The sequence below is a fragment of the Streptomyces sp. NPDC031474 genome (assembly GCF_055581185.1).
The window spans coordinates 605,390-660,830 of record NZ_JBVIJX010000001.1; the positions used below are offsets into that span (position 1 = coordinate 605,390).

A 55,441-nucleotide genomic window follows, 5' to 3' on the forward strand; every position below is an offset into this window, starting at 1 on the left:
GCCCTCGGCGGCCAGGGCCCGGGAGGGCGCCTCGAACCTGGGGTCCGTCAACTGGTCGACGGTGGCCCGCAGGACGCCCTTGATGTCCGCGGCGAGGTCGCCGGTGTCGGGGATGACGTACGGCTCGTGCTCCGCTGCGCCCGCGTCCCGCGCCGCCTGTTCGCTGAGGTCGAGGAACGCCTCCAGCAGGACGTCGGCCTTCGACCCCCACCAGCGGTAGATGGTCTGCTTGCCGACGCCCGCGCGGGCGGCGATGCCCTCGATCGTGGTCTTCGGGTAGCCGACCTCCACGACGAGGGCGAGGGCCGCGTCGTAGATGGCGCGCCGGGACCGCTCGCTGCGGCGGGTGGTGTCGGGGGCCGGCTTTCCGGACTGGGTGACCATGGACCGACGGTACCGCCGACCCCACCGAGCGGGCGCGGGGCCGCGGCGGGCAGCCCGACCGGGTGCCGGTCCTAGGCGTTCTCTCCCGGGTAGCGCACGCCGATCCGTTCCCGGACGGCGTCCAGAGTGCGCATGACGGCGAGGCTGCCGTCGAGGGGGACGAGGGGGGACTCCGTCTCGCCGGCCCCCAGGGCACGCATGACCTCCCGGGCCTCGTGACGGAACGTCGTGCGGGGGCCGTCGGCCGGGTCGGCGGTGAACTCCTCGGGGTCGCGGCCGGCGCGGTGCAGGACGAGGCGGTCGGGGTGGAAGAAGCCGGCCGGGATGTCGATGCGGCCGCGGGAACCGGTGACGGAGGCGGTGGTACCCGTGCCGCCGGTGACGGAGCAGTGCAGGGCGGCGAGCGCGCCGGAGTCCCAGGACAGCGCCAGCGCCGTCTGCAGGTCGACGCCCTCGGCGGACAGAACGGCCTGGGCGGCGATGCCCGACGGTTCGCCGAGCAGGAGGTGGGCGAAGGAGACCGGGTAGACGCCGAGGTCGAGGAGAGCGCCGCCGCCCTGGGCGGGGTCGCGCAGCCGGTGCGAGGGCGGGAAGGGGCCTTCGAGGCCGAAGTCGGCCTGCACGGTGCGGACTTCGCCGATCGCGCCGTCGTCGACGAGGGCCTTGAGCCGGCGGATGACCGGGTTGCAGTACATCCACATGGCTTCCATCAGGAAGCGCCCGTTGTCGCGGGCCAGCGCGACGAGTTCCTCGGCCTCGCGGACGTTCAGCGTGAACGCCTTCTCGCACAGCACGTTGCGCCCGGCCTCCAGGCAGAGGCCCGCGGCGGTGCGGTGCGCGGCGTGCGGGGTGGCGACGTAGACGACGTCGATGTCCTCGTCGGCGGCGAGCAGGGACCAGTCGCCGTAGGCGCGGGGTATGCCGAACCGTTCGGCGAACGCCTTCGCGGAGGCCTCGGTGCGCGAGGCGACCGCCACGACCTCCGCGTCGGGCAGGTCGATCAGGTCCGCCGTGAAGGCGCCCGCTATCCCGCCGGTCGCCAGGATTCCCCACCGCACCGTGTCCGTCGTCATACCCTGCCCGCCCTCGTGCCGTCCCAGCAGTCCGTTCGAGCTGAGAGCATAGGTGGCGAAGACATCGCAGAGGGAGGGGCGGCCGTATGCCGGAGGGTGGGCCGATACCGGAGGCTTCGCGAGCGGCCGTCGCGCGCAGGAACACCGAGAAGAACACCGAGAAGTCCACCGAGAAGAACACCGGCACGGACAAGGCGCCGCTGCGTGCGCGGCGTCGGGCCGGGCTGCTCGTCACGCTCGTCCTGGGCGGTCTGACCGCCACTCCCCCGCTGTCGATGGACATGTACCTTCCGGCCCTGCCGGAGGTCACCCGTTCCCTGCACGCGCCCGCGGCGACGGTGCAGCTCACGCTGACCGCGTGCCTGGCCGGGATGGCGCTGGGGCAGCTGGTGGTCGGCCCGATGAGCGACCGGTGGGGGCGCAGACGCCCGCTGCTCGCCGGACTCGCCGTCTACGTGCTGGCGACCGCGCTGTGCGCCGTGGCGCCGACCGTCGAGGTGCTGGTCGCGTTCCGGCTGTTGCAGGGACTCGCGGGCGCGGCGGGCATCGTCATCGCGCGGGCCGTCGTACGCGACCTCTACGACGGCGTGGCGATGGCCCGGTTCTTCTCCACCCTGATGCTGATCTCCGGGGTCGCCCCGGTGGTGGCGCCGCTGATCGGCGCGCAGATCCTGCGGGTGACGGACTGGCGGGGCGTGTTCGTGCTCCTGACGGCGGTGGGGCTGCTGCTGGCCGGTGTGGTGTGGACACGGCTCCCGGAGACGCTGGACAGCGCCGACCGGCATGCGGGCGGTGTCGGCGAGGCCCTGCGCTCGATGCGCCGGCTCCTGTCCGACCTGCCCTTCACCGGCTACATGCTCACGGGCGGCTTCGCCTTCGCCGCGCTGTTCGCGTACATCTCGGCGTCCCCGTTCGTGGTCCAGGAGATCTACGGCGCCTCTACGCAGACGTTCGGTCTGCTGTTCGCCGTGAACTCGGTCGGGCTGGTGGTGGTCGGGCAGATCAACGGCAAGGTGCTGGTGGGCCGGGTACGGCTGGACCGGGTGCTGGCCGCCGGGCTGACGGTGGTCGTGCTGGCCGCCGCCGCGCTGCTGCTGATGACGACGGGCGTGTTCGGCGAGGTGGGGCTGGCGCCGGTGGCCGCAGCGCTGTTCGTGCTGATGTCCGCGATGGGCGTGACCCTGCCCAACGCCCAGACCCTCGCCCTGCTGCGGGTGCGGCACTCCGCCGGTTCCGCCTCCGCACTGCTCGGCACGTCGTCCTTCCTCATCGGCGCGGTCGCCTCGCCGCTCGTCGGGATCGCCGGCGAGCACACGGCCGTCCCGATGGCCGTCGTCCAGTTGGCCGCCGCGGTGGTGGCCCTGGCCTGCTTCGTGGTTATGTGCCGTCCCTGGACGAATACGGGGGCGGAAGGAGCGGGGAGCTGAGCGCACCGAGACTGCGCGTCGACACACCGGAACGGGCGGGGCTCGACCCCGAGGAGACGCGGCTCCTCGTCCGCGACGTCGTGGACCTCACCACCGGCGACCGGCCCTGGGCCGCGGGCGCCGTGGTGGTCGCCGGGCGCGGCCCGGTGATCGCCGTCGAGGAGGCGGCGGGCTGGGCCGTGCGCTACTCGGCGTACGACCCGGCGACGGACGCGGGCGTGGAGCTCCCGGCGCGGGCTCAGGTCCCGATGACCGTGGACACCCCGTTCGATCTGGCCTCCCTCACCAAGCTGTGCACGGCGGTCGCCGCGGTGCAGCAGATCGAGCGCGGCACCCTCGGCATCGACGCGCGGATCGGCGCCTATCTGCCCGACTTCCACGCGGCCGCCGCCCACGGCATCACCGTCCGTCAGCTCCTCACCCACACCTCGGGCCTGCGCCCCGAGCTGCCGCTGTACGACTGCGCGGACGACACGGAGCGGCTGGAACGGCTGCGGGCCGAGGCGCCGATCGGCGAACCGGGCGCGTACCTGTACTCCGATCTGAACATGCTGCTGCTCCAGCAGCTCCTGGAACGCCTGACCGGCCGCCCGCTCGACGTCCTCGTGCACGAGGGAATCACCCGCCCCCTGGGGATGACGTCGACCGGCTTCGGCCCCTGCCCCGGCGCGGCGGCGACCGAGGACCAGCGGCGGCCGTGGGCCAAGGTGGACCGGGGGATGCTGCGGGGCGTGGTGCACGACGAGAACGCGTGGGCGCTGGGCGGGGTGGCCGGTCACGCGGGCCTGTTCTCGACCGGCCGCGACCTGGCCGTGTTCTGCCGGACCCTGCTGGCGGGCGGCTCGTACGGTCCGGCCCGCATCCTCGGCCACGACTTCGTGGAACTCCTGCTGACCCCGCCGGGGCTGGGCTTCGCGGTGGACCAGGCGTGGTTCATGGGCGAACTGGCGGGCGAGGGCGCGGCGGGCCACACCGGCTTCACGGGAACCTCGCTGGTCCTGGACCCGGCGACGGACACGTTCGTGGTGCTGCTGGCGAACACGGTGCATCCGGTGCGCAGGACCCCGGACAGCGGCCCGCGGGCATTGCTGGGGACGCGCATGGCGATGGCGGTGCGATAAGCCGGCCCGTCCGGCAAGGCAGCCCCTCCGGCAGGTCAGCCCGTCCGGCAGGTCAGCCCGTTGGGGGTCCCCCCTCTGGGGGAGTTTGAGGACGAGGCCCCTTCAGGGCCGACAGGGGGGTCTGGGGGCGCAGCCCCCGGTGCGGGCACCGCCGACGCCGGGTGCCTCATAATCGCCAGGTGAACGTCTCCGTATCCGCCGCCGAGACTCTCCGTACCGCCCTCGGAGACCTCCTCGACGGGCTGCCGCCCAAGCAGGCCGCGCAGGCCGTCGAGCGGCTCATCGCCAACTACCGGGGCGCCACCCCTACGGACGCGCCCATCCTGCGCGACCGCGCGGACGTGGCCGCCTACGCCGCGTACCGGATGCCGGCGACCTTCGAGGCGGTGTGCTCGGCGCTGGAGGCGTTCGCGCAGGCGGCGCCCGAGTGGACGCCCGGCAGCCATGTCGACGTCGGCGGCGGGACGGGCGCGGCGACCTGGGCGGTGAACGCGACCTGGGACGGCGAGCGTCCGGTGACCGTCCTGGACTGGGCCGAGCCCGCCCTGGCCCTCGGCCGCGAGGTGGCCGCCGCGAACCCGGCTCTGCGCGACGTCCGCTGGCAGCGCGCCCGCATCGGCTCGGCGCTCACGTTGGACCCCACGGACCTCGTCACCGTCTCCTACGTCCTCAACGAACTGGCCGCGCCCGACCGTGCCGCCCTCGTGGACGCCGCCGCGTCGGCCGCGCAGGCCGTGGTGATCGTCGAGCCGGGCACGCCGGACGGCTACGCCCGGGTGATCGAGGCCCGTGACCGGCTGATCGCCGCCGGTCTCCACGTCGCCGCGCCCTGCCCGCACAGCGCGGCCTGCCCGATCGTGCCGGGCACGGACTGGTGCCACTTCTCGGCGCGGGTCAGCCGCTCCTCCCTGCACCGGCAGGTCAAGGGCGGCTCGCTGCCCTACGAGGACGAGAAGTTCAGCTACGTCGCGGCCGCCCGCTTCCCCGTGTCGCCCGCCCCCGCCCGAGTGGTCCGGCGGCCACAGATCCGCAAGGGCCAGGTGCTCCTCGACCTGTGCGAGGCCGAGGAGCAGCTGAGCCGTACGACGGTGACGAAGAAACACGGGGAGCTGTACCGGGCGGCCCGTGACGCGGACTGGGGCGACACCTGGCCGCCGGTCCGGTAAGGCTGTTTCAGCGGCTCACGCCGGCTTGAGTCCCTGGTCGCCGACCTCGGTGACGAAGGACGCGGCCGTGGTCAGCGGTGCGCCCTGCCGGGTGACGTACGCGACGGTCTTGAAGTCGGCGCGGGCGAGGTCGCGGCCGAGGGAGACGGTCGCGTAGCCGCGCAGGCCGTTGTAGAACTTCAGGTGCGGGTTGGCGGCCATGAAGGCAGCCCAGTTGGCGGGCTTCGCCGAGCCGTTGCCGCCGCTGGAGATCGACGAGGTGACGATCTCGGTGCCGAGCGTTTTGGACGCCTGGTCGGCGAAGTCCTGCTTGATGTCGAAGCCGTAGTGCACATGGACGTCGCCGGTGAGGACCATCAGGTTCTCGACACCGGCGCTCTGCGCGCCGGCCAGGATCCGGGTCCGGGAGGCCGGGTAGCCGTCCCAGGAGTCCATCGAGACCTGGGAGGGCGAGGCGGTGGAGTTGTGCCGCTGGGCGAAGGTGACCTGCTGCGGGACCACGTTCCACAGGGCGCGTGAGCGCCGCCAGCCGTCGATCAGCCACCGCTCCTGGGCGTCGCCGGTGAGGGTGCGGGCCGGGTTCTCGGACTCGGGTCCTGGGACCTGCCAGCCGTCGCCGTAGGCCTGGTCGGAGCGGTACTGGCGGGTGTCGAGGACGTCGAACTGCGCGAGCCGGCCCCAGTGCAGACGCCGGTAGAGCCTGAGGTCGGGGCCGTCGGGGAGCTGGGGGCGGCGCAGCGGCTGGTTCTCCCAGTAGGCGCGGTAGGCGGCGGCCCGGCGGATGAGGAACTCCTCGGGCGGGTCGTTGTTCTCCGAGACCGAGCCCGCGTAGTTGTTCTCGGTCTCGTGGTCGTCCCAGGTGACGACGAACGGGTGGGCGGCGTGCGCGGCCAGCAGGTCGGGGTCGGACTTGTACAGCGCGTATCTGAGGCGGTAGTCGTCCAGCGTCACCATCTCGTGGTTGTAGACGGCCGGCACGGTCCCGGCCGGGTAGGCGCGGGCGCCGCCGACCCCGCTGACGGCGTACTCGTAGAGGTAGTCGCCGAGGTGCAGGACGACGTCCACGTCGTCCTCGGCGAGGTGCTGGTAAGCGGTGTAGTACCCCTGGTCGTAGCGCTGGCAGGAGACCACGCCGAGGGTGAGGGCGGACGCCTTGGCGCCGGGGGCGGGGGCGGTGCGGGTGCGGCCGGTGCGGCTGATCCAGGCGCCCGCCTTGAAGCGGTAGTAGTACTGGCGGTCGGGGGCGAGGCCGTCGACCTGGACGTGCACGCTGTGGCCGAACTCCGGGTGGGCGAGCGTGGTGCCGCGCCGGACGGTCCGGCGGAAGGCCGCGTCGCGGGACAGCTCCCAGTGGACGGTGACGCGCCGGGCGGGCAGTCCGCCGTCCGCCTGGTGGGGGGCGGGTGCGAGGCGCGTCCACAGCAGGACCGAGCCGGGTGGGGGTCCCCCCGCTCGAGCGAAGCCGAGAGTGGGGGAGGGTCGCCCGAGGCGACGCCGAGGGTGAAGGGGTCGGCGGTGAGCTGCGCGGGGTCGAGTTCGGCGGCGGCTGCGACGCCGGCGGCGGGCAGGTTCACCGTGAAGGCGAGCGCGGCGGCGGCCGCGGTGCCGGTGAGGAAGCGACGACGGCCCAAGTGACGTGCGGTGGCGCGGAGTTCGGGGGTGTGCGGGGACTGGCGTGCTGCGGGTGTCATTCCGGTCCTCCCCTGGAAAATGGCTGCACCAGGCATTGGAGTGGTCGGCGACGACCCACGGGAGTCATCGGGTTGGCGCGTACACAACAGTCGGATGGCGGACGTGCGGGTTCCGCATGCCGGATCCCAGGGCCCGGGCGCGGGCTGTCGTACGCTGCGGCCCCATGAACGCCAAGGAAACTGCTGAGCGAGCAGCTCTCGAGGGGAAGACCGCGGTCGTCACGGGCGCCGGTTCCGGCATCGGGCGCGCGGTCGCCGTGGAACTGCTGCGCGCGGGCTGGTCGGTGGCGCTGGCGGGCCGGCGCACCGAGACCCTGGAGGCGACGGCCGCGCTGGCACCCGAGGGCACGAGTCTCGTCGTACGGACGGACGTCTCACGCCCTGACGAGGTGACGGCCCTCTTCGCCGCCGTGCGCGACCGGTTCGGGCGCCTGGACCTGCTGTTCAACAACGCGGGCACGTTCGGGCCGGGCGGTGTGCCCTTCGAGGACCTTCCCCACGATGCCTGGCGGCACGTCGTCGACACCAACCTCAACGGGGCGTTCCTGTGCGCGCAGGGCGCGTACCGGCAGATGAAGGAGCAGGAGCCGCGAGGAGGGCGCATCATCAACAACGGTTCCGTCTCCGCGCACACGCCCCGCCCGCACTCGGCGCCCTACACGGCCACCAAGCACGCCCTCACCGGCCTGACGAAGTCCCTCTCCCTGGACGGGCGGGCGTACGGCATCGCGGTCGGCCAGATCGACATCGGCAACGCCGCGACCGACATGACGGCGCGGATGCAGACGGGCGCGTTGCAGGCCAACGGCGAGGTCGCACCGGAACCGGTGATGGACGTCCGCGACGTGGCTCGCACGGTGCGGCACATGGCGGAGCTGCCACTGGAGGCGAACGTGCAGTTCGCGACCGTACTGGCGACGGCGATGCCGTATGTGGGCCGGGGCTGACGGCTCACAAGCGGAATTTGATTGTCCGCCCCATTGCGGCCGGTTACGGAGATATGCTCAACTCTCCTGCACAAGAACTTCACACTTGGTGCACGAAAGTTCCGCAAGGAGCGACCGTAAGCCATACCGAGGGGGCCGTAAGCCATACCGAGGGGGGAAGGGCAGCCGTCCCATGGCCCCGCGTGGGGGTGGACCTCGCTGGGACCGCGAGGTACGCACGGGGCCGTGGGACGGCTGCTGCACCATCACTTCTTCTCGGAAACCTCTGCCGACGCCTCGGCCGAGTTCTCGGGCGAGGTCTCGGCCGCGGTCCCGGCGGCCGGCGTCTCACGGGTGCGGCGCCTGCGCAGCGCGTACGCCCCGCCCGCCGCCAGCGCCACCACTCCCCCGGCCCCGCCGAGCACGCCCCAGCCACCCGGGCCGCCCGATCCGCCGTCCGCCCTGGAGGCCCGCGCCCCGGCATGCGGGGCCTCGCCGGGGGACGACACCCGCGTCCCGCCCTCGCTCAACGCCTCGGGCAGCGTCCCCACCGCGCGTGCCGAACTCCCTTGCGCGAAGCCCCAGTCGAGCAGCGCCGCCGTCTCCTCGTAGACGGCGTTGTGGCCGCCGCCGGGATGCAGCACGGTGACGACGAGGGTGCGCCCGGCGCGGGTCGCGGCGCCGGCGAACGTGTTACCGGCGTTACTTGTGTAACCGTTCTTGACGCCGATCATCCCCGGATACGGCGCCACCCCGTTCGTGCCCGACAGCAGCCGGTCAGTGTTCTCCAGGGGAACCGTCTTGCCGCCGCCGGCCGGGAAGCGGACGCTCCGCGTGCCGCAGTAGGCGCGGAAGTCGGCGTTCTTCAGCCCGTGCCGGGCGAACAGGGCGAGGTCGTGGGCGGAGGACAGCTGGCCCTCGTGGTCGTAGCCGTCGGGGCTGACGACATGGGTGTCCAGCGCCTGGAGGTCGGCCGCTTTCGCCTGCATCTCGGCGACCGTCTTCGCGACCCCGCCGTTCATCCGCGCCAGCACCTGCACGGCGTCGTTCCCCGAGCGCAGGAACACGCCCTGCCACAACTCCTCGACGGTGTACGTGACCCCGGCCTCGACGCCGACAAGGCTGGACCCGGACGGGATGCCGGCCAGGTCCGCGTCGGTCACCGTGTACCGCTCGGTGGGCTCGAACCGGCCGAGCAGGGTGTCCGCGAACAGCATCTTCAGCGTGGAGGCGGGCGCGAGCCGCAGATGCGCGCGGTAGGAGGCGAGCACCTCGCCGCTGTCGTGGTCGGCGAGCAGCCAGGCCCGAGCGGTCAGCTTCCTGGGCAGGGCGCTGCCCCCGTCGACCTGGACGCCGTCGGCGAGCGGCGGACGGCCCGTCGGCGAGGCCGACGGCGCGCCCAGCGGCGCGGCGGCCGCGAACGCCAGCAGAGAACGCCGGGACAGACTCGGGGACGAGCGCGAGAATGCGTGCACTGCGGGACCGTACAAGGGAATTATGTAAAACCGGAAATCGCCACTCAACCCCTGCCACCTGGGAAAACCCCCTCCACAGCCTAGGAATCAGCTGTCTCGAGGAATTCTGATCCGGCGCCCCGCATTCTCAGTCCTTGCACACCTTTTACTCAGTCCCGCTCAAAGGTTCCTCCCTACGTTGAGGCCGCGCCCACAGCGGGCGCCAAGTACCTCTGAGGAACGGGATGTTTGGCATCTATCTCAAGCGCGAACTGGGTCGGCGCAAGAAGGCGGCCCTGGTGATCGCACTGGGTCTGGCGCTCGGAATCGCGCTGGTCATCACCGTCAACTCGGTGTCGGCCGGCATGACACAGGCTCAGGACAAGGTCCTGCAGTCGCTGTACGGCCTCGGCACCGACATGACCGTCACCAAGGCCCGCACGGCGCCCACGGCCACCGGTTCCGGTGGCCCGAGATTCGAGTTCGACGCGAAGGGCCAGGACGACGACTCGACGACGCAGAGCTCGGACCGGGTGATGACTCAGGGAGGTCAGGCCCTGAAGTCCTCCCTCGTCGCGCAGGTCGCGAAGCAGCAGGGAGTGGCGACAGCGGTCGGCGCCCTCACCCTGAACGTCACCAAGGTCGACGGTTCCTTCACCCAGGGCAAGGCGCAGACCTCGACCACCGGAAACAACGGGAACAGCGGGAACACTGGAAGCAGCGGCCAGGGGGGCGGTCCCGGCGGAAGCGGCGGTGGATCGACCGCGGCGCCCCAGGTGGAGGGCGGCGGCGCCTCCTTCGACGTCAACTCGTACTCCGTGGCCGGCGTCGACGTCACCGACCAGGACCTGGGCCCGCTCGCGAGCTCGAAGATCACCTCGGGCGTGACGTTCACCTCGGCGCAGAGCAACGCCGAGGTCGCGGTCGTCAGCAAGTCGTACGCCAAGGAGAACGCCTACAAGGTCGGCTCGACCCTGACTGTCTCCGGCACGAAGTACAAGGTCATCGGCATCGCGACGCCCGACAGCAGCGACTCCGCCACGGACGTCTACCTGCCGCTGAAGCAGGCGCAGACCCTCGCCGACGCGGCCGGCCAGGTCACCACGATCTACGTCAAGGCGACCGACTCCCAGCAGATCGACACCGTCAAGGCGACGATCCAGAAGAACATCTCCGGTACGACGGTCACCACCTCCGCCGACCTCGCCGAGACGGTCTCCGGCTCCCTGTCCACCGCCTCCGACCTGGCGACCAGCGTCGGCAAGTGGCTGTCGATCGCGGTGCTCGTCGCCGCGTTCCTGGTGGCCGCGCTGCTCACCTCCTCGGCCGTGTCCCGCCGGGTGCGGGAGTTCGGCACGCTGAAGGCGCTCGGCTGGCCGAGCCGCCGGGTGACCCGGCAGGTCGTCGGCGAGTCCATGGTCCACGGCCTGCTCGGCGGCGCCCTCGGCATCGGCCTGGGCCTGGCGGCCGCGTACGCGGTGACCGCGATCAGCCCGAAGCTGACGGCGGAACTGGGCAACACCGGTGGCGGTGGCGGTGGCGGCATGGGCGGCGGGCCCGGCAGCGGCCCCGGCGGCCGGTCGGCGTCGAACACGATGGAGATCGCCCTGTCCGCCCCGGTCTCCGTCTCCACGATCGCGCTCGCGGTGGGCCTGGCGGTCGCCGGCGGTCTGATCGCCGGCGCGATGGGCGGCTGGCGCGCCTCCCGGATGCGCCCGGCGGACGCCCTGCGCAGCGTCTCCTGACCCGCCCTCACCCACGTCACGCCAACCGGAGGAACCGGAGCACCCATGTACAAGCTCACCGGCGTCACCAAGCGCTACACACGCGGCAAGGAGACGGTCGAGGCGCTGCGCGGCGTCGACCTCACGCTCGCCGACGGCGACCACCTCGTCATCCAGGGCCCCACAGGCGGCGGCAAGTCGACCCTGCTGCAGATGATCGGCGGCCTGGACCGCCCCACCGAGGGCAGCGTCGAACTGGACGGCGTCGACCTCGCGCGCATCAGCGAGGCGAAGCTGACCCGGCTGCGCGCCGAAAAGATCGGCATCATCTTCCAGTCGTTCAACCTCATCCCGACACTGACCGCGCAGGAGAACGTCGAGACGGCGCTCGTCCCGCTCGGCGTGAAGCCCGCGCAGCGGCGCGAGCAGGCGGCGGAGGCCCTGCGCTCGGTGGGCCTCGGCGAGCGCCTCAGCCATGCCCCCGCGGAGCTGTCCGGCGGCCAGCAGCAGCGTGTGGCGATCGCCCGCGCGCTGGTCAAGAAGCCGAAGGTGCTCCTCGCCGACGAGCCCACCGGCAACCTCGACGAGGGCACCCGCGACGACATCATGGGCCTGCTGGAGGGCCTGTGGCACGCGTACGGGCTGACGTTCATCATGGTCACCCACGACTCGTCGATCGCGCGCCGCGCCCCACGCCTGGCAACCATCGAGGCAGGCCGGATCACCCTGACGGAACAGGCAGCAGCCCGCTCCCGATGACGGGCGGCGAGCGGCTCGGGCAGTGAGCGGCTCGGGCAGTGAGCGGCTCGGGCAGTGAGCGGCTCGGGCGGCGGCTACGCCTGCCCGGTCTCGAAGCGGGAGATCCGCCCGTCGTCCTCGACGGTGAAGCTCCACCTGGTGCGCATCTCGCCCCAGGTGTCGTTGCGGTAGTCGGCGATCAGCGCCCGGCCGCCGGCCATCTCCTTCGTGACGTCCATGTGGCCGTGCGAGGAGAAGATCTCCCGGTCGATCCACTGGACGAGATCACGGTCGGAGCCGTCGTCCGACATGGTCGCGCCGGGAGTGAGAAGGCTGCGGAAGGCCTCCTCGTCATGGGCGTTGACGGCGCTGACGAAGGCGCGGACGGCCGGGTCGCTGAGTTTGGCGGTCTGAATCGTCATGCCAGCCACACTCACACCGCCGTCCGCCCGCCGCCACCCAACCGCCGCCACCCAACCGCCGCCACCCGACCGCCGCCACTCGAACGGCGTCCAGGACGGGCCGGACGGGTGTGAAGGGTGCGACGGTGGAAACGCGGAGGGGACTGTTTCTTTCGTTGCCCACTGTCGACCGCTGCCCATGACTTTGTCGCCCGCGCCTTTGCCTCAGGGAGTCACCATGACCTGTTACGACCGTCGTGATCTGGGACTGCTGCTGCTCCGGCTGGGCACCGGCGGAGTGCTGGCGGCCCACGGCACACAGAAACTGTTCGGCTGGTTCGGCGGCCACGGTCTGGAAGGCACCGGCCAGTTCATGGAGTCGGTCGGCTACGAGCCGGGCAAGGCGAGTGCGACGGCGGCGGGCCTGGCGGAGGCGGGCGGCGGCACGCTCCTCGCCCTGGGCCTGGCCACCCCTGCGGCGGGCGCGGCGGCGGCCGGCGCGATGGCGGGCGCGTCCGCGGTGCACGCCCCCAACGGCTTCTTCGCGGCGAGCGGCGGCTACGAGCACGCGGCCTCGCTGGGCCTGGCCGCCGCGGGCCTCGCCGTCGCGGGCCCCGGCCGCCTCTCCCTCGACCACGCCCTCGGCCACCTGGTCGACCGCGGCTGGATGGTCCCGGCCGCCCTGGGCGCGACGGCGGCGGCCACGGCAGTGATCATCGGCCTGCGCAGCCAACGGCTGCGGCGGCGCGAACAGGGCGAGCAGGAGGCCCTGTTCGAGGAGTAACCACCGCCCGCCGGGGTGAGCTGACAGGCTGCGCCCCATGAGCATCGAGAACCAGCAGCCCACCCCCACCTCCCCTGCCACCCCGACCTCCCCTGCCACCCCCGTCCCCCCGCCCGACCTCTGGCCCACCATCGACGCCCTGTGGACCTGGCTGGAGGCCCACCGTGCGCACGACGGCCAAGAGGGCCTGCTGCTGCGCATCCTGAAGCTGTCGGAGGAGGTCGGCGAGGTGGCCCAGGCGGTCATCGGCGCAACCGGCCAGAACCCCCGCAAGGGCACCACCCACACCTGGGAGGACGTCCAGGCCGAACTGTGCGACGTCGTCATCACGGCACTGGTGGCGCTGCGGACGCTCACGCCGGAGGCGGAGGCGGTGTTCGCGGGGCATCTTGCCCGGGTGGCGGAGCGGTCGTCGGGCCGTGCCGGCCAGGGCGGGACCGACGCGCGCTGACTCCGTCCGTACTCTGTTCGCCTTTCCCCTTGCTCACCTTTCCCCCTGCTCTGTCCGCCTGTTCACCGAACTGCCCGCCTACTTCTCACATACCTCTGTACGATCACCGCACGCGAGCGGGGGAACGTAAGCGGAGGGGGCGGGGATGCACGACAACGCGGGTAGACGCAGGGCGGCTTGGCCGTGGCGGGTCGCCGCGTCGGTGGCCGGGGCAGCCGTGATGCTGGGCGGCTGCGGTTCCGGGGGCGACGACAAAGCGGCCGGCCCGAGCCCTTCGGCATCGCCTCGGTCCGCGGCTCCGACCGCGTCCGGCTCTCCGTCGGCCGCCCCCTCTACGGGTGGTGACGCGTCGTCGCTTACGCCGTTCCACGCCGACCCCGCCCAGGTGCCCAGGACGAAGCGGCAGGCCGAGGCGCTGGCAGCGGCGGTCGCGCTGAAGCCGGAGGCGTGGGGCGCGGGCTTCCGGGCCCAGCAGCCGGCCGCGAGCACGCCCGGTACCGTCGCCGTGCTCGACGAGCAGTGCCGATGGGAACGGCGGGCGCTCCCCCGGGGTGTCCTGGCCTCCCTGTCCCGCTACAGCGAGATTCCCGCCGTCGGCGGCAAGGGCGAGATCAAGGTGACCGCGGCGGTCACCGTGCACGCCACGGTGCTCGACGCCGACGACCAGCTGTCCACCACGCTGGAGGAGCCGTTGCGCTGCCGGGAACAACAGGTCCGTACCGATGAGCGGATCTCCGAACTCATGTCGGTCGGCAATCCCTACGGCCAGGGCGGCAACAACTACGCCGACGACGAGGTCGTCGAGATCGGCAAATACCTCACCGGAAACAGCAAGCAGACATACCGCTGGACGGTCGCCAGGATCGGCACGGTGGTCGTGACCACGTCGGTGAAGGGCGCCAGGGGTTACTCGGACGACGAGCTGACCCGGCAAGCGTCACTCGCCCTCACCACGATGCTCGGCAGCGTGAAGTCCGTGCTCGGAGTGGAGAACTGATGGAGCCGCTGCGTTCGTCCGATCCCGCGCGTATCGCGGACCATCGCCTGCTCGGGCGGCTCGGCGCCGGAGGCATGGGCGTGGTGTACCTGGCGCGCACGCCGGGCGGCGCCCTGGTGGCGCTGAAGGTGCTGCTCGCCGAGTACGCCGAGGAGCCGGGCTTCAAGGAGCGGTTCCGCCGTGAGGTCGAGGTCGCCCGGCAGGTCGACAGCCCCTGGGCGGTGCCGCTGGTGGACGCCGACGCGGACGCCGAGGCACCGTGGCTGGCCACCGCGTTCGTACCCGGCCCGTCCCTGGGCGAGGCGGTGTCCGCGTACGGTCCCCTGACGGAGCGCGGGCTACGGCTGCTCGGCGCCCGGCTGGCCGAGGCGCTGAGCGAGGTGCACCGGGCCGGGCTGGTCCACCGGGATCTGAAACCGGGCAACGTGCTGATCGCCCACGACGGGCCGCGGCTCATCGACTTCGGCATCGCCCGGGCCCCGGAGGACACGGCACTCACGGCGACCGGGATGGTGGTCGGTACGCCCGGCTATCTGTCGCCCGAGCAGGCCGAGGGGCGCGGTGCAGACGGCGGCATCGGGCCGGCGAGCGACGTGTTCTCCCTCGGGTGTGTCCTGGCGTTCGCGGCGACCGGCCGGGCGCCGTTCGGCAGCGGAGCGGTCGACGCCCTGCTGTACCGGGCCGTGCACGATCCGGCGGACCTCGACGGAGTGCCGGCGGGGCTGCTGGAGGTCCTGGGCCGCTGCCTGGAGAAGGATCCGGACCGGCGGCCAAGTGCCGAGGAACTGGTGCGGGAGTTGGCGGTCGACGGCGCCGCGCAGGACGCGGAGGCGTCCGAGTGGCTGCCCGAGCCGGTCACCCGGCTGATCGCCGAGCGGTCGTCCGCCGCGCTCGCGCTGCCGGACATCGAGCACACGCTGGCGCCGTCCGACGCGCCGCCCGATTCCGGGCCGGCGGAACCCGACACGCGCGAGACGTCCGAGTCGCCGGAGCCGCGCGACGCCCGCCCGGCCGGCCGGCGCCGATTCCTCCTGCTCGCCGGTGGCGCCGTGGCGCTGACGGCGGGCGCGGGCGGGACCTGGTGGGCGGTCGCCCAGGACGACGACCCGGGAGACGCCGGCCCTGCCGCCAACGCGTCCTCGCGGCGCCCGGTGCACACCGTCGCGTTGCACGGTGACCTCAGCGGCCCGCAGCGGGACACGGGCAGGGCCCAGGAGCGCGGACTGCGGCTGGCCGTAGCGGAGTTCAACGCGCGCGCCGACGCCCCGTTCACCGTGAAGGTGAGGGCCGTCGACGACGCGGGCGATCCGGCGACCTCGGCCCGGCTCGCCACGGAACTCGCGGACGATCCGGCGGTCCTCGCGGTGGTCGGCCCGACCACCGACGCCACGGCGCAGACGGCGCTCGCGAAGTACGACGCCGGGCTGCTGCCGGTCGTCGCCGTGTCCCCCGGCGGGATCAACCTCGTTCTCCAGGGGTTCCGCTCGTTCCTGCTCGGGCGGCTGCCCGACTCGGTGCTTCCCGTCTATGTCAGCAACTACCTGCGCGGGACGGCGCGTTCGCGCAAGGTCGGCATCGTCCTCGACCGCCCGGCCGGCAACTACGGTTCGGAACTGGCCAGTTCCCTCAGCAACGCACTCAACGGCGTGCAGCAGCCGTTGGTGCCGGAAGTGGTCAGCGCGATGCGCCGCGACTTCGGCAACGCGGTGGACGCGATGCTCTCCGCCGGCGCCGACTCGGTGTTCTTCGCCGGTCTGCCCGACCGGGGGGCGTTGATCGCCCAGACGTTGCACAAGCGCGCCTTCCAGGGAGCGCGCGTGTCCGGCCCGGCGTTGCTGGACGGGGCGTTTCTGACGGACGCTCAGGAGGCGGCCGAGGGCTGGGCGATGGTGGCTCCGGTCATCGACGCGGCCCAGAAGCCCGAGGCGCGGAAGTTCGCCGCCGCCTACCGTGAGCGCTTCCAGGAGGCGCCGCCTCGTTACGCGGCGGAGGCGTACGACGTGACCGGGATGCTGCTGAAGGCCCTGGCGGGGCTGCCGTCGAAGGACCGTACCCGGGAGAAACTGCTCGCGGCCGTGCGGGCGGGGAAGTACGAGGGCATCACCAAGCCGTTCGCCTTCCAGGCCACCGGCCTGATGGTCATCGACGGCACCGGTGGCTTCCTCTGGCGGGTGGAGCAGGGCGACTTCGTGTACGGCGGCCCCGCGCCGCTCACCGTCTGATGGAACCCCTGCGGACCGGCGACCCGTCCCGGATCGGCCGCTACCGTCTGCTGCGGCGGCTGGGCGCCGGCGGCATGGGCGTGGTCTTCCTGGCCCGTGCGCCGGGCGGAGCGATCGCCGCGGTGAAGACGGTCCGGTCCTCGTACGCCGACGAGAGCGGTTTCCGGGCCCGTTTCCGCCGGGAGATCGAGGCCGCCCGGCAGGTGGAGAGCCACTGGGTGGTGCCGCTGCTGGACGCGGACGCCGACGCGGAGACTCCGTGGCTGGCGACCTCGTACGTACCGGGGCCCTCGCTCGCCGAGACGGTGGACGCCTTCGGTCCGCTGTCGCTCGCGTCCGTGCGGGTGCTGGGCCTGCGGCTCGCGGAGGCGCTCGACGCGGTGCACGGGGCCGGTCTCGTGCACCGCGACGTGAAGCCGGGGAACGTCCTGCTGGCCCCGGACGGGCCGCGGCTCATCGACTTCGGCATCGCCCGCGCGCCGGACGCCACGGCGCTCACCTCCAGCGGCGTGATCGTCGGCTCGCCGGGCTTCCTCTCGCCCGAGCAGGCGCGGGCTCGGGGCGGGGAGATCGGCCCGCCCAGCGATGTGTTCTCGCTGGGGTGCGTGCTGGCGTTCGCCGCGACCGGGGTACGGCCGTTCGGCGGCGGTGGGGCGGCCGGCATGCTGCTGCGCACCATCTACGAGGAACCGGATCCGACGGCGCTCCCGGACGGCCTGGCGCCCCTGCTGAGAGCCTGCCTGCACAAGGATCCGCCCGACCGCCCGAGCCTCGCGAGACTCCGCGAGACGCTCGGGGAACAAGCGGAGAGAGCGGAGAGAGGGGAGAGAGGGGACGGGGCGGAGAGAGGGGACGGGGCGGAGGGACCGGAGAGGCCGGAAGCAGACCCGGCCGAGCAGTCGGGCTGGCTGCTGCCCGAGCCGGTCACCCGGCTGATCAACGACCGGTCCGCCGCCGTGCTCACCCTCGGCGCCATCGAGCCGACCCAGGTGTCCGCACCGGCGAACCCGGTGTCGCCGGACGCAGCGACGCTGACGGCCGTCACGGCTGTCCCGCCTGCCGTGCCCGGCGTCCGCCGCCGCAGCTTCCTGCGACTCGGCTCCACGGCCGGGGTCCTGGCGGCCGGTGGCGGCGGGGCCTGGTGGTGGAGCACCCGCCCCGGGACGGCGACGACGCCTCCGTCCGAAACGAGCCCACGTCCCGAACTCGTCGTGGCGTTCCAGGGTGATCTGACCGGGGCCCGGAAGGAGAGCGGCAACGCCCAGCTCAACGGCGCCCGGCTGGCAGTCGAGCAGGTCAACGCCGAGAGCGGCCACCCCTTCCGCCTGAAGCTGCTCCCGTACGACGACGGCGGCGACCCGGCCCGGGCCAAAACCCTGGCCGAGCGGCTGACAACGGACGCCGACGTCCTCGCGGTGCTGGGGCCCACCACCGACGCGTGTTTCCTCAGCGCCGAGGCCGCGTACACCAAGGCGACGATGCCGGTGGTGTCCGTCTCGGTGGACGTCGATCTCGAGGGCAGGTCGTTCGGCTACAACCAGTTCCGCTCCCATGCGGCGCTGCATGTCACGGAGTCCCTCCTCGCCGCGCCCTGCGTCCGCTACCTCAGCAACCACGTCGACGCGCGCAAGGCGTTCCTGGTGGACGACCGGGCGCAGGGCGACGTCGCCTGGACCCTGTGCGACCAGACCCAGCGCGCACTGCGGCAGGCCAACCGGGACGCCACGCTGACCAGCGTCGCCGCCGGAAAGATCGACTACGCGTCGCTGGCCGCCGCGGTGATGTCCGCGGGCGCGGACGCGGTCGTGTGCACGGGCGACGCGGCGCGGACCGCCGGACTGGCAGCCGCCCTGAAGGCAGCCGGATTCACCGGAACCCGTATGGCGACGGAGCGGGCCTTCGGTCCCGCGTTCCTCGCCGCCGCCGGCCCCGCCGCGACGGGATGGGTCTTGGTCACCTCCTTCGTCGACCCCACGGTCCGCCCCTCCGCCCGCGCCTTCACCGCCGCCTACCGGGCCCGGTTCGGCGCCGCCCCCGGCTGGTACGCGGCGGAGGCCTACGACGCCGTGATGTTCCTGGCCAAGGTCTGCACGAAGAACGGCACGGCGGTGCGAGAACGGGGCGCGATCGCCCGCAGACTCCGCGAGGTCGCGCACACCGGAATCACCCGCACCGTCAAGTACCGGCAGAGCCACGGCTTCAACGACGACGCGATGTTCGTCTACCAGGTCGCCGACGGCAGGTTCCGTTACCTCGGGCAGTATCAGGAGGCTGCCGTCTCGTGAAGGGCGAGGTCCGTCGTCAGGGGCCCCGAGCACGCTCGGTGCGCCACGATCCGGACGACGAGGCCGTCGTCGTGATCGCACGCAGGAAGCCGTGGCGTCAACCTGCCGAGCCTGCATGTGCTCCGGTCCGGGCAGGACCAGCGTCAGGGCGCGGCCGCAGGACCCCGGACGGCCCTCCGCCGGAGCGAGGCCGCCGTCCAGCCCCCATCCGGCCGCCGACCGGCCGCCGTGTTCACTCCGCGTCGGCGACGACCGAGCCGACGCGTTCGGCCAGGCCCGGGTCGCGGCGGACCAGGAGGGTCGCGTAGCAGACGGCGGCGAGGAGGGTGGCCAGTGCCGCGTACGGAAACCAGCTGTACGGGGCGGGCTGTCCGGGCTTGGCGAGGTAGTAGAGGGGGATCAGAACGGCGAGGGCGCCGACCGCGGGCAGCACCAGGTGCCGTACGGTCTTGAACTCCTGTGGTCGGTATCTGCGGTAGTACAGCGGCAGCGCGATGTTGGACGCGAGGTAGACCAGCAGGATCAGGATGGCGCCCAGGCTCGAGGACTCGGCGAAGAAGACCACCGGGTTCATCTGACCGCCGCTTCCGAGCACATGCCCCAGCCCCCAGCCCGCGATGATCAGCAGCGCGGTGGCCGCGAAGGTGACGATCGCGTTGTTCGGCGTACGGCGGGTGGGGTGGACGTACCCGAAGAAGGACGGGAGCAGGCCCTCGCGTCCGGCGTTGAACACCAGCCTCGCCTGGGAGTTGATGCCCGCGATCAGCACGCCGAGGGTGGAGGTCAGGCCGCCGACGTAGGCGAGCAGCGCCAGCGCCCCGAGGGTGTGCTGGGCGACGTCGATGAAGGGGATCCGGGAGTCGCCGAGCCGCTGGACGTCGTAGCCGAAGCCGGTCACGGTGGCGTAGGAGAAGAGGATGTAGCTCACCGTCATGATCGCGACGGAGGAGAAGACGGCGCGGCCGACGTTGCGCCGCGGGTTCTCGGTCTCCTCGGCCAGTGCCGCCGAGTTCTCCCAGCCGATGAACAGGTACACCGCCAGCGGGAAGCCCGCCGCGAGACCCTTGACGCCGTGGGTGAGGTGGGAGGGCAGGAACGGCGCCGCGGAGAGGTCGCCCCGGTGCTCGACGATCGCCGCGACCGAGACCACGACCAGTACGAGCATCTCCACGCCGAAGAAGTAGCCGGCCCACTTGGTGGACACCACGATCCCGCGCAGCATCAGCACCACCGACAGCCCGGTCAGCAGTAGCGTCCAGATGATCCACGGCAGGTCGACGCCGGTGTAGTGGTGCAGGGTGATCTGCATGAACCCGCCGGAGATCGCGATGACGGAGGCCATCGCGATGATGTAGCCGAGTCCGGCGAGCAGGGCTGTCGTCACCGCGCTGACCGGCCCGAAGGTCTTGCCCACGAAGGTGGTGAAGCTGCCCGCCGAGGGGTGCGCCCGGGAGAACTCGGCCAGCGTGTTGCCGAACAGCGCGACCGCCACCCCCGCCGCCACGATGGTCAGCGGGGACGCGACGCCCGCGGTGGTGGCCAGGAAGGCGAAGCCGAAGAAGAAGCTCATGGCCGGGCCGACGTTGGCCATCGTGGCGGCGGCGATGTCCGCCATGCCGAGGACGCCGCCACGCAGCCGCTGTGGCGTGCCGCCGGCGGGGCCCGACGTCGACGACGGTCCGACAGGTCGGGGGTCAGGCATGGCGACAACTCCTTCTCAGAGCGGGTCAGCTCGGGCCGGCGTACCGGTGGGCCTTCACCGCTCGTACCGCCGGGTCCATGGCGCCACGGGTGAGTTCGTCGAGCAGGTCGGCGTGGCAGCGGTTGCGGGCGTGTACGACCGCGGGGTCCGGGGCGGGCCGCAGCAGGCACTGCCGGCCGAGCAGGTCGGCGGCGAACTCGCGGATTCCGGCGCCGCCGAGCGTCTCCGCGAGGTCGAGGTGGAAGCGGGTCTCCAGTTCGAGCAGTCGTGCCGGGTCGTCGGCCAGGTCCATCTCCTCGACCAGCGCCCGCAGCCCCTCCAGCCGGCCGTCCGGGACCTCGCCCGCGGTGTGCGCCACGAGCCCGCACTCGAGCAGCAGATGGAAGGCGTCCAGTGCGGCCGCCTCGTCGGCGTCGTGCATCACGGCGACGACCGTGTCCCAGTCCGCCGCGACGAAGGTCCCGCCGGCCCGGCCCCGGCGGCGGTCGAGCAGGCCGTCCTGACACATGGCCTCCAGCGCGCGGCGCACGGTGATCTCACTGATCCCGAGTTCCTCGGCGAGGACGCCCGCGTCCGGCAGCCGGTCTCCCGGCGACACGGACCTCAGACGCACCCGCAGGGCGATCCGGGACCGGACGAGCTCCGCTCCCGTGGGGCCCCGACCGGCCAGGACGCGGGTGTCCCAGCCGCTGTAGGGGCCGAACTTGCCCGCTGCATTCACCACGGCGCCACCTTAACCGGGTGCTGACGGGTGCCTGAAAAATAGAGCAAGGTGAACAGTTAAACAAGTCTTGTTCTTTTCGATCGTACTGAACTAATTTCCAGGCACCCCTGGTCCGCCCTCCCTCCATGGATGTCGAGATGACCACAACCCTCCCCAAATCCGCTCCCACCGAGTCCGGCGGCCTTCAGGCCGGACTCAAGAACCGCCACCTGTCGATGATCGCGATCGGCGGTGTCATCGGCGCCGGCCTGTTCGTCGGCTCCGGCTCCGGCATCGCCGCCGCCGGCCCCGGCATCCTCGTCTCGTACGCGCTCGTCGGCGTCCTCGTCGTCCTCGTGATGCGCATGCTCGGCGAGATGGCCGCGGCCAACCCCACCTCCGGTTCGTTCTCCGCCTACGCGGACCGCGCGCTCGGCCGCTGGGCCGGCTTCACCATCGGCTGGCTGTACTGGTTCTTCTGGGTCGTGGTGCTCGCCGTCGAGGCGACCGCCGGCGCCAAGATCCTCGCGGGCTGGATCCCGGCCGTCCCCCAGTGGGGCTGGGCCCTGATCGTCATGACCGTCCTCACCGCCACCAACCTTGCCTCGGTCAGCTCCTACGGCGAGTTCGAGTTCTGGTTCGCCGGCATCAAGGTCGTCGCCATCGCCGCGTTCATCGTGATCGGCGGCCTCGCGCTCTTCGGGCTGCTGCCCGGCTCCGACCACCCGGCGAGCGGCTTCTCCAACCTCACCGCGCACGGCGGCTTCCTGCCGAACGGGCCCGGCGCGATCCTCACCGGCGTCCTGATGGTCGTCTTCTCCTTCATGGGCAGCGAGATCGTCACCCTGGCGGCGGGCGAGACCGCCGACCCGCGGGCTGCCGTCACCAAGGCCACCAACAGCGTGATCTGGCGGATCGCGGTGTTCTACCTGGGCTCGATCCTGGTCGTGGTCTCCCTGCTGCGCTGGGACGACCCCGCGATCCTCAAGGACGGCTCGTACGTCGCCGCCCTGAGCTCCATCGGCATCCCGCACGCCGCGCAGATCATGAACGTCATCGTGCTGACCTCGGTGCTGTCCTGTCTCAACTCCGGCCTGTTCACCGCCTCGCGCATGGCCTTCTCCCTCGGCCGGCGCGGCGACGCCCCGGTCGCCTTCGGCCAGACCACGAACCGCGGCGTCCCCCGCACGGCCATCCTCGCCTCGGTGGTCTTCGGCTTCGTCGCCGTCGCCTTCAACTACCTGTGGCCGGACACCCTCTTCCAGTTCCTGCTCAACGCCTCCGGCGCGATCGCCCTGTTCGTCTGGCTGGTGATCTGCTTCTCCCAGCTGCGGATGCGCAAGATCATCCAGCGGGAGTCGCCGGAGAAGCTGGTCGTGAGGATGTGGCTCTACCCCTACCTGACCTGGGCGACCATCGCCCTCATCACCTTCGTCCTGGGCTACATGCTGACCGACACCGCAGACGGCGGCGGCCGCGACCAGGTGGTCCTGTCCACCGTGGCGGCCGCCGGCGTGGTGGCCTTCGCGCTGGTCCGCGAACGACTGACAGGCAGGAACAAGCCGACACAGGACAGCACCCCCACGTCCTGACGGCTCTGACGCTTACGGGTGGGACGGTCCGGACCGACGACGGTCCGGACCGTCCCGCGGGAAGACTGCGGTAAGCATGTGGGAAATCCGCTGTCAACCACACAGCGTGCACGGGCAACTCGCGCAGACGGCGCTCTGCCCCTCCCCTCCCCCGGAACTGCCGTGCTGCGACGCCGAACACCCGTGGTCACAGGCCGACCTACGTCCTGAGCCGCACCATGGACGTCCTCGCACGATCGATCAACCGGCGCCCTCGCCCCCTGGCCACCGGAATCAGATCGGGGCTGCTGAAGACATCTCGCTCCGCAACCGGTACCAGAAAGCCGTACCATTGCAGTACCGATTTCCAGTACCACCAGGAGAGGGTGCCGCAGATGACCATAAGCGCCAGCGAGGCCCGCAAGGATCTCTTCCCGCTCATCAAGCGCGTCAACGACGACCACACCCCCGTGCGTATCAGCTCCAAGAACGGCGACGCGGTGCTGATGTCCGCCCAGGACTACGACTCCTGGCAGGAGACCGTCTACCTGCTGCGCTCCCCCGCCAACGCGCGAAGCCTCATGGAAGCCGTCGCACGGGACCGGTCCGGCGAGACAGTGATCACCAGGACCATGGCTGAGCTGGAAGAGCTGGCAGGTGACGGGTGAGGAGCGTCCACTTCGACCCGGCCGGATGGGAGGACTTCCTGTTCTGGCTCAGCTCGGACCGCGCCATGGCCCGCAGAATCACCCGGCTGATCGCCGAGATCCAGCGCACCCCCTTCACAGGCATCGGCAAGCCGGAGCCTCTGAAGGGCGACCTCTCCGGCTACTGGTCACGCCGGATCGACGACGAGCACCGGCTCGTCTACCGGGTGGACGAGAAGGAAGTCAAGATCCTCAAGGCCCGCTACCACTACTGAGGCCACCGCTCTCCGTTGTGGCACGCGCCGTCCTCTCGGTGCGGGTTAGGGAAAGGACGTTGTTGATGTCGGCGTGGTTGAGCAGGAACAGCGGCAATGGCTCCGGAGCGAACCGGGCCAGCAGCCTGAGCAGTGCCACCGCTTCGTACCCCGCCCGCTCAACCTCGTCGTCCACGCTGAAGCACCTCCGTTACGACCATCACAGCCACCGGACTCCGCTCGCCCAACGCGCGGCTCGGGACCCGGTAACGCCCAACACCGCGTACAGGCTCACCGCCCCGCGTACAGCCCACACCCGTCAGTGCTTCGCTCCTGTTCGACTACGCAGGGTCCGTGAGCGTTTGACCGGGGTCCGTCATGGAGCGACCGCGCGAACGAGGAGCGTCCCGATGTGCCCGGGGTGAGGCGCGTCGAGGAGCCGCGCGTCAGCAGTGGCGAACCCGGCCCGGGTGAGCAGGCGCTCCCACACGGCCGGACGGTAGCTGTAGCGGTATGTGAACATCGCCTTGCCCGCGAAGCCTCCCTTGTACATGCCCTGCGGCCCGTACGCGCCGGGGATGGCCGGCGGCTGCGAGAACACGAAGACGCCGCCGGGCCTGAGCCGCCGGCGAACCAGGGGGAAGAGACGGCCCGGGTCGGTGAACCAAGCGGCACCGAAGATCGAGTAGACCGCGTCATACACCTCCTCGTGCTCGCTCAGGTACTCCAGCACCTCGGAGCACACGAACTCCGCGCCCGTGCCGGCCCACTTCATGGTGGTCTTCTTGACCATCACGGGAGACAGGTCAACACCCCGAGCGTCGATGCCGCGCTGAGCGAGGCAGGCGAGAGCACGACCGGTGCCGCAGCCGATCTCCAGCACGGAGCGCGGGTCACCCAGTAGCTCTGGGCCGGGTCCGTGACCGGCGTACTGAGTCCAGCAGAAGCTCGGCTCCGCGTCGTCCTTGAAGGCTGAAGCGGCGAAGGTGTCCCACAGCTCTGTCTCGGCGGCGATGTCGTGTTGTGCGGGCAAGGCGATTCCTCTTCGCAAGAGCTGGCCCCTGACCTCTGACGGACAGAGGACAGAGGACAGAGGCCAGCGTAGGGCCGTTCAGTGGCTGTCGGGGACCTTGTTGTCGCACGGCGAGCAGTCCGTGCCGTCGATCGCCCACAGTTCCTCGTCGACGTCGAAGCCGATGGACTTCAGGAAGTCCGCCGTGCGCAGACACAGGCCGTCGCGACGGCGCTCGATGAAGGGGGCGTGGTGCTTGTAGCGGCCCTCGTTGTACACGTCGCAGAGAGCCCACTGAAGGGCGTTGGGTGCCCGGCCTCCGGCACCCGGGTCGCCTACGGCACGTACGCCACATGATCACGGCTCGATACGTGCGCTCACGGGCACGAGGGCTTTACGGCAGCGTCGGCACCCCGCCCGAGGTTGAAGCGGGGTGCCCACGAGTGACGGGACTTCGCGCGGAGCCGCCCGCCGATCACGCCACGCATGAAGCCGGCCTACCCATCCGGGCCCAACGCAGAGACGGACCTGTCAGAGTGCCGCGAACTGGACGAACGCGGCCCACGCCGTGGGTTCTACGGTTAGCGCGGCGCGGGTTGTGTCCTTCGAGTCGCGGACGTGGACCCTGGCGGGGCGGGTGGCGACCTCGACGCATTCGCCGCCCGAGCCCGTGCTGTAACTGCTCTTGAACCAGGCCGACTCAGGTGCTGGCTTTATGAGCTGTTGGGCGTTCATCTCTCTCCAAGCAACTTCTCGATGAGGGCCAGCGACTCGCGCGGAGTGAGCGCCTGGGCCCGAAGGATGCCGTACTGCTCCTCGATCTCCCGTACCTGCCTCCGCTCCGTGTAAAGACGACTGTCCTTGTACGCCTCCACGTAGGCGATCCTCTGCCCTTCGTGCGTCTCGATCAAGGTGAAGGGACCTTCCAAGCCTGCGTGCTCGTCCCGTTCGATCGGCATCACCTGGATCTCCACGTTGCGCCGGTGCCCGTGCAGCAGAATCTGCTCCAACTGACCCTGCATCACAGCCCGTCCACCGAGCGGTCGCCGCAGAACGAACTCCTCGATGACGAAGCTGATGGTGGGCATCGGGGTCCGGGAGAAGATCTCCTGTCGTGCCAGGCGAGCCACGACCCGCTGGTTGATGGTCTCCTCGTCCAGCAGTGGCCGCCACATGGCGAAGACTGCTCGCGCGTAATCTTCCGTCTGCAACAGCCCTGGGACTGCCTTCGTCGCGTACACATGCAGGGCTGCCGCCTTGGCCTCCAATCGGGCCGCATCCCGGAAGAACGCCGGATACTGAGCCCGAGCCACCTCCTCTTTGCTCGCGCTCAACACCCCAGCCGCCTCCAGCACTTCATCCGCCCGGTCGATGAACTTCGGCGGCGGAACACGTCTCCCCTGCTCGAACGACGCGATCGTCGAGGCCGAGTACCCGGTCAGCGACCCGAGCTGCGCGCGGTCCATCCCCGCCCGCTCCCGAAACAGCTTCAACTGCCGCCCGAACACGCACAGAATGCCCGTCCCGAACTCGTACTCCGGCTGCTGAACCTCGTCGTCCACGCCGCAGCTCCTCTCGTACAACCGCCCAGTCAGCCAACTCGGGGCCCGGGAACCGGTCACGCCCGACACCACGTACAAGCGCACCGCCCGCGTGTACAGCCCGTACCCGTCAGCGCATCGCTCCTGTTCAACGCTACGCAGAGTCCGCGACCGTTAACCCCATGAAGTCAGCAACTCCCCCGAACGGGCATATGCCACAGCGCCTCGCACCCGAACGCGAGTTCACCATGCGCTTCACTTCAACGCCACGCGGTGCCCGCCTCGCCCGCCGACTCGTCTCGCACCGCCTGAACGACTGGGGCCACCCCTACACGGCCCCGGTCAACGAGACGCTCACCCTCATCACGGCGGAGCTCACCGCCAACGCCGTACGCCACGGCCACATCTCCGGCCGGGACTTCCATCTCCAACTCACCCTGGTCGAGGACATGTTCCGCATCGAGGTGACCGACACCCGAGCCGAGCGACAGCCGCCGCCCACTCCCCCGGCCCCCGACTCCGCATCCGAGTCTGGCCGCGGCCTGCTCCTCGTCGCCGCACTCGCGGACGACTGGGGCGTCACCCCTCGCCCGGCCGCACCCGGCAAGACGGTATGGGCGCAGCTGCGCGTACCGACCGGAGGTCGCCCGCACACGCACCCGGCGGCCCCGGGTCCGACCGACTCGGTATCGGCGTACAGGCACAACACCGAGTCGTTTCCGGCTACGTCTTGAGTTCAGGTTCAGCAGATCCCGCGCTGCCCGTCGGGCCGCAATGACGCCTGGGATCTTAGGGAAGTGACGTCCCTCCCGACGCATATGACACGTCGGTCGGCTGGAAGCATGGACATCATGGCCGGATGTCACGCGCTCACGGCCGCAGAAGGGGCTCCTCGATCGCGGTAGGCCGTGGCTCCGGTCGGCCGGACACCAGTTCCCGTAGCTTCTCCCGGGTCTCCGGATCGGTCGAGTACACGATCGTGCCGACCATGCCCCGCGTCAGCAGCACTTTGTACGTGTTGCGGATGAGACGATCCACGTCGGTGTCCGGTGTGGACTTCTTGAACACCGGGTCCTTGGACGCGGCGCGGTCGGTGATCCAGCGGTCGCCCCGCCAGACCAGGTCCGGGCCGATGATGACGCCGGACCAGTCGTACTCGAACCCCTGGGCGGTGTAGACGCAGCCGATCTGCCCGAAGCCCGCAGGGTCGGTGGCCCACAGAGCGGACGGAGGCGCGCCGGAGACCGACCGGTCCCCGCGCAGGTTCCAAGGCCGGGCCCAGCCCCCGATGACGACGTCGGGAGGCAGTGGATCGCCGGGCTTGGGCTCGTGGGACCACCGCCAGCAGTAGCCCGCGGACATCCGGGCACCGTATTTCTCGGCTCGGCGGGCGTCGAGGAACGCCTCCAGTTCCTCAGGGCTGTCGGCGACCAGCAACTGCATGCGATCGTCGGGCTCCCACACGACCGGCCCGCCGGGCTCGAGGCCGAGAAGCCGGACCACCCAGCGCAGGTAGGCGTCGCTGCCTCCGCAGCGGAACTGGCTGTCCAGAGGGACCACATGACAGTCGATGCCCCGTCTGGCCGCGGCCTCACGGATTTCGTCCACGGTGCCCATCTCACCGGGACGCACCACTTGGTGCTCGTCGAGGAAGAAGACCGGTACGTGGGCGACGTCGATGAGTTCGTCGATCTGTGCCCTGCCGGTCCGCAGTGCCGCGCGGGTGTAGCGGTTGGCGGAGGTCTCCCGGATGCGATGCGCCTCGTCACAGATCAGGGCACCCAGGCTGTTCTTCTCGGTGCTCATGAAGCTGTTGAAGTACTTGAAGAGGTCCTGGACTTCCCGCTTCCGGGAACCGGCCACTTTGCGCATCGTCTTGGTGAACGACTGCGAGCCGGTCGCGTGGACCGCGGCCACACCCCTCCGGTACAGCTCGCCGAGCAGTTGGAGCGCGATCACGCTCTTCCCGGTACCCGGGCCACCGGTGACGATGACGACTTCCTTGTGGTCGGCGCGCTTCGACCTCTCCACCGCGTTGAGCACCATGCGGTAGGCGACCTGCTGCTCGTCGAGGAGGACGAACTGCTGTCGCTCCCGCACTTCCTGGGCCGCCACGGACATCAGCTGCTTCGACGGCACGGTGGCGCCCGCGAGCAGTTCGTCGGCGGCGTGAGCACCTGGGTGCTTGTCGCTCAGCTTCGACCGGAGGTGGTCCAGGAACGCACCGCGGCGTTCTCCCGTGAAGAGTCGTCCCTGGCCGTCGCGCTCGATCTCCCGCAGCCCCGCCACCCCGAACTCGGTGGCGTTGTGCAGGAAGGCCACTCCCTGGATCCGCTGGCCGTGCTCGGCCACCGCGCCGTTGAAGTTGACCAGGTAGTCGCAATATCGCCGCACCTGCTCAACCGGATTGAGCACGGGGTGCGCGTAGGCGTCGACATGGCAGAGGGTGGGGTCGTCCTCGTGCGGAGCCGCCTGGCTCCACTGCTTCAACTCCACCACGACGTAGGACGGCTCCTGCGTGACCGGGTGCACTCCGGCGAGGACGACGTCGGCACGCTTGCTGTTCAGCGGTAGCGCGTACTCCAGCATGACCTCGACGTCGCCCAGGCCCGCGTCGTTGAGCGCGGCGGCCAGGACGGGGATGCTGCGCTCCCAGGAACGCATCTCCGAGGCTCCGGGCCGATAGCCGTGCATGTGGACGAACTGGTCGGTGAGGTGCAGGAACAGCGAACCGTCGAGTGCCATGACGGCGACCGTTTTCGCGGACGCGCGGAACAGCAAGGACTTCCCCCAGGCAGCACGAAATGACTCGTGCGGGTGGGGGCATGTCCTTCGAAACTCCACCGGAGTGGAACGGAAGCCCGTCGGGCCGCGTTGACGATGTGTCCGAGGGTACCTGGCGGTACTCACAGTCGTACTGGTGGTCGCCAGTGGCGGCAGCGGGCACCGTCCGCCCGAGGCGGGACACTCACCGGAATCCGTACTAGAATCTGTACAGAATCAAGCCTCTATATGGGTACGGTGACAGCATGGAGATTCCTGAGGTCGTGACCGTCAGCGACGCGCGCGCGCGACTGTCGCGGATTCTGACCGACCTGTCGGAGTCCGGCGCGGATGCCGACCCGGTCTTGATCGGCGCCCACCGCAAGCCCCAGGGCGTCCTCCTGTCCGTCGAGGCCTTCGAGGCGCTGAGCGGCCGAGCGGCACGACGTGCGGCCGTCGCCTCGGCCACCGGCTCCATTGAGGCCGAGGGGCTCCACGCCTCCGAGGCCTCCGACCGCGACACCGAGGCGTATGTGAAGGGCGACCTCGACGCGGACACCCTTGTCGCCCGCGCGATCGCCCGCCACCGCCAGACTTCGGAGCGGCGGGCAGGGTGAACGATCCGTACGCCATGCCCAACGGTGTGCTGCGCAACAAGCTCGGCATCACCGACCATCAGCTGCTCGAGGCAGCGGAGGCGGACATCACCCGGGCGCGGCTCGTCATGCTCGCCGAACACCCTCTACCCGGCGCGTACGACCTCGGCCATCTCCAGGCGTTCCATGCCATGATCTTCGGCGACATCTATCCGTGGGCAGGCGAGTTACGCACCGTGAACATCGCCAAGCGCACGCCGTTCTGCCCGGCGAGAAATCTGGTGCCCTACGCCGGAGAGGTCTTCGGCCGTCTCGCCTCCTCCGGTCATCTTCGGGCTCTCCCCCGCCAGGAATTCGTCATCCAACTGGCCACGTTGTATGGCGACATGAACGTCCTCCACCCGTTCCGCGAGGGCAACGGCCGCACCCAGCGGGCGTTCCTGTCCCAGCTCAGCACAGACGCGGGATACGACCTGAACTGGTCGGGCACAGACCCCCAGCGCAACGAGGACGCCTCGGTGAAGAGTTTCCTCGGCGACAACAGCCTGTTGGAGCAGCTACTCAACGAGCTCGTCACCACCGCAGGGTGACGCCCGTACGACCGCACGCCAGGGACCGGTTCTCGTTGAGGGTCGTCGGGTGGTGGGACCGGCGGACCTTCTTCGTCAGCAGTTGGCTGGCCTCGGACTGGAGCGCGCCGCGCAGGCGCCGAACACGGTGTAGCTGACAGGGACCGGCGCAGCGGTGGGCACTCCGCGGATCATCTCCCAGGCAAGCGATCCCTAGAAACCGCCCAGGCCAGAGGCCCTTTCCCGGGCAAAGCCGCAGGTGGCGGCAGACGAGTCGGGCTGTACGCCGGGTTCTGTTCCGAGGGGTCTCGCGACGTCCTCGGCGACGGCCATCCATCTAGGGTCGGCGTTGCCGCCGGCCTCGTGCGGTCTACCCGCGGACTCGGGCGGGCAGCCCTCGAACGTCCGCGCAGAGCACGTGTTACCGCGCTCCTTTTGACCTTGCTCCAGGTGGGGTTTACCTAGCTGCCCAGGTCGCCCTGGGCACTGGTGGTCTCTTACACCACCGTTTCACCCTTACCGGGGGCCGAAGCCCTCGGCGGTCTGTTTTCTGTGGCACTGTCCCGCGGGTCACCCCGGGTGGCCGTTAGCCATCACCCTGCCCTGTGGAGCCCGGACGTTCCTCGGGAAGCCCCTAAGGGGACTCCACGCGGCCGTCCGCCCGGCTCGTCTGCCGTGTCGACCATGTTACCGGGCGCGGGTCCTCCTTCTGTCCCGCCGGTCCGGTCGCCGGTCCAGTCGTCGGTCCCGCCGCCGTTGCCAGGACGGAGCCCGCCAGGATCAGGGTGAAGGCGGCGACGATCGTCGGGGTCAGGGGCTCGTCGAGGAACAGGGCGCCGGCCGCCACCGCCACCGCCGGGTTGACGTAGGTGAAGACCATCGCGCGGGTGGGGCCCACCTCCTTGATCAGTTCCAGGAAGGCGACGAAGGCGAGCGCCGTGCAGACCACGCCCAGGCCGATGAGGGCGGTCAGGACCGACGGGGAAGGCGTCTGCGCAGGCCAGGTCATTGCCGCGGCCGGCGCGTAGACCAGGGCCGCCAGCGCCAGGCAGGGTGCGGTGAGCTGGAGGGTCGGTACGTCCTTCAGCGAGCGTGCCGCGATCAGGGGCGCCGTCGCGTACCCCAGCACCGTCAGGAACACCTCCCCCAGGGAGCGGGCGTCGCCGCCGGTGAGGTGCGGCACGGTGAGGACCGCGACGCCCGCCAGGCCCAGCGCCAGGCCGGTCACCCGCCGTACGCCCAGCCTCTCCGTGTCGCCGAAGAAGCGGGCCAGGGCGACGCCGACGATCGGGACGCCCGCGATCAGCAGGCCGGCGGTGGAGCTGGACAGGTGGCGTTCGGCGTCCGTGAGCGTGAACCACGGGACGAGGATCTCAATGCACGCGAAGGCCAGCATGGGCAGCCAGTGGGTGCGGACGGTCCGGAACAGGCCGCCGCCGCGCAGCGCGAAGGGGAGCAGGAGGGCGGCGCCCAGGGCGCAGCGCGTGAACACCACCATGGACGGTGACAGCGGGGCGTCCACCGCCACCTTGATCATCAGGTAGGGGATGCCCCACACCACTCCCATCAGGGAGAACAGAAACCAGCCGCGTGCAGTCATGCGGGGAGTGTCGGCCGGATCCCGGTCAGGTGTCTTGAACGCTGTTGCGGTACGCCGCCGGCGTCACGCCCATGACGCGGCGGAACCAGCGGGTGAGGTGGGCCTGGTCCGCGAAGCCGACCAGGGAGGCTGCCTCGGCCGGGCGCAGGCCGGCCTCCAGCAGGGCTCTTGCCCTGTTCACCCGGTACTGGGCCAGCCAGGCGTAGGGCGGTATGCCGGTCGTCGCACGAAAGGCGCGCAGTAGTTGGTAGCGGGACAGGCCCAGGTCGGCGGCGAGGTCGGAGAGGGAGGGCGGGGTGAGGAGTTCGTCGGCGAGACGGTCGCGGACGGCGTGGGCGATGCGCTCGGCGCCGGGGATCGTGTCGCACACCGGGCGGGCCGTGGAGTGGCGGCGGGCGAGGGCCGTCAGCAGCCACGGGAGGCGGGACTCGGCCTCCAGCGGGTCGGGGCAGGCGGCCAGGTCCGTGTGGGCGCGGGCCAGGGCGACGGCCAGTTCGGGGTCGTCGATGACGGGGTCGTGGAAGTGCGGGAGGTCGCCGACGGCGCCGTCCGTCAGCAGCGACACCGGCGCGTAGAGGGCGCGGTAGGCGTAGCCGCCGTCGGGGGTTCCCGGGCCGCCGGTGTGCATCTCGCCGGGGGCGAGCACGACGATGGAGCCGGGACCGAGGCGGAGGCGGCCGCCGCGGTAGTCGATGACCTCGGAGCCGCCCACGCACACGCCGACGTTGAGCTCCTCGTGGGCGTGCGGGGCGTAGACGTGCCGTTCGAAGCGGGCGGTGAGCAGGTCAAGGGGCGGGCCGCAGCGGCCCATCCGGGCCCTCGTCCACCATGCCTGTTCACGGCTCACGCGCCACCCCCTGGAACCTGAGTTCCTCGTGCTTCCCCATGGGTTCCTCGTGCTTCCCCTTGAGTTTTTCGTGCTTCTAAGGGTGCAACGCCTTCAGGCCGCGGTTCCATGCCGACGGGAGGTCGGCGTCGTCCGGAAACCGGCCGTGGATCTCCAGGATCACCATGCCGTGGGCGAAGGCCCAGGTCGCGCGGGCCAGGTCGAGGTCGCCGCCGCAGGCCCGCAGCAGCGGCATCGCGGCCCGGTCCTCCAGGCCGGGCGGGAGCGCGGCGCGGGGCAGGGGGCGTTCCGTGGCCAGGCAGTACAGGTGGGGGTGGGCGAGCGCGTACGTCCGGTACGCCCGCGCCAGCGCGGTGAGCGAACCGGGTTCGTGTTCCTCCGCCGCCTCCAGGGCCGCCGCCGACTCCTGGAGCATCTGGGCCGTCAACTCGACCTCGACGGCGTGCTTGTCGGGGAAGTGCTTGTAGAGGGAGGGCGCCTTGATGCCGAGGTGATCGGCCAGGGCGCGCATGGTGAGCGCGGCGGGCCCGGCCTCCTCCAGGAGGGTCCGGGCGGCCGTCGCGATCTCTCGGGCGCGCGGGGTCAGTCGTTCGGACAGCAGCTGGTCAGCCACGCTGGAAGCCCTCCTTCGTGCGCAGTCCGTAGCCGAAAGCGCGATCGTACGAGATGTGCGCGGCCCAGCCGCACAGGGCGGCGAAGAGCGGGGCCCAGGTGAACGGGCCGAAGGCGTAGAGGGCCATGAGCGCGAGCGGGACGAGGGCGCGGTGCATCGCGTTGTAGTACGGCACCGCGCGGGGCGGGAGCTGGCCCTTCGCCATGCGGGGCGCGTCGTCGAGGGCGACGAGGAAGGTCAGGTCCGGGGCGATGAAGAAGGCGAACGCGAGGGTTCCGGCGAGCCAGCCGTGGTTGACGCCCTCCAGGACCGCGAACGCCGACCAGAACAGCGCGCCCGCGAGCCAGGCGGTGCGGCGGACGAGGGCGAGGGGGGAGCGGGTGGCGGCCGTGGCGGCCGTAGCAGCCGTGGCGACTGTGGCGACCGTGGTCATCTTGCCGGTCTCGGCTGTCTTGGCCGCCTTGGTCGTCTCGGCTGTCTTGGCTGTGGTGGTAGTGCTCATGGCTGCTGCCTCCTTGGGCATGCTTTCCACATTCCATCCCTGGCTAACACCGTTAGCCCCGACAGCCAGAACTGTAGGGCTAACGATGTTAGCCGTCAAGGAGTCCAGCCAGGACCACCCACCCGACACCCGGGCCAGTCGGTCAGCCGACCCGTCAGCCGACCCCGAACACCCCCTCCAACGCGTCGAAGGCTGCCGTCATCCGCGCCCGGTGCTCGTCCATGACGGCCGCCGCCCGCTCCCCCGCGAGCAGACGGCGTGCGGTGGCGACGTAGACCGAGCGGTAGGCCGCGACCGTCAGGGCGGCCACGAGGTGCGGGTCCGGGAGGTCGGGGGCGGTTTCCGCGAAGGTTCGAGCCAGGGCCTCCTCCACCTCCTCGACGCCCTCGCGGGCACGGGCGCGCAGTGCGGGCGAGTCGATGACGACCCTCCAGAAGTAGGGGAAGTCGTCGTCGATCCCGCCCAACGGGTGCCGTTGATCGAGGAGTTGGAGAGCCAGGGCACGGAGGGCGGCGAGCGGGCTCTGGGCGGGATCGCGTTGTCTGACCGCTTCCGTGAACATGTCCACGGCCTGGGGGATGCGGTCGAGGAAAAGGTCCTCCTTGCGCGGGAAGTAGTTGAAGACGGTCATCGCGGAGACGTCCGCCGCCCTGGCGACCTCCGCGACGGTCACCTCGTCGAAGCCTCGCTCTACGAACAGGCCGGTCGCCACGTCCGAGATCCTCTGCCGCGTGGCCTGCTTCTTGCGTTCCCGAAGGGACGGTTCCGTTTTCCCTTGCTCCATCTTGACCTCCATCCTGAGGAAAAATATAGCGGACATAAACTTTTAGTCACTACAGTGAAGTGCATGACAAAGCTCAGGACAGACACTGAATACGACGTCGTGGTGGCCGGCGCCGGGCCGGTCGGGCTGATGTTGGGGTGTGAGCTGGCGCTCGGCGGGGCGCGGACGCTGATCGTCGAGCGGCTGGCCGAGGTGGACGAGACGATCAAGGCGGGCGCGATCAACTCCCCGACCGCCGTGGCCCTTTACCGGCGCGGACTGCTGCCCGCGCTCGCGGAGGTCCAGGACGCGGCGATGAGCCGGTTCCGGGAGTTCATGAAGGCGCGGGGCGCGGAGGCCGGCGCGGGGGCCGTGCCGCCGCCGAAGTTCGCCGGGCACTTCGCCGGGATCATGCTGAGCGCCGACCTGCTGGACGACTCCGACCCGGCCTTCGCGGACCTCGGACCGGTCGACGGCATCGGGCTCGTCCCGCAGGCGACGCTGGAGCGGCTGCTCGGCGAGCGCGCCCGGGAGCTGGGCGTGGAGGTGCGCCGCCAGGTCGAGCTGACCGGCTTCGACACCAACACCGACACCGACACCGACGCAGACGCAGACACAGACACAGACACAGACGACGATGACCAGGACGGCGTCACCGTACGCCTCACCCGTGGGCGGGACGTGCGTGCGGGCTGGCTCGTCGGATGCGACGGCGGACGCAGCACCGTCCGCAAGCTCGCCGGGTTCGACTTCCCGGGCACGCCCCCGGAGATCACCGGGTACCAGGCGATCGCCGACATGACCGGGACGGAGGGGCTGCGGCGCGGCTGGAACACGACGGACGTCGGGACGTACGTCCACGGTCCGATGCCCGGCCGTGTCCTGACGGTGGAGTTCGACGGGCCGCCCGCCGACCGCGAAACACCCGTCACCGCCGAGGAGTTGCAGGCCAGTGTGCGCCGCGTGACCGGGGTCGACGTGACGGTGGACAAGGTGCACTCGCTGACCCGGTTCACCGACAACTGCCGTCAGGCGAGCAGCTATCGCGCGGGCCGGGTGCTGCTCGCGGGCGACGCGGCCCACGTCCACTCGCCGTTCGGCGGGCAGGGACTCAACCTCGGCATCGGGGACGCGATGAACCTCGGCTGGAAGCTCGCGGCGGTGGTGCGCGGGCACGCTCCCGAGCGGCTGCTCGACTCGTACACACGGGAACGGCATCCGATCGGCGCCTGGGTGCTGGAGTGGACGCGGGCCCAGATCGCGCTGATGCGCCCCGAGTCGCATGCGCGCGCCCTGCGCGAGGTGGTGACCGGTATGACGCAGACGGTCGACGGCACCACCTACCTGGTCAAGAAGATCTCCGGCGTCTGGCAGCACTACGACCTGCCCGGCGACCACCCGCTGGTCGGCCGCAGCGCCCCCGACCTGGAACTCACCGACGGCACCCGGCTCGCGGACTGCCTGCACGGCGGACGCGGCCTGCTGCTCGACCTGGCCGACGACCCCAAGCTGCGCGCCCGTGCGCAGGGCCACGCCGACCGGGTGGACGTCCACACCGTCGCCGCCTCCGACCGTCCGGAGCTCACGGCGCTGCTCGTACGGCCCGACGGGTACGTGGCGTGGGCGGCGGCGGACACGGGGGACGGCCTTGCGGACGACACCCTGGAGGCGGCGTTGGAACGCTGGTTCGGCCCGCCCGTCTTCTGACGACGACCGCGCAGTGCAGGGCTGCCACGCGCCCTACGGGGCAGGGCTGTCAGGCTGTCAGGCGGGTGTGAAGCGGATCGTCGGCACCATCGGATCGGCCTCCGTGAGGCGAACGCGCAGCCGCCCGCCCAGCGGAAGAGGAGTGCCGGTCTCACCGGTCTCGCCGGTCTCGCCGGTCTCGCCGGTCTCGCCGGTGTCGACGGTCTCGCCGGTGTCGACGCGGCCGATGACCGCCGGGGAGTCCAGCTGGACGGTGCCGGCGGTCGGTCGGCGCTCGTCCACGTCCACCACATGGCCGTCGAACACCTCGCCGACCCGGTCCTTCAGCAGGGCGGCCTCGACGATGTCGACGCAGCCGCGCTCGACGGCGTTCGCGCGGCGGCCGCCCTCCGCCATCTCCTTCGGCAGGGCGTCGAGCTCGGCGAGCACCCAGTCGGGCGGTGCGTGACCGGCGCCGGCGGCGAGGCAGAGCTCGGTGGTGTGACGGTCGGCGAGGCGGCGGAGCGGGGCCGTGCAGTGGCCGTACGGGGCGGCGACGGCCGCGTGGGTGGTGATGGTGGGGAGTCTTCCGTCGCGGAACACGGTGTAGCCGGCGCCCCGCAGCAGGGTCGTGCACTCCTGGAGGAAGGCCGCGTGGCGCGGCTCGTGCGGGTCGAGGGAGCGGATGAGCTGCGCGTACGAGACGTGGTGCGGCCAGTCGATGCGCAGGGCGTGCGCGGTGCGGCGCAGACGGCCCACCGCGCCGTCGGGAGCGGCGGGGAGCGTGCGCAGGACGCCCGTGCCCGAGGCCAGCATGAGCTCCGCCGCGGCCATCCCGGTGAGGAGGGAGAGCTGCGCGTTCCAGCCCTCGGCGGGCAGCGGGGCCCGGTAGGTCAGCTCGTAGGCGTGGTCGTGCTCGACGACCTCCTGCTCGGGCACGCCCAGGGAGATCCCGCCCCGCTCGGCCTCCAGCCCCTCCCTCAACTTCCCTACGATGGAGAGGAGTTGGACCGGTTCCTCGGCTGTGCCCGCGTCGATCTGCTGCTGCACGCCCGCGTAGTCGAGCTTGGCGCGGCTGCGGACGAGGGCGCGGCGCACGTCGACGGCGACGGTACGGCCGTCCGCGTCGAGGTCGACGGTCCACAGGGCGGCCGGGCGGTCGCGGCCGGGCAGCAGACTGGCGGCGCCCTCGCTCAGCACGGCCGGGTGCAGCGGGACCTTGCCGTCGGGAAAGTACAGGGTGTTCACCCGGCGGTGCGCCTCGGCGTCCAGCCGGCCGCCGGGGACGACGAACGCGGCGAGGTCGGCGATGGCGTACCGGACGCGGTAGCCGGCGCCCTGCCGGGAGAGGTGCAGCGCCTGGTCGAGGTCGGTGGAGGTGGGAGGGTCGAGGGTGAGGAAGGGGATGTCGGTGGCGTCGTACGAGGGCAGGGACGGGGCCTTGGCGACCCGCTCCGCCTCGGCGAGGACCGCGAGCGGGAAGGCGGCCGGTGCGCCGAGTCTCTTGCGCAGTGCGGTGAGGGCGGCCCGGAGGGGGGCTTCGGGCGCGCCGGTCACGCGGATGTGGCGGCGGGGCATGCAACGAATGTAGGACCGGGTACGCCGGGCGGCACGTCGTACGCTGGCGCGGCAGAGCTCTACCGAAGGAGATCCACCGTGCTGGTCCTGTTGCCGCCCTCCGAAGGCAAGGCGTCCTCCGGGCGCGGCGCCCCGCTCAAGCCGGAGGGACTCTCCCTGCCGGGGCTGGGCGCCGCCCGCGAGGCCGTCCTCGACGAGTTGGTGGAGCTGTGCGCGGCCGACGAGGACAAGGCGCGCGAGGTGCTCGGGCTGAGCGAGGGGCTGCGCGGCGAGGTCGCGAAGAACACGGAGCTGCGTACGGCGGGCGCGCGGCCGGCCGGGGAGATCTACACCGGTGTCCTGTACGACGCCCTCGGCCTGGCCTCCCTCGACGCGGCGGCGAAGAGGCGCGCGGGCCGGTCGCTGCTGGTGTTCTCCGGGTTGTGGGGAGCCGTCCGGGTGACGGACCGCATCCCGTCGTACCGCTGCTCGATGGGGGTGAGGCTGCCGGGGCTGGGGGCGTTGGGCGCGCACTGGCGCACGCCGATGGCGTCGGTGCTGCCCGAGGCGGCCGGGGGCGGGCTGGTGCTGGACCTGCGGTCGGCCGCGTATGCGGGCGCGTGGAAGCCGAAGGGCGAGGTCGCGGGGCGGACGGCGAGCGTGCGGGTGCTGCATGCGCCGACCCGGAAGGTCGTCAGCCACTTCAACAAGGCGACGAAGGGGCGGATCGTCCGGAGTCTGCTGACGGCGGGCATCGCCCCCAAGGGCCCGGCCGAGTTGGTGGAGGCGTTGCGGGACCTCGGGTACGTGGTGGAGGAGCAGGCGCCCCCGCGGGCGAAGGCCGGGACGACGGCCTGGACGCTGGACGTGCTGGTGGACGACGTGCACTGACTCCTGACTCCTGACTCTGACTCCTACCGGAACGCAACCCACCAGCTGTTTTGCAGCATGCGCAATGACCTTTGCACATGCTGAACGGCGCGGGCAGGATGAGGCGCATGACCTCACCGCTGCCCTCGTCCTCGGCTGCCTCGGTACTGGATCTGGCGCCGGCTCCTGTCGTGCCCGTGGTGGTCGTCGAAGACGCCGCCGACGCCGTACCGCTGGCGCGGGCGCTGGTGGCCGGCGGGCTGACCGCGATCGAGGTGACGCTGCGGACTCCTGCCGCGCTCGACGCGATCCGGGAGATCTCCGGGGCGGTCCCGCAGGCGGTCGTCGGGGCCGGCACGGTGATCGCGCCAGAGCAGGTGACGGCGTGCGGGGCGGCCGGGGCGCGGTTCCTGGTGAGCCCTGGATGGACGGACGCCCTGCTGACCGCGATGCGGGCGTCCGGGCTGCCCTTCCTGCCCGGGGTGTCGACCACCTCGGAGGTGGTGGCGCTGCTCGAGCGGGGGGTGCGGGAGATGAAGTTCTTCCCGGCACAGGCGGCGGGCGGTACGGCCTATCTGCGGTCGCTCGCCGGACCGCTCCCCCAGGCCCGGTTCTGCCCGACGGGCGGCATCGGCCCGGGCAACGCGCCGGAGTATCTGGCACTGCCCAACGTCGGCTGCGTGGGCGGGAGTTGGATGGTCCCGGCGGACGCGGTCACGGCCCGGGACTGGGCCCGGATCGAGGGCCTCGCCAGGACCGCCTCGTACCTCAGGGCCGAAGGTGGGACGTGTCGTTGAGGAGGCGGACACTGGCGTTGCCGTCCGCGTAGTAGGCCACCGCCGACAGCGATGCCGCCGACAGTTCCATGCGGAACAGTGACTCGGGCGGCGCGCCCAGGGCGAGCCGTACGAACGTCTTGATCGGCGTGACATGAGTGACCAGCAGGACCGTGCGGCCCGCGTACGCCGCGACCAGCTTGTCGCGGGTGGCGGCGATCCGGGTGGCGGTCGCCGCGAAGCTCTCGCCGCCGCCGGTCGGCTCGGCCTCCGGGTCGGCCAGCCAGGCGTTGAGGTCGTCGGGGTAGCGCTCGCGGACCTCACCGAAGGTCAGCCCCTCCCAGGCTCCGAAGTCCGTCTCGATCAGCCCGTCCTCGACGGTGACCTCCAGACCGAGGCGGGCGGCGACGGCCCCCGCGGTCTCGCGGGTGCGGGCGAGCGGGGAGGCGAGGATGTGCTGGATGGTCCCGCGCCGGGCGAGCGCGGCGGCGGCCCGCTCGGCCTGCTCCCGGCCGACGTCCGAGAGGGAGGGATTGGTGCCGCCGCTCCCGGAGAACCGCTTCTGCGGAGTGAGCGGCGTCTCCCCGTGCCGCAGCAACACAAAGGTCGCCGGCGCCCCAAGATCAGGTGCCGCACCCCACCCGACGGAGGGAGCGGCGGAGGCGGCGGCGGACGCGGGGGGTGCGGCGGTGGAGGCGGAGGGCGCGGCGTCTGCCAGGCCTTCCGTCACCTCTGCTAGGCCGTCCGCAGCTTCTGCTGGGCCGTCCGCAGCGTCTGCTGGGCCTTCCGCTGCCCCTGCCAGGCCCCCCGCCACTTCTGCTGCGGCGGGAGTGACGGGGGAAGCGGCCGGGGCGGCGACAGTACGGGCGGCGCGACGGTCGGCGTCGGTCTTCGCGCCGGTTTCCTGGGCGGCTTCCCGCTCCTGGGCTGGGCCGCCAGACCCCTGTGCTCCGGTGCGGGAGCGGGACAGGGCCGCTCGGGCCTTTGCCGCGCCTGCGGTGGCGTCGCCAGGCGGGCCGGAGGGGACAGGGGCGGCCGGGGGTGCGGTGGTACGGGCGTCGAGCGCGGCGCGGGACGCGCCCGCGTCCCACTGTTCGCCGCGCCTGCCCGCGTCCATCGCCTCGTTCGCCAGGCGGTCGGCGTGCTTGTTCTGCTCGCGCGGGATCCACTCGTAGGTGACCTGCCCGGGCGGGAGGACCCGGGCCGCCTCCGCGGCGAGCGGCTTCATGTCGGGGTGCTTGATCTTCCAGCGGCCCGACATCTGCTCGACGACCAGCTTGGAGTCCATGCGCACACGCACCGTGGCCGTCGGGTCGAGGTCCCGGGCGGCCCGCAGGCCGGCCACCAGTCCCCGGTACTCGGCGACGTTGTTGGTGGCGACGCCGATGTACTCGGCCCGCTCGACGAGGGTCTCCCCCGTCGCCGCGTCGATCACCACGCTGCCGTAGCCCGCGGGCCCCGGGTTGCCCCGCGACCCGCCGTCGGCCTCGACGATGAACTCCCGCACGACGTAAGCCCCTTACCGTGTGAAACGACCGGTCACAGACCGGACTCGGACGTGCGCACCAGGATGCGACGGCAGTTCTCGCAGCGGACGACCGTGTCCGGCGCGGCCGCGCGGACCTCGTTGAAGTCGGTGATCGACAGCTCCTGGCGGCAGCCCTGGCAGGTGCGCTGGGAGAGCTTGGCCGCGCCGACGCCGCCCTGCTGCTCGCGCAGCTTGTCGTAGAGCCCCAGCAGGTCGGCGGGGATGGACCCGGCGATGACCTCGCGCTCCTTGGTCACCGTGGCGGCCTCGCCGTCGAGCTCCTCGAAGGCGGCGTCCCGGCGCGCGGTGGCGTCGTCGATCTTCCCCTGGACGGAGCCGACGCGCTCGGTCAGCTCGGCGACCCGCTCCTGCGCGGACTCACGGCGCTCCATGACCTCCAGGACGATGTCCTCGAGGTCGCCCTGGCGCTTGGCGAGGGAGACGATCTCCTTCTGGAGGTTCTCCAGGTCCTTCGGGGAGGTGACGGCCCCGGAGTCGAGGCGCTGCTGGTCGCGGGCGGCGCGCTGGCGCACCTGGTCCACGTCCTGCTCGGCCTTGGTCTGCTCGCGGGCGGTGTCGCTCTCCTCGGTCTGCGCGGCGACGAGGAGGTCGCGCAGCTGGGTGAGGTCCTTGGTCAGCGACTCGATCTCGGCGTGCTCGGGCAGAGACCTCCGCTTGTGCGCCAGCTGCTGCAGCCGGACGTCGAGGCCCTGGACGTCGAGGAGTCGGATCTGGTCGGCGGGCGCGGCGTTCAGTTGGGGGCTCCCAGTGGGTCAGGTGTGGCGGTGGCGGACGCCGCGTGGGCGGTCCAGGGGTCGGTGACCGTGCGGGAGACATGGACCCTGAGGTCCCATCCCCGCCGGTCGGAGATCTCGTCGAGCTGGGCGGCCGCCAGCTCGCACCAGGGCCACTCGGTGGCCCAGTGCGCCGCGTCGAGCAGGGCGAGAGGGCTGTGCGCGCGGGCCTCGGACGCCGGGTGGTGGCGCAGGTCCGCGGTGAGGAAGGCATCGACGCCGGCCGCGCGGACGTGGTCGAAGAGGCTGTCGCCGGACCCGCCGCTGACGGCGACGGTCCGCACGACCGCCTCGGGGTCGCCGGCCACCCGGATGCCCTGCGCGGTGGCCGGCAGCCGCTCGGCGGCCCGGGCGGCGAACTCGCGGACGGTGAGCGGGTGGTCCAGCTCGCAGACCCGGCCGAGCCCGCGCCGCCCCTCGGGATCGCTCGGATCCGGTACGAGGGGCCGTACGACCCGCAGGTCGAGGGCGCCGGCGAGGGCGTCGCTCACCCCCGGGTCGGCGGTGTCGGCGTTGGTGTGAGCGACGTGCAGGGCGATGTCGTTCTTGATGAGGGTGTGCACCACGCGGCCCTTGAAGGTGGAGGCCGCGACGGTCGTCGTCCCGCGCAGATACAGCGGATGGTGGGTGACGAGCAGACCGGCGCCGAGCCGCACGGCCTCCTCGACGATCTCCTGGACGGGATCGACGGCGAACAGAACCCGGGAGACCTCCTGCTCGGGGTCGCCCACGACCGTGCCGACCGCGTCCCAGGACTCGGCCCGCTCGGCGGGCCACAGGTTCTCCAGCGCGGCGATGACTTCAGACAGACGGGGCACGGGCCAAGGCTACCTGGCCGTTCTACGAGCCCGTACCGCTGCCGTCGATGCCGGCCCGGGCCGATGCACACCCCTTCCACACCCCTCAGGCGAATCGCTTCTGCACCACTCTTATGAGGGAAGTGAGCCGCCCGTCGGTCCCACGTCCGTGCGTGCGAAAACTAGCTTCGTGTGCCGGAGGTGGCGGAACGATGACGATGCCGGCCTGTGCGATCGAGCCCACCGCGACGGACGGGGAGGCTCCTGAGGTGCCTGAGGCCTTTCAGACACCTGAGGTCCTTGAGGCCATTGGGGCTAGTGGGGCTAGTGGGGCCTGTGAGACCACTGGGGTCCATGAGATCACTGGGCTCCAGGTCCCTGGGGTCCAGGTCCCTGGGGTCCAGGTCCCGGGGCTCCAGGTCCCGGGGCTCCAGGTCCCGGGGGTCCATGTGATCACTGGGGTCCAGGGGCCTGGGGTCCATGAGATTGCTGGGGCACTCGATGTCCCCGAGGTTCCTGAGGCCCCCCGGAGCGGCGGTGCCGAGCCCGGTATGCCGCCGCACGCGGACTGCGTGATCACGGCGGACGGCGCCTACGCCGCACGTCTGGCCCGGGCCGGCGACTGCTGGTTCCCGGAGCGCTGGACCCTGGACGGCCCCGAGCCGTACGCCGTGCCGCTGCCCGGCAACCAGCCCGAGGAGCCGGGCACGGAGGTGCAGCCGATGGCCGACGGACGGGTCCTGATCCGGCGGCCGACCGACGGCCGGCACGCCTTCTCGCTGCTGTACCCGACCGGCCCCGGCACGGGCGAGCTGCCGCTGGGCGCCATCGAGTGCCCGGACGAGGGCACCCGGCTGCGCCTGCTCCCGCCGGCCCCCTGCGGCGGACGCGCGTACGCCCTGGCCGTCGGCCGCGGCACGACGGACCTGTGGCTGGTCGCGGGCGGCGCCTTCGGCCCCGAGCACCTCGCCGAGATCCCCGGCCGCTGCTCGGGCGGCGTCTGGCTGGACCGTACGGGCCGCATGCTGGCGCTGGACCGTGAGGTCGGCGGGCGGACCAAGGCGATCGTGGTGGACCTGGAGCGCGGCGGCGAGGTGTCCGAGCTGCTGCAGATCTCCGCCGACAGCGACGACCGCCTGCTGCTCGCCGACCCCGACAGCGGGCTGCTGCTCATCGGCTCGGACGCCCCCACCCCGGGCGAGACCCGGCTGGGCTGGGGCGTCCTCGGCAGCACCCTGCCGGTCCGTTTCCCGGAGTCCCTGCACCTGCCCGGCCACACGCTCACCCCGTTCGCGATCCAGCCGGGCCAGATGCTCCTGCCGGAAGGCTGCGCGGTGGGGCTGCGCATCGACGGCGCCTTCGGCACCTGGGTCGGCATCTGGCGCCCGATGGACCGACGGCTGCATCAACTCGCCGCCCCCGAGGGCTGGTTGGCGGGCAGCGGGCTGTGGACTGCGGCCGGCGTCCTCCGTCTGCCGTACGCCACGGCGGCGGAGCCCTGCGGGGTGGCGCCGCTGGCGGTGCCGGTCACGGCGCCGCCCTCGTCCGAGCCCCGCGACGATGTCTCACTGCTCGAAGGACCCCCGGGACCCGAGGGGTGGGAGCCCGCCCGGCCGCCTCTTGCCCGCCGCCCGATCCCTCTCCAACAGGCCCCTCTCGGCAGCCTTGTAACGAAGTAGCTGCGGTTGGCGTGCCCGCCTGGATTCGCCCCGCGGTGTGCTGGATAAAATCGCCCGGCTGTAAAGAAAGATCATGTTGACGGGGTGAACTTTTCCGATGAGCGACGCAAGCACGATGCAGCCGCTGTCCACCGACTCCCAGGAGACGGCCGGTCACGGCCGGCACCGGGGCCCGGTCTCGTCCCACGACGGCGACTCGGCCCCGCACGGCCGGCACCGCAAGCCGGCCGGGAACCGGTCCGAGGGCAAGGTCCAAGCGGCTGTCTGAGCAGGAAGCAGCCGTCTGAGCAAACGAAACGGCTGAGCAGGAAACGGCTGTCTGAGCAGTACGCGGAACACCGAAGGGGCTCCGGGCGTCCATGGACGGACGACCGGAGCCCCTTCGCTTGCCCTATCCCTCCCCGCGTCGCAGCCCCAGCACCTCCGCCGCCGCGAACGTCTCCCCAGGCGGCCGCTCCGCGTAGTGCGGGGTGAGGACGGCGTCGAGCTCGTCGTAGGTGAAGGTGTCCTGTTTGCTGTCGAACTTCGCCCGGACCCTGGGCCGTTCGACGACGGCCACCATGCCGCCGTGCACCACGAGCAGCTGTCCGTTGATCCGGGCGGCGGCCGGCGACGCCAAGTAGCCGACCAGCGGGGCGACATGCTCGGGGGCGAGCGGGTCGAGGCCGCCCTCGTCCGGCTGCTCGAACCCGGCGAAGACGTCCTCGGTCATCCGGGTGCGGGCGCGCGGGCAGATGGCGTTGGCCGTCACCCCGTACTTGGCGAGCGCGAGCGCCGTGGACGTCGTCAGTCCTACGATCCCGCCTTTCGCCGCCGCGTAGTTGGGCTGTCCGGCCGAGCCCGCCAGAAACGCCTCCGAAGAGGTGTTCACGATCCGCCCGTACACCGGCCCGCCCGACGCCTTGGACCGTTCACGCCAGTGGGCGGCGGCGAAACGGGTCGTGTTGAAGTGGCCCTTGAGGTGGACCCGGACGACCGCGTCCCACTCCCCCTCGGTCATCGAGAAGACCATACGGTCGCGCAGGATGCCCGCGTTGTTGACCAGGACGTCCAGCCTGCCGAACTCCGCTATCGCCAACTCGACGAGCTGACGGGCCTGTTGATAGTCGGCGACGTCCCCGGTGTGTGCGAGGGCGGTGCCGCCGGCCGACCGGATGGCCTGCGCCACCTCCTCGGCGGGGCCGGCCGACGCCTGGCCCGACCCGTCCCGGCCGGGCTGCCCGTAGTCGTTGACGACGACGGCCGCGCCCAGCCGGGCCAGCTCCAGCGCCTCGGCCCGGCCGAGCCCGCGCCCTGCGCCGGTGACGATCGCCGCGAGTCCCTCAAGTGGCAGCGACATACGACACCTCAGATCTCTATGCAGGTACGCAGGGCCGCTCCCGTGCGCATCTGGTCCAGCGCCTCGTTGATCTCGGCGAGCGGCACGCGGTGGGTGATCAGGCCCGACAGGTCGATCCGGCCGGCCCGCCACAGGGCGATCGTCCGCTCGTAGGAGCTCAGGACGTCCCCGCCGCCGTACATCGACGGCAGGATCCGCTTCTCGTCGAAGAACAGCTCGAACATGTTGAGCTGGAGGAAGTCGTCGAGGGCGCCCGCGCCGACGACGACGAGGGTGCCGCCGCGCCGGGTGTTCTCGTAGGCGGTGCGGGCGGTGGCGGAGCGGCCGACGACCTCGAAGACGTAGTCGAACCCCTCGCCGCCGGTGACCAGTTGCTTCGCGCCGGGCAGCTCCTCGGGCGAAACGGCCTTCGTGGCACCGAAGTCGAGTGCGGCCTCCCGGCGCGAGGCGACCGGGTCCACGGCGACGATCTCGGCGGCGCCCCTGAGCCGCGCACCCTGGATCGCGGAGATGCCGACGCCTCCGCAGCCGATGACGGCGACCGACGAACCGGCCGCCACATCCGCGGTGTTGAGGGCGGCGCCCAGGCCCGTCGTCACACCGCAGCCGATGAGCGCGGCGATGTCGAAGGGGACGTCGTCGGGGATCGGGACCGCGCAGCCGGCGTCGACCACGACCTCCTCGGCGAAGGTGCCGGTGCCGGCCATGCCGAACAGGTCCCCGCCCGCCCGGCGGAAGTTGGGGGTGCCCGCGTTCATGAACCCGGCCAGGCACAGCTCGGTCTGGCCGCGTTTGCAGGCGGGACACGCCCCGCAGGCCGGCAGCCAGCAGACGACGACCCGGTCGCCGGGCTTCACCCGGGTGACGCCCTCCCCCACCTCCAGGACCTCGCCCGCGCCCTCGTGGCCGGGCACGAACGGCGCGGGCTGCGGCAGCACCCCGCTCATCGCGGACAGGTCCGAGTGGCACAGCCCCGTGGCCCGCACCCGGATCCTGACCCGTCCGGGGCCGAAGCCCACCGCCTCGACGTCGTCGAGGACCTCCAGCTTGTCCTGGCCGATCTCGTGCAGTACGGCTGCGCGCATGGTGCGGCTCCCCTCAGGTCATCGCGAGTTCAGCAGTGTTCGACGATCGTGTCGGCGAGGACGGGCGCGTCGTCCCTCTCGACGGCGTTCACGGCCACCCGGAGTGTGGTGTCGTCCTGCCGCCACATCCGGATGCGCAGGGTCTCGCCCGGGTACACGACCCCGGCGAAGCGGGTCGCGTACGAGCGCACCCGGGTCACATCGCCGTCGAGCAGGGTGTCGACGACCGCCTTGAGGGTGATCCCGTAGGTGCACAGGCCGTGCAGGATGGGCCGCTCGAACCCGGCGCGCTCGGCGAACTCGGGGTCGGCGTGCAGGGGGTTGTAGTCGCCGGAGAGACGGTAGAGCAGGGCCTGGTCCTCGCGGACGGCCCGCTCCACCACCTTGTCGGGGTCACCCGCGGGCGGGTCGAGTCGGGTGGACGGACCCCGGTCGCCGCCCCAGCCGCCCTCCCCACGTACGAAGATCTGGGCGTCGTTGGTCCACAACGGGCCGTCCGCGTCGGCGACTTCGGTGCGCATCACGAGGACGGCGGCCTTGCCCTTGTCGTAGACGGCGGCGATGCGCCCGGTGGCGGTCGCCCGGCCCTGCGCCGGGAGGGGGCGGTGGATCTCCAGACGCTGGCCGCCGTGCAGGACGCGGGCGAGGTCGACGTCGACGCCGGGCATGGACAGTCCGCTGATCACGCCCGGCGAGCCGGCTCCCGCGACGGTGGCGAAGCTCGGCAGGACGTGCAGCCGGGACTCCAGGGTGTAGCGCAGCTCGTCGGGATCGGTCGCGGGGACACCGGCGCCGATGCCGAGGTGGTAGAGCTGGACGTCCTTGGGGATCCAGGAGATCTCGCCGGAGCGGGGTTCGGCGGCGAGCGCCTTGGCTGCGTCGATGGGCATGAAGCTCCTGATGGTCGGAACGATCGGCTTGCTCGTATCGATCGGGTCGCTGAGAGACCTCGGCACGGCCGTCCGCACCGATCGGCCGCACCGAGGTCGTGACGGGGCCGCAGAACCCGCCCGCTCTAGAACGCGTTCCAGTGCGGCGACCCCCTGTATAGCCCAGGCCCCGGGACTTGTGAAGACAGCTGACGGTATGTCAGAAACGGTCGCCGGTGACATTTGTCCCGGCCGAGTCCGTACATCCGGCTCTCCCGCGGACGCGCCCGGAACCGTAGCGTCGGGGACGACCACACAGCCGTGGAACCGGGGGACAGGAACATGACGATGACTGGGTCGCGCAGGGAACGGCCGCGCACGCCGGGGTGCCGCAGGGGGGCCTGGCGCTCGGCGCTCCGGGAGGCGCGGGAGCACCAGCGGTTCTGGAAGGCGAACAAGGAGCGCCTCAAGGCCGACTACCAGAGTGCCCGGAAGGCCGGCCAGGTCCCCGAGAACCCCGGCCCGCCCGCCAACGGCCTGAGCCTGCTGCCGTGGCTGCTGATGGGCATGGGCGCCTTCTCCAACCTCTTCCAGGGGCCGGGATCCAACCCACTGCTCGGCGGCCTGGGGCTGCTCACCTTCAACTCCCTCTACATCTACGTCACGTTCCGTGCCTTCGTGAAGGAGAAGCGGGAGGCGACGTCCACGCGGGTGGCACTGGCCCTCATGACCCTGCTGACCTGCGCCCTCGCCGGCGGCTTCGGCGGCAACTGGCTGCTGTTCTTCCCGCTGCTGGGCCTGGCGACGGGAGCGGCCGTGCGCGGGCCCCGGCTACGGGAGACCGGTACGGCGGTGGCGGTCCTCGCCGGTGTGGTCGCTTGCGTCCAGGAGGGCTGGAGCGGCCTGAACATCGCCTACGCCACCTGGATCTCGACCATGGTGACGGCCGCGATCCTCTCCCTCTCCGAGGCCGTACGGGAACTGCGCGCCGCCCGCGAGGAGCTGGCCCGCCGGGCGGTGGAGGAGGAACGGCTGCGCTTCTCCCGCGATCTGCACGACCTGCTCGGCCACACCCTGTCGGTGATCGTGGTGAAGTCGGAGGCGGCCCGGCGGCTGGCGCCGCGCGACATGGACGCGGCTCTCTCCCAGGTCACGGACATCGAGGCGGTGGGCCGCCAGGCGCTGACCGAGATCCGGGAGGCGGTCACCGGCTACCGCGAGGGCAGCCTGGCCACCGAGCTGGACCGGGCCCGCTCGGCCCTGACGGCGGCGGGCGTCGAACCGTCGGTGAACCGGTCCGGGCCGCCGCCCGAGCCGCAGACCGCGGCCCTGCTGGGCTGGGTGGTGCGGGAGGCGGTCACCAACGTCGTCCGGCACAGCGGGGCGACCCACTGCCAGATCACCGTGACGGGATCCCCGGAGCGGGTCCGGCTGACGGTGACGGACAACGGCGACGGAGGCACCGGTGGCGGTGGTGGCAGCGGCGGCGGTGGGGGCAATCCCAGTGCCAGTGGCGGGGTCAGTGGCAGTGGCAGTGGCACTGGTGGCGACGACTGCTGCCCGCCTCGTGGCGGCACCGGTCTGACCGGCCTGCGCGAACGCCTGGCGACGGCGGGTGGCTCGCTCACGGCGGGCCCGGGAGCGCGCGGCGGCTTCACGGTCACGGCGGAACTGCCCACGGAACCGGCCACGGAAGTCCCGACGCACCGGACATCCGCACTGCGGGAGCCCGCAGACGGTGCTCCGTCCGTGGCCGCCGGCCCTAACCTTGGGCCGTGACCGAAATGCCGGGTGGGCCCGTGAACGAGATGCCGCGCGACCACCGCCCCACCAAGTCCATCAGGGTGCTGCTCGCCGAGGACCAGGGCATGATGCGCGGCGCGCTGGCCCTGCTGCTGGGCATGGAGGCCGACATCGAGGTGGTCGCCCAGGTCGGCACCGGGGACGCGATCGTGGACGCGACGCTCCTCCACCGCCCGGACGTCGCACTCCTCGACATCGAGCTCCCCGGCATCAGCGGCCTGGACGCGGCCGCCGAGCTGCGCGAGCAGGCGCCGGACTGCCGGGTGCTGATCCTGACCACGTTCGGCCGGCCCGGCTATCTGCGCCGGGCCATGGAGGCCGGGGCCTCGGGCTTCCTGGTCAAGGACGGCCCGGTGGAGGAGCTGGCGGCGGCCGTCCGCCGGGTGCTGACCGGCGAGACGGTCGTGGACCCGGCGCTGGCCGCGGCCGCTCTCGGCGCCGGCCCGAACCCCCTCACCGGCCGGGAGTGCGACGTCCTGAAGGCCTCCGTCGACGGGGCGACGGTCGCCGACATCGCCGCCAAGCTGCGTCTGTCGGAGTCCACGGTCCGCAACTACCTCTCGTCCGCAATCGGCAAGACGGGCACCCGCAACCGGATGGAGGCGATGCGGGAGGCACGGCAGCAGGGCTGGCTGTAGCCGCGGGGGCAGCCGTAGCCGCAAGGTCGGGTGCCGTCGACCGGACCGGTGGTGGCATAGTGCCGGGATGCCTTTACCGATACCGATACCGATCGTCCGGCGTCTGTTCACACGTGGGGCCGCCCTGACGGCGGCTCTCACGGCCGTGTTCGCGACGACGTCGGCGTCTGTTTCGGCGTCGGCGTCTGTTTCGGCGTCGGCGCCCGCCGCGGCCGACGGCTCCGACCGGGTCGTGATGCGGTTCGAGACCGTGAAGACCTTCGTCATGTACAACGCAGACGAGGGGGCCGCGGCAGCGAACGACGACTTCCACCTCCCCGTCTTCGTCGTGGCGAGCAAGGGCAGCGAACCGGCCCGCAACGTCAGGGTCGTCGTGGACGCGTCGGGGCTGAAGGGCGTCGCCCGGCTCGGGGACCGGGAGATGTGCAAGGCCGCGGGCCCGATCTACACCTGCCGCTACGGCGATCTGCAGAACGGCGACGGGGAGAGCTACGACCCCCTCGCCCTCCTCGGCGTGGACGGCGTCGAGCCGGGCGACAGCGGGACGGTGACGTACACCGCGACCGCCGACAACGCTCCCACCATCACCGGCTCCACCCGGATGATCGTCGGCGGTCCGACGCTGTCCGCGCCCGGGCAGGAGAAGGGCGTGAGCGAGCTGGCCGCGGGAAAACCCGCGAACCTGACCGCACGACTGGCCAACAACACCCGTTTCCCCGCGACGCAAGGGGTCGCCCTCCAGGTCAACGTGTCGGAGGGGCTGACGCTGGCCGCCCGGCACAGCAACTGTTTCTACGCCGGTTCCAAGGCCATCTCGGCGTGGTGCACGTTCCCCACGAAGGCCGCGGCGGGTGCCGCCTACCGCACGAGCGCCCCGCTGGTCTACACGGTCGCCGCGCCCGACACGCTGTCCGGCGCGGTGACCTACAGCTGGTCGTCGGCCCCGTCCCGCCCCGCCGGCCACACCGTGCGCGGCACCGGGTCCCCGCTCACCCTCGTCCGCACCGCCGCCCAGGCCTTCGGCGAAGGCGAGGCCCGGGTCGGGATCACCACCACCCTTCAGGCCGACTACCGTCCGGTCACCGCGAGCGTCCGGGGCCGGGTCGGCGACACGGTGAAGGTGCGGCTCGGGGTGCGGAACCTCGGCCCCGGCCGCCCGGAGGGGGACGAGGAAATGGGCCGCTTCGAGGTGGTCCCGCCGGAGGGCACCACGGTCACCTCCATCCCGTACACCATCGAGGACGACGACGTGAAGTGGGCCTGCGACCGGCCCGAGAAGCCGGGCAGGGCGTTCGTCTGCGAGGTCGGCTCCTCCGCGTTCTACGAAGAGGCGCGCTATGGCGACGGTTCGAGCACCATCGACTTCCACATCCGCATCGACCGGCAGGTCCCGGGCGCGAAGGGGACCATCCGCACGTACAACCCGTTCGACCGCACGCCCGGCAACGACGTCGCCGCCATCCCGCTGGAGGCGTCCCCTGCCCCGCCGTACCGGTCCGTCCTGCGGCCCGCCGTGCTGGTGCCGGCCGCCCTGGTCACCGCGGCGGCGGTGACTGCGGCTGTCGTCGTGCGCCGCCGTCGACGCGGCTCGGAACCGGCCTGAGCTTCTTCTGGACGACGGTTCCTGGATCGTTCTGGATCGTTCTGGATCGTTCCTGGACCGTCCTAGATCCCCGTGCCCGTGCGCCGCAGCACCCGCAGCGAGCCGGTGGCGGAGACCTCCGTGAAGGCCCCGGAGGCCAGGGCGCGCAGGTAGACGCGGTAGGGGGCCTGGCCGGTGAACTCGTCGACCGGGTCGGGGAACACGTCGTGGATGACGAGGAGCCCGCCCTCGGCGACGTGCGGCGCCCAGCCCTCGTAGTCGGACGTGGCGTGCTCGTCGGTGTGGCCGCCGTCGACGAAGACGAGACCGAGGGGCGCGTTCCAGAACGCGGCGATCTGCGGCGACCGCCCAACCAGCGCGACCACGTGCTCCTCCAGGCCGGCCCGGTGCAGCGTCCGGCGGAAGGTGGGCAGCGTGTCCATCAGGCCGATCTCGGGGTCCACGGTCTCCGGGTCGTGGTACTCCCAGCCCGGCTGCTGCTCCTCGCTGCCCCGGTGGTGGTCGAGCGTGACCGCGCTGACCCCGGCCTGCCGGGCCGCGTCCGCGAGCAGGATCGTGGAACGCCCGCAGTAGGTGCCGACCTCGAGCAACGGCAGCCCGAGCGCACCCGCCTCGACGGCGGCGGCATACAGCGCGAGGCCCTCGTCGACCGGCATGAACCCCTTCGCCGCCTCGAACGCGGCCAGGATCTCGGGCTTGGGTGCCGCGGTCATGGGGGTCCCTTCGGTGGTGCGTACGAACGTATGGGCGTACGTACGTATGTGCGTGCGGGTGTGCGGGTGTGCTGGTGGCGGGCTGCCCCATGCTGCACCACGCCCCCCGTCGTGTGCACGACGGGGGGCGGGTCGGACGGGTCGGACGGGTCGGGGGCGGGCGTCAGGCGGTGACGGTCTCGCTCGGCAGTGCCAGGTCGAGGTCCACCGGGCGTTCGTCGCCGGCGTGGGTCGCGGAGCTCGCGAGGGGTCCGTGGCCGGTGGCCTTGGCGGCGAGGACGTAGGCGCCCTGTGCCGGGACGACGAGGGCGTAGCGGCCGTCCTCCTGCGACAAGGTGGCGCCGGCCTGCCGGCCGCGGCGGTCGATGAGGGTGACCTTGGCGCGGGCGACCGGGGCGCCGTCGGCGTCCAGGACCCGTCCGCGGAAGCCCCGCAGGACCTCCTCGGCGTGCTCCAGGTTGACGTCCTCCTCGCTGCTGGCGCGCAGCTGCGGAGCCGTGGCGGGACGCTGCTGCTTCGGCAGGCAGAGGGCGAGGACCAGGCCGACCGCGACGGCGGCCGTGGCGATCAGGAAGGAGACGCGGAAGCCGTGCATGGTCGGGATCGCGACGCCGTTCACGTTGTTCGCGGTGTTGGCCAGCACCATGCCGATGACGGCGCTCGACACGGACGTGCCGATGGACCGCATCAGGGTGTTGAGGCCGTTGGCCGCGCCGGTCTCCGAGGCCGGGACCGCGCCGACGATCAGCGCGGGCAGGGAGGAGTAGGCGAGGCCGATGCCCGCGCCCAGCAGCACGGCGATGACGAGGCTCTGCCAGGCGGCGCTCATCAGGCCGAGGCCGGCGCCGTAGCCGATCGCGATGATCAGCATGCCGAGGATCAGGGTGACCTTGGGGCCGTACTTCGCGGACAGCCGGGCGTAGACGGGGGCGGTGACCATCATCGTCAGGCCGAGCGGCGCGACGAGCAGACCGGCGACGACCATCGACTGGCCGAGGCCGTAGCCGGTGGCCTTCGGCAGCTGGAGGAGCTGCGGCAGGACGAGGGAGACGACGTAGAAGGAGACGCCGACCATGATCGAGGCGAGGTTGGTGAAGAGGACGGCGGGGCGTGCCGTCGTGCGCAGGTCCACCAGCGGGGCCTTCACGCGCAGCTCCATCACGCCCCACAGGAGGAGGACGACGGCCGCGGCGCCGAAGAGTCCGAGGGTGGTGCCGGAGGTCCAGCCCCAGTCGCTGCCCTTGGTGATCGGCAGCAGGAAGAGGACGAGGCCGGTGGAGAGGCCGATCGCGCCCAGCACGTCGAAGGTGCCCTCGGCACGGGCCGGGGACTCGGGGACGACGAGGAGGGTGAGGGCGATGGCGAGGGCGCCGATGCCGGCGGCGCCGTAGAACAGGGCGTGCCAGTCGGCGTGCTGGGCGATGAGGGCCGCGGCGGGCAGGGCGAGGCCGCCGCCGACGCCGATGGAGGAGCTCATCAGGGCCATCGCCGAGCCGAGCTTCTCGCGCGGCAGCATGTCCCGCATCAGGCCGATGCCGAGCGGGATCGCGCCCATGGCGAAGCCCTGGAGCGTACGGCCCACGATCATCATGAGCAGGTCGCTGGTGAGCGCGCTGACGAGCGCGCCGACGACCATCACGGACAGGCTGAGGATCAGCATCCGCCGCTTGCCGTACAGGTCGCCGAGGCGGCCCATGATCGGGGTGGCGACGGCGCCGGACAGCAGGGTGGAGGTCAGGACCCAGGTGGCGTTGCTGGGCGCGGTGTCCAGCAGCTGGGGCAGATCCTTGATGACCGGGACGAGCAGGGTCTGCATCACCGCGACCACGATGCCCGCGAAGGCGAGCACCGGGACGACGGCTCCGCTCGCTGGGCGGGCCGGCCGGTCGGTCGTCGTGTGCGTCATGAGGTGGGGCCTCCGGGGCGGTGGTTCAGGGTGTACAGGTGGCTCGGGGAGTACAGGTGGCTCGGGGGTTACATGGGAGCTGAACCTGTATGCATGGGCAACTATTCCGATACTTCGGCGTACTAACAATTTCTTTAGCTTCTCTTGACACTGGCGGACAAAGGTCGGGCGGGTGAAGGGGAGGCCGGCCGGCCGTCATCCGTCCGGCCGCCGTCCGCCTGAGCCGTCCCCGGGATGCCCGTTAGGGTGGCAGGCGTGTCGTACACAGGCTCGAACCCCGGCTCCTCCGACCCCTTCGGCCCGTCCGATCGCTTCGGCTCCGCGTCGCCGCGCCGCTCCCCGCTGCGCCGCCCGCTGACCGTGGCGCTCGCCGCGCTCGTGCCCGGGGCGCTGCTGGGCTGGCTGGCGTACGAGGCGCTGGGCGGGACCGGGACGGGAACGGGGACCGGTGGGGACGGCGGACCGGACCGGGGGGCGGGAGCGGCGGCCTCGTCGTCCACGCTCCGCTCCCCCACCGACGACTCCCCCACCGACGGCTCGACGGCCGACGGCGCGACGGCCGACGGCGCGACGGCCGACGGCGCGAGCGGCGGTAAGCAGGGTGCCGGCGGTACCGCGTCGACCGCGGGGGCCACGTCACTCAAAGGCAAGGTCGTCGTCATCGACCCCGGCCACAACCCCGACAACGTCGAGCACACCGCCGCCATCAACCGCAAGGTGGACATCGGCACCAACTGGAAGGAATGCGACACGACGGGCACGTCCACGAACTCCGGTTACAGCGAGGCGGAGTTCACGCTGGACGTGGCGCACCGGCTGCGCACGTTGCTGCAACAGCAGGGCGCCACGGTGAAGCTGACGCAGGACGGCGAGCGGGAGTACGGCCCCTGTGTCGACGAGCGCGCCCGGATCGGGAACGCGGCGCACGCCGACGCGGTCGTCTCGATCCACGCGGACGGCGCCGGAGCCGGCGACCGCGGCTTCCATGTGATCCTGCCGGCCACGGTGCACGAGGGCGCCGCCGACACCCGTGCCGTCGTGGGCCCGTCGAAGGACCTCGGGAAGCTGATCGCGGGCGACTTCGCGCGCACGACGGGCAGTTCGCCCGCCAACTACGTCGGCGACGGGACCGGTCTCGTCACGCGTAAGGACCTGGGCGGTCTCAATCTGTCAACGGTTCCCAAGGTGTTCATCGAGTGCGGCAACATGCGCGATACCAAGGACGCGGCGTTGCTGACCAGTGGCGCCTGGCGGCAGAAGGCGGCGCAAGG

At 71.7% G+C, this 55,441-nt stretch carries 50 protein-coding genes, 1 other RNA gene and 3 pseudogenes (2 of these 54 cut by a window edge); 26 read left to right on the forward strand and 28 right to left on the reverse strand.

The window, feature by feature from the left end:
- Together ACZ5SK_RS02775 and ACZ5SK_RS02780 are read right to left on the reverse strand one after the other, a co-directional pair.
- Positions 1-384, reverse strand: partial view of a TetR/AcrR family transcriptional regulator gene (locus ACZ5SK_RS02775; protein WP_334580693.1) — the 5' portion only. Its footprint begins 249 nt before the window's first position; 384 of the gene's 633 nt are visible here — the first part of the coding sequence; the start codon lies at positions 382-384; the stop codon falls past the left edge of the window.
- A 71-nt stretch (positions 385-455) separates the two neighbouring features.
- The gene (locus ACZ5SK_RS02780) at positions 456-1,457 is read right to left on the reverse strand and encodes a Gfo/Idh/MocA family protein (RefSeq protein ID WP_361699868.1); all 1,002 of its coding nucleotides are present in this window, start codon (positions 1,455-1,457) and stop codon (positions 456-458) included.
- Between the two features lie 86 nt (positions 1,458-1,543).
- On the opposite strand from ACZ5SK_RS02780, the gene ACZ5SK_RS02785 reads away from it, so the two are divergent.
- From ACZ5SK_RS02785 to ACZ5SK_RS02795, 3 genes are all read left to right on the forward strand, one after another.
- Positions 1,544-2,884, forward strand: coding sequence for a multidrug effflux MFS transporter (locus tag ACZ5SK_RS02785; protein WP_334580691.1), 1,341 nt, complete (start codon positions 1,544-1,546; stop codon positions 2,882-2,884).
- Entirely contained in the window at positions 2,839-4,005 is a 1,167-nt protein-coding gene (locus ACZ5SK_RS02790) for a serine hydrolase domain-containing protein (protein WP_334580690.1), read from the forward strand. Before ACZ5SK_RS02785 ends, ACZ5SK_RS02790 begins: the two co-directional genes overlap by 46 nt.
- Before the next feature lie 179 nt (positions 4,006-4,184).
- Positions 4,185-5,171: a small ribosomal subunit Rsm22 family protein gene (locus tag ACZ5SK_RS02795; protein WP_457493661.1), complete on the forward strand. Its 987-nt coding sequence runs from the start codon at positions 4,185-4,187 to the stop codon at positions 5,169-5,171.
- A 15-nt stretch (positions 5,172-5,186) separates the two neighbouring features.
- On the opposite strand, the pseudogene ACZ5SK_RS02800 reads toward ACZ5SK_RS02795, so the two are convergent.
- Positions 5,187-6,862, reverse strand: a pseudogene (locus tag ACZ5SK_RS02800) (alkaline phosphatase D family protein).
- A 164-nt stretch (positions 6,863-7,026) separates the two neighbouring features.
- Between ACZ5SK_RS02800 and ACZ5SK_RS02805 the strand changes: the two are divergent.
- Complete coding sequence (locus ACZ5SK_RS02805) at positions 7,027-7,809, forward strand: SDR family oxidoreductase (RefSeq protein WP_361699859.1); 783 nt, start codon at positions 7,027-7,029, stop codon at positions 7,807-7,809.
- A gap of 245 nt (positions 7,810-8,054) precedes the next feature.
- On the opposite strand, the gene ACZ5SK_RS02810 is transcribed toward ACZ5SK_RS02805, so the two are convergent.
- Positions 8,055-9,263 carry a D-alanyl-D-alanine carboxypeptidase family protein gene (locus tag ACZ5SK_RS02810; RefSeq protein ID WP_468575163.1) on the reverse strand — a complete coding sequence of 403 codons (1,209 nt, stop codon included), beginning with the start codon at positions 9,261-9,263 and terminating at the stop codon, positions 8,055-8,057.
- Positions 9,264-9,487: 224 nt separating this feature from the next.
- Between ACZ5SK_RS02810 and ACZ5SK_RS02815 the strand changes: the two genes are divergently transcribed.
- Both ACZ5SK_RS02815 and ACZ5SK_RS02820 read left to right on the forward strand, forming a co-directional pair.
- Positions 9,488-10,987, forward strand: a complete 1,500-nt coding sequence (locus ACZ5SK_RS02815) for an ABC transporter permease (RefSeq protein WP_457493663.1) — start codon at positions 9,488-9,490, stop codon at positions 10,985-10,987.
- 45 nt (positions 10,988-11,032) lie between these two features.
- The gene (locus tag ACZ5SK_RS02820) at positions 11,033-11,725 is read left to right on the forward strand and encodes an ABC transporter ATP-binding protein (RefSeq protein ID WP_334580685.1); all 693 of its coding nucleotides are present in this window, start codon (positions 11,033-11,035) and stop codon (positions 11,723-11,725) included.
- A gap of 74 nt (positions 11,726-11,799) precedes the next feature.
- On the opposite strand, the gene ACZ5SK_RS02825 is transcribed toward ACZ5SK_RS02820, so the two are convergent.
- Entirely contained in the window at positions 11,800-12,126 is a 327-nt protein-coding gene (locus ACZ5SK_RS02825; RefSeq protein WP_319677330.1) for a nuclear transport factor 2 family protein, read from the reverse strand.
- 217 nt (positions 12,127-12,343) lie between these two features.
- On the opposite strand from ACZ5SK_RS02825, the gene ACZ5SK_RS02830 reads away from it, so the two are divergent.
- The 5 genes from ACZ5SK_RS02830 (at position 12,344) to ACZ5SK_RS02850 (ending at position 18,844) form a co-directional block, all read left to right on the forward strand.
- Complete coding sequence (locus ACZ5SK_RS02830; RefSeq protein ID WP_319677331.1) at positions 12,344-12,889, forward strand: DoxX family membrane protein; 546 nt, start codon at positions 12,344-12,346, stop codon at positions 12,887-12,889.
- Between the two features lie 37 nt (positions 12,890-12,926).
- Entirely contained in the window at positions 12,927-13,340 is a 414-nt protein-coding gene (locus ACZ5SK_RS02835) for a MazG-like family protein (protein WP_468575166.1), read from the forward strand.
- 385 nt (positions 13,341-13,725) lie between these two features.
- Entirely contained in the window at positions 13,726-14,337 is a 612-nt protein-coding gene (locus ACZ5SK_RS02840; RefSeq protein WP_334580683.1) for a hypothetical protein, read from the forward strand.
- A complete protein-coding gene (locus ACZ5SK_RS02845; RefSeq protein WP_468575167.1) occupies positions 14,337-16,559 on the forward strand; it encodes a bifunctional serine/threonine-protein kinase/ABC transporter substrate-binding protein in 2,223 nt (740 codons plus the stop codon). Before ACZ5SK_RS02840 ends, ACZ5SK_RS02845 begins: the two co-directional genes overlap by 1 nt.
- Positions 16,559-18,844: a bifunctional serine/threonine-protein kinase/ABC transporter substrate-binding protein gene (locus tag ACZ5SK_RS02850; protein WP_468575169.1), complete on the forward strand. Its 2,286-nt coding sequence runs from the start codon at positions 16,559-16,561 to the stop codon at positions 18,842-18,844. Before ACZ5SK_RS02845 ends, ACZ5SK_RS02850 begins: the two co-directional genes overlap by 1 nt.
- Positions 18,845-19,076: 232 nt before the next feature.
- Here the strand turns inward: ACZ5SK_RS02850 and ACZ5SK_RS02855 are convergent, their stop codons facing one another.
- Together ACZ5SK_RS02855 and ACZ5SK_RS02860 are read right to left on the reverse strand one after the other, a co-directional pair.
- Complete coding sequence (locus ACZ5SK_RS02855) at positions 19,077-20,546, reverse strand: APC family permease (RefSeq protein ID WP_468575170.1); 1,470 nt, start codon at positions 20,544-20,546, stop codon at positions 19,077-19,079.
- Positions 20,547-20,571: 25 nt separating this feature from the next.
- Positions 20,572-21,270 carry a FadR/GntR family transcriptional regulator gene (locus ACZ5SK_RS02860; RefSeq protein WP_443041298.1) on the reverse strand — a complete coding sequence of 233 codons (699 nt, stop codon included), beginning with the start codon at positions 21,268-21,270 and terminating at the stop codon, positions 20,572-20,574.
- A 137-nt stretch (positions 21,271-21,407) separates the two neighbouring features.
- On the opposite strand from ACZ5SK_RS02860, the gene ACZ5SK_RS02865 reads away from it, so the two are divergent.
- The 3 genes from ACZ5SK_RS02865 (at position 21,408) to ACZ5SK_RS02875 (ending at position 23,742) form a co-directional block, all read left to right on the forward strand.
- Complete coding sequence (locus tag ACZ5SK_RS02865) at positions 21,408-22,841, forward strand: amino acid permease (RefSeq protein ID WP_468575171.1); 1,434 nt, start codon at positions 21,408-21,410, stop codon at positions 22,839-22,841.
- A gap of 374 nt (positions 22,842-23,215) precedes the next feature.
- Complete coding sequence (locus tag ACZ5SK_RS02870; protein WP_334580678.1) at positions 23,216-23,488, forward strand: type II toxin-antitoxin system Phd/YefM family antitoxin; 273 nt, start codon at positions 23,216-23,218, stop codon at positions 23,486-23,488.
- Positions 23,485-23,742: a Txe/YoeB family addiction module toxin gene (locus ACZ5SK_RS02875; RefSeq protein WP_093774786.1), complete on the forward strand. Its 258-nt coding sequence runs from the start codon at positions 23,485-23,487 to the stop codon at positions 23,740-23,742. The genes ACZ5SK_RS02870 and ACZ5SK_RS02875 overlap by 4 nt, the downstream gene beginning before the upstream one ends.
- Here ACZ5SK_RS02875 and ACZ5SK_RS02880 read toward each other — a convergent pair.
- From ACZ5SK_RS02880 to ACZ5SK_RS02900, 5 genes and pseudogenes are all read right to left on the reverse strand, one after another.
- Complete coding sequence (locus ACZ5SK_RS02880) at positions 23,720-23,917, reverse strand: hypothetical protein (protein ID WP_334580677.1); 198 nt, start codon at positions 23,915-23,917, stop codon at positions 23,720-23,722. The genes ACZ5SK_RS02875 and ACZ5SK_RS02880 overlap by 23 nt on opposite strands.
- A 180-nt stretch (positions 23,918-24,097) precedes the next feature.
- Positions 24,098-24,754 carry a class I SAM-dependent methyltransferase gene (locus ACZ5SK_RS02885; protein ID WP_334580676.1) on the reverse strand — a complete coding sequence of 219 codons (657 nt, stop codon included), beginning with the start codon at positions 24,752-24,754 and terminating at the stop codon, positions 24,098-24,100.
- A gap of 78 nt (positions 24,755-24,832) precedes the next feature.
- A pseudogene (locus ACZ5SK_RS02890) lies at positions 24,833-25,027 on the reverse strand (hypothetical protein); the annotation flags it as partial.
- A gap of 237 nt (positions 25,028-25,264) precedes the next feature.
- The gene (locus ACZ5SK_RS02895) at positions 25,265-25,468 is read right to left on the reverse strand and encodes a DUF397 domain-containing protein (RefSeq protein WP_334580675.1); all 204 of its coding nucleotides are present in this window, start codon (positions 25,466-25,468) and stop codon (positions 25,265-25,267) included.
- Entirely contained in the window at positions 25,465-26,295 is an 831-nt protein-coding gene (locus ACZ5SK_RS02900; RefSeq protein WP_334580674.1) for a helix-turn-helix domain-containing protein, read from the reverse strand. Before ACZ5SK_RS02900 ends, ACZ5SK_RS02895 begins: the two co-directional genes overlap by 4 nt.
- A gap of 191 nt (positions 26,296-26,486) precedes the next feature.
- Here ACZ5SK_RS02900 and ACZ5SK_RS02905 point away from each other — a divergent pair, with 191 nt between their 5' ends.
- Complete coding sequence (locus tag ACZ5SK_RS02905; protein WP_443041353.1) at positions 26,487-27,008, forward strand: ATP-binding protein; 522 nt, start codon at positions 26,487-26,489, stop codon at positions 27,006-27,008.
- 136 nt (positions 27,009-27,144) lie between these two features.
- Here the strand turns inward: ACZ5SK_RS02905 and ACZ5SK_RS02910 are convergent, their stop codons facing one another.
- Positions 27,145-29,055 carry a DUF2075 domain-containing protein gene (locus ACZ5SK_RS02910; RefSeq protein WP_334580672.1) on the reverse strand — a complete coding sequence of 637 codons (1,911 nt, stop codon included), beginning with the start codon at positions 29,053-29,055 and terminating at the stop codon, positions 27,145-27,147.
- Between the two features lie 248 nt (positions 29,056-29,303).
- Here ACZ5SK_RS02910 and ACZ5SK_RS02915 point away from each other — a divergent pair, with 248 nt between their 5' ends.
- Together ACZ5SK_RS02915 and ACZ5SK_RS02920 are read left to right on the forward strand one after the other, a co-directional pair.
- Positions 29,304-29,654 carry an antitoxin VbhA family protein gene (locus tag ACZ5SK_RS02915; RefSeq protein WP_334580671.1) on the forward strand — a complete coding sequence of 117 codons (351 nt, stop codon included), beginning with the start codon at positions 29,304-29,306 and terminating at the stop codon, positions 29,652-29,654.
- Positions 29,651-30,223, forward strand: a complete 573-nt coding sequence (locus ACZ5SK_RS02920; protein ID WP_457493670.1) for a Fic/DOC family protein — start codon at positions 29,651-29,653, stop codon at positions 30,221-30,223. The genes ACZ5SK_RS02915 and ACZ5SK_RS02920 overlap by 4 nt, the downstream gene beginning before the upstream one ends.
- 245 nt (positions 30,224-30,468) lie before the next feature.
- Here ACZ5SK_RS02920 and rnpB read toward each other — a convergent pair.
- The 6 genes and pseudogenes from rnpB to ACZ5SK_RS02950 all read right to left on the reverse strand — a co-directional run bounded on the left by rnpB (position 30,469) and on the right by ACZ5SK_RS02950 (position 34,548).
- An RNA gene (rnpB, locus tag ACZ5SK_RS02925) (RNase P RNA component class A) lies at positions 30,469-30,871 on the reverse strand.
- Between the two features lie 100 nt (positions 30,872-30,971).
- A pseudogene (locus tag ACZ5SK_RS02930) lies at positions 30,972-31,802 on the reverse strand (DMT family transporter); the annotation flags it as partial.
- A gap of 25 nt (positions 31,803-31,827) precedes the next feature.
- On the reverse strand, positions 31,828-32,613 hold the full coding sequence (locus tag ACZ5SK_RS02935; RefSeq protein ID WP_468575220.1) for a helix-turn-helix domain-containing protein: 786 nt from the start codon (positions 32,611-32,613) through the stop codon (positions 31,828-31,830).
- A 112-nt stretch (positions 32,614-32,725) separates the two neighbouring features.
- Complete coding sequence (locus ACZ5SK_RS02940) at positions 32,726-33,235, reverse strand: TetR/AcrR family transcriptional regulator (RefSeq protein WP_443041352.1); 510 nt, start codon at positions 33,233-33,235, stop codon at positions 32,726-32,728.
- 19 nt (positions 33,236-33,254) lie between these two features.
- Complete coding sequence (locus ACZ5SK_RS02945) at positions 33,255-33,764, reverse strand: DUF4260 family protein (protein ID WP_334580544.1); 510 nt, start codon at positions 33,762-33,764, stop codon at positions 33,255-33,257.
- A gap of 154 nt (positions 33,765-33,918) precedes the next feature.
- Positions 33,919-34,548, reverse strand: coding sequence for a TetR/AcrR family transcriptional regulator (locus ACZ5SK_RS02950; protein WP_334580543.1), 630 nt, complete (start codon positions 34,546-34,548; stop codon positions 33,919-33,921).
- 63 nt (positions 34,549-34,611) lie between these two features.
- On the opposite strand from ACZ5SK_RS02950, the gene ACZ5SK_RS02955 reads away from it, so the two are divergent.
- On the forward strand, positions 34,612-36,234 hold the full coding sequence (locus tag ACZ5SK_RS02955) for an FAD-dependent monooxygenase (protein WP_468575177.1): 1,623 nt from the start codon (positions 34,612-34,614) through the stop codon (positions 36,232-36,234).
- A 57-nt stretch (positions 36,235-36,291) separates the two neighbouring features.
- On the opposite strand, the gene ACZ5SK_RS02960 is transcribed toward ACZ5SK_RS02955, so the two are convergent.
- A complete protein-coding gene (locus tag ACZ5SK_RS02960; RefSeq protein ID WP_468575178.1) occupies positions 36,292-37,791 on the reverse strand; it encodes an RNB domain-containing ribonuclease in 1,500 nt (499 codons plus the stop codon).
- 78 nt (positions 37,792-37,869) lie between these two features.
- Here ACZ5SK_RS02960 and yaaA point away from each other — a divergent pair, with 78 nt between their 5' ends.
- Both yaaA and eda read left to right on the forward strand, forming a co-directional pair.
- The gene (gene yaaA, locus ACZ5SK_RS02965) at positions 37,870-38,661 is read left to right on the forward strand and encodes a peroxide stress protein YaaA (protein ID WP_457493674.1); all 792 of its coding nucleotides are present in this window, start codon (positions 37,870-37,872) and stop codon (positions 38,659-38,661) included.
- A 107-nt stretch (positions 38,662-38,768) separates the two neighbouring features.
- Positions 38,769-39,437, forward strand: coding sequence for a bifunctional 4-hydroxy-2-oxoglutarate aldolase/2-dehydro-3-deoxy-phosphogluconate aldolase (eda, locus tag ACZ5SK_RS02970; protein ID WP_334580539.1), 669 nt, complete (start codon positions 38,769-38,771; stop codon positions 39,435-39,437).
- Here eda and ACZ5SK_RS02975 read toward each other — a convergent pair.
- Genes ACZ5SK_RS02975 through ACZ5SK_RS02985 form a run of 3 tightly spaced genes read right to left on the reverse strand, consistent with a single transcriptional unit; the run spans position 39,409 to position 42,556 of the window.
- Positions 39,409-40,923: a bifunctional RNase H/acid phosphatase gene (locus tag ACZ5SK_RS02975; RefSeq protein WP_334580538.1), complete on the reverse strand. Its 1,515-nt coding sequence runs from the start codon at positions 40,921-40,923 to the stop codon at positions 39,409-39,411. The genes eda and ACZ5SK_RS02975 overlap by 29 nt on opposite strands.
- 32 nt (positions 40,924-40,955) lie before the next feature.
- Entirely contained in the window at positions 40,956-41,699 is a 744-nt protein-coding gene (locus tag ACZ5SK_RS02980) for a zinc ribbon domain-containing protein (protein WP_334581385.1), read from the reverse strand.
- Positions 41,696-42,556, reverse strand: a complete 861-nt coding sequence (locus ACZ5SK_RS02985; protein WP_334580537.1) for a Nif3-like dinuclear metal center hexameric protein — start codon at positions 42,554-42,556, stop codon at positions 41,696-41,698. Before ACZ5SK_RS02985 ends, ACZ5SK_RS02980 begins: the two co-directional genes overlap by 4 nt.
- A 530-nt stretch (positions 42,557-43,086) precedes the next feature.
- On the opposite strand from ACZ5SK_RS02985, the gene ACZ5SK_RS02990 reads away from it, so the two are divergent.
- Both ACZ5SK_RS02990 and ACZ5SK_RS02995 read left to right on the forward strand, forming a co-directional pair.
- Entirely contained in the window at positions 43,087-44,214 is a 1,128-nt protein-coding gene (locus tag ACZ5SK_RS02990) for a hypothetical protein (protein ID WP_468575181.1), read from the forward strand.
- A 97-nt stretch (positions 44,215-44,311) separates the two neighbouring features.
- Positions 44,312-44,482 (forward strand): hypothetical protein, encoded by a 171-nt coding sequence (locus tag ACZ5SK_RS02995; RefSeq protein WP_468575183.1) that lies wholly within the window; start codon positions 44,312-44,314, stop codon positions 44,480-44,482.
- Between the two features lie 123 nt (positions 44,483-44,605).
- On the opposite strand, the gene ACZ5SK_RS03000 is transcribed toward ACZ5SK_RS02995, so the two are convergent.
- From ACZ5SK_RS03000 to ACZ5SK_RS03010, 3 genes are read right to left on the reverse strand one after another with little or no spacing between them, the layout of a single operon-like run.
- The gene (locus ACZ5SK_RS03000) at positions 44,606-45,553 is read right to left on the reverse strand and encodes a 3-oxoacyl-ACP reductase (RefSeq protein WP_334580535.1); all 948 of its coding nucleotides are present in this window, start codon (positions 45,551-45,553) and stop codon (positions 44,606-44,608) included.
- Positions 45,554-45,561: 8 nt separating this feature from the next.
- Entirely contained in the window at positions 45,562-46,638 is a 1,077-nt protein-coding gene (locus ACZ5SK_RS03005) for a Zn-dependent alcohol dehydrogenase (protein ID WP_079662679.1), read from the reverse strand.
- A 29-nt stretch (positions 46,639-46,667) separates the two neighbouring features.
- On the reverse strand, positions 46,668-47,528 hold the full coding sequence (locus ACZ5SK_RS03010) for a MaoC/PaaZ C-terminal domain-containing protein (RefSeq protein ID WP_334580533.1): 861 nt from the start codon (positions 47,526-47,528) through the stop codon (positions 46,668-46,670).
- A gap of 327 nt (positions 47,529-47,855) precedes the next feature.
- Between ACZ5SK_RS03010 and ACZ5SK_RS03015 the strand changes: the two genes are divergently transcribed.
- The 3 genes from ACZ5SK_RS03015 to ACZ5SK_RS03025 all read left to right on the forward strand — a co-directional run bounded on the left by ACZ5SK_RS03015 (position 47,856) and on the right by ACZ5SK_RS03025 (position 51,551).
- Positions 47,856-49,286 (forward strand): sensor histidine kinase, encoded by a 1,431-nt coding sequence (locus ACZ5SK_RS03015; RefSeq protein WP_443041351.1) that lies wholly within the window; start codon positions 47,856-47,858, stop codon positions 49,284-49,286.
- Between the two features lie 29 nt (positions 49,287-49,315).
- Positions 49,316-49,948, forward strand: a complete 633-nt coding sequence (locus ACZ5SK_RS03020; protein WP_334581383.1) for a response regulator transcription factor — start codon at positions 49,316-49,318, stop codon at positions 49,946-49,948.
- A gap of 67 nt (positions 49,949-50,015) precedes the next feature.
- Entirely contained in the window at positions 50,016-51,551 is a 1,536-nt protein-coding gene (locus ACZ5SK_RS03025; protein ID WP_468575185.1) for a hypothetical protein, read from the forward strand.
- A gap of 62 nt (positions 51,552-51,613) precedes the next feature.
- Here ACZ5SK_RS03025 and ACZ5SK_RS03030 read toward each other — a convergent pair whose 3' ends face one another.
- Entirely contained in the window at positions 51,614-52,264 is a 651-nt protein-coding gene (locus ACZ5SK_RS03030; protein ID WP_334580529.1) for a class I SAM-dependent methyltransferase, read from the reverse strand.
- 163 nt (positions 52,265-52,427) lie between these two features.
- Positions 52,428-54,170: an MFS transporter gene (locus tag ACZ5SK_RS03035; RefSeq protein WP_334580528.1), complete on the reverse strand. Its 1,743-nt coding sequence runs from the start codon at positions 54,168-54,170 to the stop codon at positions 52,428-52,430.
- A gap of 255 nt (positions 54,171-54,425) precedes the next feature.
- On the opposite strand from ACZ5SK_RS03035, the gene ACZ5SK_RS03040 reads away from it, so the two are divergent.
- On the forward strand, positions 54,426-55,441 hold the 5' portion of the coding sequence (locus ACZ5SK_RS03040; protein WP_468415324.1) for an N-acetylmuramoyl-L-alanine amidase. 37 nt of this gene lie beyond the right edge of the window; only the first 1,016 of its 1,053 coding nucleotides appear in the window; it begins with the start codon at positions 54,426-54,428; the stop codon falls past the right edge of the window.

Bases quoted from the DNA above. Each gene is read 5' to 3' on its own strand.
- ACZ5SK_RS02780 (WP_361699868.1), bottom strand. From the start codon at position 1,457: ATGACGACGGACACGGTGCGGTGGGGAATCCTGGCGACCGGCGGGATA.
- ACZ5SK_RS02785 (WP_334580691.1), top strand. From the start codon at position 1,544: ATGCCGGAGGGTGGGCCGATACCGGAGGCTTCGCGAGCGGCCGTCGCG.
- ACZ5SK_RS02805 (WP_361699859.1), top strand. From the start codon at position 7,027: ATGAACGCCAAGGAAACTGCTGAGCGAGCAGCTCTCGAGGGGAAGACC.
- ACZ5SK_RS02815 (WP_457493663.1), top strand. From the start codon at position 9,488: ATGTTTGGCATCTATCTCAAGCGCGAACTGGGTCGGCGCAAGAAGGCG.
- ACZ5SK_RS02820 (WP_334580685.1), top strand. From the start codon at position 11,033: ATGTACAAGCTCACCGGCGTCACCAAGCGCTACACACGCGGCAAGGAG.
- ACZ5SK_RS02825 (WP_319677330.1), bottom strand. From the start codon at position 12,126: ATGACGATTCAGACCGCCAAACTCAGCGACCCGGCCGTCCGCGCCTTC.
- ACZ5SK_RS02830 (WP_319677331.1), top strand. From the start codon at position 12,344: ATGACCTGTTACGACCGTCGTGATCTGGGACTGCTGCTGCTCCGGCTG.
- ACZ5SK_RS02835 (WP_468575166.1), top strand. From the start codon at position 12,927: ATGAGCATCGAGAACCAGCAGCCCACCCCCACCTCCCCTGCCACCCCG.
- ACZ5SK_RS02845 (WP_468575167.1), top strand. From the start codon at position 14,337: ATGGAGCCGCTGCGTTCGTCCGATCCCGCGCGTATCGCGGACCATCGC.
- ACZ5SK_RS02850 (WP_468575169.1), top strand. From the start codon at position 16,559: ATGGAACCCCTGCGGACCGGCGACCCGTCCCGGATCGGCCGCTACCGT.
- ACZ5SK_RS02855 (WP_468575170.1), bottom strand. From the start codon at position 20,546: ATGCCTGACCCCCGACCTGTCGGACCGTCGTCGACGTCGGGCCCCGCC.
- ACZ5SK_RS02865 (WP_468575171.1), top strand. From the start codon at position 21,408: ATGACCACAACCCTCCCCAAATCCGCTCCCACCGAGTCCGGCGGCCTT.
- ACZ5SK_RS02870 (WP_334580678.1), top strand. From the start codon at position 23,216: ATGACCATAAGCGCCAGCGAGGCCCGCAAGGATCTCTTCCCGCTCATC.
- ACZ5SK_RS02895 (WP_334580675.1), bottom strand. From the start codon at position 25,468: ATGAACGCCCAACAGCTCATAAAGCCAGCACCTGAGTCGGCCTGGTTC.
- ACZ5SK_RS02905 (WP_443041353.1), top strand. From the start codon at position 26,487: ATGCCACAGCGCCTCGCACCCGAACGCGAGTTCACCATGCGCTTCACT.
- ACZ5SK_RS02915 (WP_334580671.1), top strand. From the start codon at position 29,304: ATGGAGATTCCTGAGGTCGTGACCGTCAGCGACGCGCGCGCGCGACTG.
- ACZ5SK_RS02935 (WP_468575220.1), bottom strand. From the start codon at position 32,613: ATGGGCCGCTGCGGCCCGCCCCTTGACCTGCTCACCGCCCGCTTCGAA.
- ACZ5SK_RS02945 (WP_334580544.1), bottom strand. From the start codon at position 33,764: ATGAGCACTACCACCACAGCCAAGACAGCCGAGACGACCAAGGCGGCC.
- ACZ5SK_RS02950 (WP_334580543.1), bottom strand. From the start codon at position 34,548: ATGGAGCAAGGGAAAACGGAACCGTCCCTTCGGGAACGCAAGAAGCAG.
- ACZ5SK_RS02955 (WP_468575177.1), top strand. From the start codon at position 34,612: ATGACAAAGCTCAGGACAGACACTGAATACGACGTCGTGGTGGCCGGC.
- ACZ5SK_RS02960 (WP_468575178.1), bottom strand. From the start codon at position 37,791: ATGCCCCGCCGCCACATCCGCGTGACCGGCGCGCCCGAAGCCCCCCTC.
- eda (WP_334580539.1), top strand. From the start codon at position 38,769: ATGACCTCACCGCTGCCCTCGTCCTCGGCTGCCTCGGTACTGGATCTG.
- ACZ5SK_RS02990 (WP_468575181.1), top strand. From the start codon at position 43,087: ATGCCGCCGCACGCGGACTGCGTGATCACGGCGGACGGCGCCTACGCC.
- ACZ5SK_RS02995 (WP_468575183.1), top strand. From the start codon at position 44,312: ATGAGCGACGCAAGCACGATGCAGCCGCTGTCCACCGACTCCCAGGAG.
- ACZ5SK_RS03000 (WP_334580535.1), bottom strand. From the start codon at position 45,553: ATGTCGCTGCCACTTGAGGGACTCGCGGCGATCGTCACCGGCGCAGGG.
- ACZ5SK_RS03005 (WP_079662679.1), bottom strand. From the start codon at position 46,638: ATGCGCGCAGCCGTACTGCACGAGATCGGCCAGGACAAGCTGGAGGTC.
- ACZ5SK_RS03010 (WP_334580533.1), bottom strand. From the start codon at position 47,528: ATGCCCATCGACGCAGCCAAGGCGCTCGCCGCCGAACCCCGCTCCGGC.
- ACZ5SK_RS03015 (WP_443041351.1), top strand. From the start codon at position 47,856: ATGACTGGGTCGCGCAGGGAACGGCCGCGCACGCCGGGGTGCCGCAGG.
- ACZ5SK_RS03020 (WP_334581383.1), top strand. From the start codon at position 49,316: ATGCCGCGCGACCACCGCCCCACCAAGTCCATCAGGGTGCTGCTCGCC.
- ACZ5SK_RS03025 (WP_468575185.1), top strand. From the start codon at position 50,016: ATGCCTTTACCGATACCGATACCGATCGTCCGGCGTCTGTTCACACGT.
- ACZ5SK_RS03030 (WP_334580529.1), bottom strand. From the start codon at position 52,264: ATGACCGCGGCACCCAAGCCCGAGATCCTGGCCGCGTTCGAGGCGGCG.
- ACZ5SK_RS03035 (WP_334580528.1), bottom strand. From the start codon at position 54,170: ATGACGCACACGACGACCGACCGGCCGGCCCGCCCAGCGAGCGGAGCC.